50 protein-coding genes and 1 pseudogene (2 of these 51 only partly in view) are annotated in these 56,064 nt (G+C 69.0%); 26 read left to right on the forward strand and 25 right to left on the reverse strand.

The annotated features are described in order from the left end of the window. From DFP85_RS02530 to DFP85_RS02545, 4 genes are all read right to left on the reverse strand, one after another. Positions 1-177, reverse strand: the 5' portion of a protein-coding gene (locus tag DFP85_RS02530; RefSeq protein WP_133634638.1) for a sodium-dependent transporter. The gene continues 1,269 nt to the left of window position 1, outside the view; 177 of the gene's 1,446 nt are visible here — the first part of the coding sequence; its start codon is at positions 175-177; the stop codon falls past the left edge of the window. Between the two features lie 129 nt (positions 178-306). Next, complete coding sequence (locus DFP85_RS02535) at positions 307-624, reverse strand: hypothetical protein (protein ID WP_133634640.1); 318 nt, start codon at positions 622-624, stop codon at positions 307-309. 130 nt (positions 625-754) lie between these two features. Then, positions 755-2,581 carry a translational GTPase TypA gene (gene typA / locus DFP85_RS02540; RefSeq protein ID WP_133634642.1) on the reverse strand — a complete coding sequence of 609 codons (1,827 nt, stop codon included), beginning with the start codon at positions 2,579-2,581 and terminating at the stop codon, positions 755-757. 140 nt (positions 2,582-2,721) lie between these two features. After that, entirely contained in the window at positions 2,722-3,261 is a 540-nt protein-coding gene (locus tag DFP85_RS02545) for a glycosyltransferase (protein WP_166644576.1), read from the reverse strand. Between the two features lie 563 nt (positions 3,262-3,824). On the opposite strand from DFP85_RS02545, the gene glnA reads away from it, so the two are divergent. From glnA to DFP85_RS02600, 11 genes are all read left to right on the forward strand, one after another. Further along, positions 3,825-5,231, forward strand: a complete 1,407-nt coding sequence (gene glnA, locus DFP85_RS02550) for a glutamate--ammonia ligase (RefSeq protein WP_133634646.1) — start codon at positions 3,825-3,827, stop codon at positions 5,229-5,231. A gap of 180 nt (positions 5,232-5,411) precedes the next feature. After that, positions 5,412-6,008 (forward strand): DUF4124 domain-containing protein, encoded by a 597-nt coding sequence (locus DFP85_RS02555; protein WP_133634648.1) that lies wholly within the window; start codon positions 5,412-5,414, stop codon positions 6,006-6,008. Between the two features lie 454 nt (positions 6,009-6,462). Further along, on the forward strand, positions 6,463-7,509 hold the full coding sequence (gene glnL, locus DFP85_RS02560) for a nitrogen regulation protein NR(II) (RefSeq protein ID WP_133634650.1): 1,047 nt from the start codon (positions 6,463-6,465) through the stop codon (positions 7,507-7,509). Further along, on the forward strand, positions 7,502-8,914 hold the full coding sequence (gene glnG / locus DFP85_RS02565) for a nitrogen regulation protein NR(I) (protein ID WP_133634652.1): 1,413 nt from the start codon (positions 7,502-7,504) through the stop codon (positions 8,912-8,914). Before glnL ends, glnG begins: the two co-directional genes overlap by 8 nt. 213 nt (positions 8,915-9,127) lie before the next feature. Next, a complete protein-coding gene (locus tag DFP85_RS02570; protein ID WP_133634654.1) occupies positions 9,128-10,081 on the forward strand; it encodes a hydroxymethylglutaryl-CoA lyase in 954 nt (317 codons plus the stop codon). A gap of 2 nt (positions 10,082-10,083) precedes the next feature. Continuing rightward, on the forward strand, positions 10,084-11,289 hold the full coding sequence (locus tag DFP85_RS02575; protein ID WP_133634656.1) for a CaiB/BaiF CoA transferase family protein: 1,206 nt from the start codon (positions 10,084-10,086) through the stop codon (positions 11,287-11,289). Positions 11,290-11,389: 100 nt separating this feature from the next. Beyond that, positions 11,390-12,385: a Bug family tripartite tricarboxylate transporter substrate binding protein gene (locus DFP85_RS02580; protein WP_133634657.1), complete on the forward strand. Its 996-nt coding sequence runs from the start codon at positions 11,390-11,392 to the stop codon at positions 12,383-12,385. After that, positions 12,382-12,858 (forward strand): tripartite tricarboxylate transporter TctB family protein, encoded by a 477-nt coding sequence (locus tag DFP85_RS02585; RefSeq protein ID WP_133634659.1) that lies wholly within the window; start codon positions 12,382-12,384, stop codon positions 12,856-12,858. Before DFP85_RS02580 ends, DFP85_RS02585 begins: the two co-directional genes overlap by 4 nt. A 9-nt stretch (positions 12,859-12,867) precedes the next feature. After that, on the forward strand, positions 12,868-14,364 hold the full coding sequence (locus DFP85_RS02590; protein WP_133634661.1) for a tripartite tricarboxylate transporter permease: 1,497 nt from the start codon (positions 12,868-12,870) through the stop codon (positions 14,362-14,364). Between the two features lie 64 nt (positions 14,365-14,428). Beyond that, the gene (locus DFP85_RS02595) at positions 14,429-15,778 is read left to right on the forward strand and encodes a deoxyguanosinetriphosphate triphosphohydrolase (protein ID WP_133634663.1); all 1,350 of its coding nucleotides are present in this window, start codon (positions 14,429-14,431) and stop codon (positions 15,776-15,778) included. Between the two features lie 2 nt (positions 15,779-15,780). Beyond that, on the forward strand, positions 15,781-16,554 hold the full coding sequence (locus DFP85_RS02600) for a ribonuclease T2 family protein (protein WP_133634665.1): 774 nt from the start codon (positions 15,781-15,783) through the stop codon (positions 16,552-16,554). On the opposite strand, the gene DFP85_RS02605 is transcribed toward DFP85_RS02600, so the two are convergent. Continuing rightward, the gene (locus DFP85_RS02605) at positions 16,555-17,466 is read right to left on the reverse strand and encodes a nuclease-related domain-containing protein (protein WP_133634668.1); all 912 of its coding nucleotides are present in this window, start codon (positions 17,464-17,466) and stop codon (positions 16,555-16,557) included. 93 nt (positions 17,467-17,559) lie between these two features. Between DFP85_RS02605 and DFP85_RS02610 the strand changes: the two are divergent. Continuing rightward, a pseudogene (locus tag DFP85_RS02610) lies at positions 17,560-18,420 on the forward strand (NAD-dependent protein deacetylase); the annotation flags it as partial. A gap of 21 nt (positions 18,421-18,441) precedes the next feature. Here the strand turns inward: DFP85_RS02610 and DFP85_RS02615 are convergent. Together DFP85_RS02615 and DFP85_RS02620 are read right to left on the reverse strand one after the other, a co-directional pair. After that, positions 18,442-18,816, reverse strand: a complete 375-nt coding sequence (locus DFP85_RS02615) for a translation initiation factor Sui1 (protein ID WP_133634771.1) — start codon at positions 18,814-18,816, stop codon at positions 18,442-18,444. A gap of 112 nt (positions 18,817-18,928) precedes the next feature. Continuing rightward, positions 18,929-19,612, reverse strand: a complete 684-nt coding sequence (locus tag DFP85_RS02620; RefSeq protein WP_133634669.1) for an HAD family hydrolase — start codon at positions 19,610-19,612, stop codon at positions 18,929-18,931. A 236-nt stretch (positions 19,613-19,848) separates the two neighbouring features. Here DFP85_RS02620 and DFP85_RS02625 point away from each other — a divergent pair, with 236 nt between their 5' ends. Continuing rightward, a complete protein-coding gene (locus DFP85_RS02625; protein ID WP_133634671.1) occupies positions 19,849-20,232 on the forward strand; it encodes a DUF6394 family protein in 384 nt (127 codons plus the stop codon). A 62-nt stretch (positions 20,233-20,294) separates the two neighbouring features. Then, on the forward strand, positions 20,295-22,046 hold the full coding sequence (locus tag DFP85_RS02630) for a potassium channel family protein (RefSeq protein ID WP_133634673.1): 1,752 nt from the start codon (positions 20,295-20,297) through the stop codon (positions 22,044-22,046). Between the two features lie 66 nt (positions 22,047-22,112). Here DFP85_RS02630 and DFP85_RS02635 read toward each other — a convergent pair whose 3' ends face one another. Beyond that, the gene (locus tag DFP85_RS02635; protein ID WP_166644577.1) at positions 22,113-23,150 is read right to left on the reverse strand and encodes a sodium:calcium antiporter; all 1,038 of its coding nucleotides are present in this window, start codon (positions 23,148-23,150) and stop codon (positions 22,113-22,115) included. Positions 23,151-23,568: 418 nt separating this feature from the next. Between DFP85_RS02635 and DFP85_RS02640 the strand changes: the two genes are divergently transcribed. Beyond that, the gene (locus tag DFP85_RS02640) at positions 23,569-23,901 is read left to right on the forward strand and encodes a hypothetical protein (protein ID WP_424955073.1); all 333 of its coding nucleotides are present in this window, start codon (positions 23,569-23,571) and stop codon (positions 23,899-23,901) included. Between the two features lie 223 nt (positions 23,902-24,124). Continuing rightward, the gene (locus DFP85_RS02645) at positions 24,125-24,412 is read left to right on the forward strand and encodes a DUF4235 domain-containing protein (RefSeq protein ID WP_133634677.1); all 288 of its coding nucleotides are present in this window, start codon (positions 24,125-24,127) and stop codon (positions 24,410-24,412) included. Positions 24,413-24,430: 18 nt separating this feature from the next. Here DFP85_RS02645 and DFP85_RS02650 read toward each other — a convergent pair whose 3' ends face one another. The 3 genes from DFP85_RS02650 to DFP85_RS02660 form a co-directional block, all read right to left on the reverse strand. Next, positions 24,431-24,994: a COG4315 family predicted lipoprotein gene (locus DFP85_RS02650; protein ID WP_166644578.1), complete on the reverse strand. Its 564-nt coding sequence runs from the start codon at positions 24,992-24,994 to the stop codon at positions 24,431-24,433. A gap of 92 nt (positions 24,995-25,086) precedes the next feature. Continuing rightward, entirely contained in the window at positions 25,087-26,103 is a 1,017-nt protein-coding gene (locus DFP85_RS02655) for an asparaginase domain-containing protein (protein WP_133634682.1), read from the reverse strand. Positions 26,104-26,198: 95 nt separating this feature from the next. Then, positions 26,199-27,671, reverse strand: coding sequence for an alanine/glycine:cation symporter family protein (locus tag DFP85_RS02660; RefSeq protein ID WP_133634684.1), 1,473 nt, complete (start codon positions 27,669-27,671; stop codon positions 26,199-26,201). Positions 27,672-27,844: 173 nt separating this feature from the next. On the opposite strand from DFP85_RS02660, the gene DFP85_RS02665 reads away from it, so the two are divergent. Together DFP85_RS02665 and DFP85_RS02670 are read left to right on the forward strand one after the other, a co-directional pair. Continuing rightward, a complete protein-coding gene (locus tag DFP85_RS02665) occupies positions 27,845-28,657 on the forward strand; it encodes a helix-turn-helix transcriptional regulator (protein WP_133634686.1) in 813 nt (270 codons plus the stop codon). Between the two features lie 109 nt (positions 28,658-28,766). Next, positions 28,767-29,369, forward strand: a complete 603-nt coding sequence (locus tag DFP85_RS02670; RefSeq protein ID WP_243737183.1) for a histidine phosphatase family protein — start codon at positions 28,767-28,769, stop codon at positions 29,367-29,369. 65 nt (positions 29,370-29,434) lie between these two features. Here DFP85_RS02670 and fba read toward each other — a convergent pair whose 3' ends face one another. The 5 genes from fba to DFP85_RS02695 all read right to left on the reverse strand — a co-directional run bounded on the left by fba (position 29,435) and on the right by DFP85_RS02695 (position 34,006). Continuing rightward, positions 29,435-30,499, reverse strand: coding sequence for a class II fructose-bisphosphate aldolase (gene fba / locus DFP85_RS02675; protein WP_133634688.1), 1,065 nt, complete (start codon positions 30,497-30,499; stop codon positions 29,435-29,437). 85 nt (positions 30,500-30,584) lie between these two features. Beyond that, positions 30,585-31,751, reverse strand: a complete 1,167-nt coding sequence (locus DFP85_RS02680) for a phosphoglycerate kinase (protein WP_133634690.1) — start codon at positions 31,749-31,751, stop codon at positions 30,585-30,587. 38 nt (positions 31,752-31,789) lie between these two features. Further along, positions 31,790-32,854, reverse strand: coding sequence for a type I glyceraldehyde-3-phosphate dehydrogenase (locus DFP85_RS02685; RefSeq protein ID WP_133634692.1), 1,065 nt, complete (start codon positions 32,852-32,854; stop codon positions 31,790-31,792). A gap of 74 nt (positions 32,855-32,928) precedes the next feature. Next, the gene (locus DFP85_RS02690; protein ID WP_133634694.1) at positions 32,929-33,639 is read right to left on the reverse strand and encodes an LrgB family protein; all 711 of its coding nucleotides are present in this window, start codon (positions 33,637-33,639) and stop codon (positions 32,929-32,931) included. Beyond that, a complete protein-coding gene (locus DFP85_RS02695; RefSeq protein ID WP_133634696.1) occupies positions 33,632-34,006 on the reverse strand; it encodes a CidA/LrgA family protein in 375 nt (124 codons plus the stop codon). Before DFP85_RS02695 ends, DFP85_RS02690 begins: the two co-directional genes overlap by 8 nt. Before the next feature lie 278 nt (positions 34,007-34,284). Between DFP85_RS02695 and DFP85_RS02700 the strand changes: the two genes are divergently transcribed. Beyond that, on the forward strand, positions 34,285-35,337 hold the full coding sequence (locus tag DFP85_RS02700) for a class I fructose-bisphosphate aldolase (protein WP_133634704.1): 1,053 nt from the start codon (positions 34,285-34,287) through the stop codon (positions 35,335-35,337). 81 nt (positions 35,338-35,418) lie between these two features. Here DFP85_RS02700 and tkt read toward each other — a convergent pair whose 3' ends face one another. Beyond that, entirely contained in the window at positions 35,419-37,425 is a 2,007-nt protein-coding gene (tkt, locus tag DFP85_RS02705) for a transketolase (protein WP_133634706.1), read from the reverse strand. A gap of 231 nt (positions 37,426-37,656) precedes the next feature. Here tkt and metK point away from each other — a divergent pair, with 231 nt between their 5' ends. The 3 genes from metK (at position 37,657) to ahcY (ending at position 42,146) form a co-directional block, all read left to right on the forward strand. Further along, positions 37,657-38,877, forward strand: coding sequence for a methionine adenosyltransferase (gene metK, locus DFP85_RS02710; protein WP_133634708.1), 1,221 nt, complete (start codon positions 37,657-37,659; stop codon positions 38,875-38,877). A gap of 93 nt (positions 38,878-38,970) precedes the next feature. Further along, positions 38,971-40,653, forward strand: a complete 1,683-nt coding sequence (gene ligB / locus DFP85_RS02715; RefSeq protein WP_133634710.1) for an NAD-dependent DNA ligase LigB — start codon at positions 38,971-38,973, stop codon at positions 40,651-40,653. A gap of 83 nt (positions 40,654-40,736) precedes the next feature. Continuing rightward, a complete protein-coding gene (gene ahcY / locus DFP85_RS02720; protein WP_133634712.1) occupies positions 40,737-42,146 on the forward strand; it encodes an adenosylhomocysteinase in 1,410 nt (469 codons plus the stop codon). On the opposite strand, the gene DFP85_RS02725 is transcribed toward ahcY, so the two are convergent. Next, positions 42,147-43,085 (reverse strand): AEC family transporter, encoded by a 939-nt coding sequence (locus DFP85_RS02725; protein WP_133634714.1) that lies wholly within the window; start codon positions 43,083-43,085, stop codon positions 42,147-42,149. 140 nt (positions 43,086-43,225) lie between these two features. On the opposite strand from DFP85_RS02725, the gene metF reads away from it, so the two are divergent. After that, positions 43,226-44,074, forward strand: coding sequence for a methylenetetrahydrofolate reductase [NAD(P)H] (gene metF, locus DFP85_RS02730; RefSeq protein WP_133634716.1), 849 nt, complete (start codon positions 43,226-43,228; stop codon positions 44,072-44,074). Between the two features lie 83 nt (positions 44,075-44,157). Here the strand turns inward: metF and DFP85_RS02735 are convergent, their stop codons facing one another. The 5 genes from DFP85_RS02735 to prlC all read right to left on the reverse strand — a co-directional run bounded on the left by DFP85_RS02735 (position 44,158) and on the right by prlC (position 51,792). Beyond that, positions 44,158-46,344 (reverse strand): TRAP transporter permease, encoded by a 2,187-nt coding sequence (locus tag DFP85_RS02735; RefSeq protein WP_133634718.1) that lies wholly within the window; start codon positions 46,342-46,344, stop codon positions 44,158-44,160. 94 nt (positions 46,345-46,438) lie between these two features. Then, the gene (locus DFP85_RS02740) at positions 46,439-47,425 is read right to left on the reverse strand and encodes a TAXI family TRAP transporter solute-binding subunit (RefSeq protein ID WP_133634720.1); all 987 of its coding nucleotides are present in this window, start codon (positions 47,423-47,425) and stop codon (positions 46,439-46,441) included. A 307-nt stretch (positions 47,426-47,732) separates the two neighbouring features. Continuing rightward, a complete protein-coding gene (locus DFP85_RS02745; protein ID WP_133634722.1) occupies positions 47,733-49,445 on the reverse strand; it encodes a Na/Pi cotransporter family protein in 1,713 nt (570 codons plus the stop codon). 5 nt (positions 49,446-49,450) lie between these two features. Beyond that, positions 49,451-49,696 carry a YheV family putative zinc ribbon protein gene (locus tag DFP85_RS02750; RefSeq protein WP_133634724.1) on the reverse strand — a complete coding sequence of 82 codons (246 nt, stop codon included), beginning with the start codon at positions 49,694-49,696 and terminating at the stop codon, positions 49,451-49,453. 47 nt (positions 49,697-49,743) lie between these two features. After that, positions 49,744-51,792, reverse strand: coding sequence for an oligopeptidase A (gene prlC / locus DFP85_RS02755; protein WP_133634726.1), 2,049 nt, complete (start codon positions 51,790-51,792; stop codon positions 49,744-49,746). Positions 51,793-51,899: 107 nt separating this feature from the next. On the opposite strand from prlC, the gene DFP85_RS02760 reads away from it, so the two are divergent. The 3 genes from DFP85_RS02760 to DFP85_RS02770 all read left to right on the forward strand — a co-directional run bounded on the left by DFP85_RS02760 (position 51,900) and on the right by DFP85_RS02770 (position 54,555). Next, positions 51,900-53,240, forward strand: coding sequence for a sodium-dependent transporter (locus tag DFP85_RS02760; protein WP_133634728.1), 1,341 nt, complete (start codon positions 51,900-51,902; stop codon positions 53,238-53,240). 13 nt (positions 53,241-53,253) lie between these two features. Next, complete coding sequence (locus tag DFP85_RS02765) at positions 53,254-53,796, forward strand: gamma carbonic anhydrase family protein (protein WP_133634729.1); 543 nt, start codon at positions 53,254-53,256, stop codon at positions 53,794-53,796. A gap of 87 nt (positions 53,797-53,883) precedes the next feature. Next, the gene (locus DFP85_RS02770) at positions 53,884-54,555 is read left to right on the forward strand and encodes a metal-dependent hydrolase (protein ID WP_133634731.1); all 672 of its coding nucleotides are present in this window, start codon (positions 53,884-53,886) and stop codon (positions 54,553-54,555) included. On the opposite strand, the gene DFP85_RS02775 is transcribed toward DFP85_RS02770, so the two are convergent. Beyond that, positions 54,531-55,913: a sigma-54-dependent transcriptional regulator gene (locus tag DFP85_RS02775; protein WP_133634733.1), complete on the reverse strand. Its 1,383-nt coding sequence runs from the start codon at positions 55,911-55,913 to the stop codon at positions 54,531-54,533. The genes DFP85_RS02770 and DFP85_RS02775 overlap by 25 nt on opposite strands. Beyond that, positions 55,906-56,064, reverse strand: the 3' end of a protein-coding gene (locus DFP85_RS02780) for a sensor histidine kinase (RefSeq protein ID WP_424955074.1). It continues 1,746 nt past the right edge of the window; the window shows 159 of its 1,905 coding nt (coding positions 1,747-1,905); its start codon lies beyond the right edge, outside the window; it ends in the stop codon at positions 55,906-55,908. The genes DFP85_RS02775 and DFP85_RS02780 overlap by 8 nt, the downstream gene beginning before the upstream one ends.

Genomic DNA, 56,064 nt, shown 5'->3' on the forward strand with positions numbered 1-56,064 from the left:
GATCAGGATGGGAATGCCCACCGCGAAGATGGTCAGGGCATAGACCAGGATGAAGGCCCCACCGCCGTTCTCGCCGGTCAGGTAGGGGAAGCGCCAGAGGTTGCCGAGCCCGACGGCCGAGCCGACGGCGGCCAGCAGGAAGGTGCCCTTGTGGGTCCAGACGTTGTGCGTGCTCATGGGGATCCAGGATTGCCTTGGTGGGCCTTGTGGGCCTGTCGCCCCAACTTTGCGGCACAAGGCCCCTTCCTGGCTAGTAGACCTGCGTTTAGGGGCCGTTGGCGACGGGGATGGTATCGGCGCGCGCAATCACTCCCCGTCGTCCTCCGGAGCGCGGGGTTCGGGCTCCAGGGCGCGGCAGGCATCCGGCAGGCGTACCGTGTCGCCGAGAGCGAGCTTGCCGTGGGACTTCATGCGTCGGCCGTTGTCGGCGGCGATCAGCGCCGCCACCTCGCCGATGCTGGTCCCGTCGACCCAGGCCTCCACCTTCACCCTGACGATGACGCCCTCGTAGCGGGCCGAGAGGATGTCGCCGGGCCGCGGCTCGACGAGCTGCTCGGGGTGTCTGGCGAAGTGTTCCAGCACGCTGTCGCGGCCGGGGTCGCCCCACTCCACGTGCTTGTGCATGTCGGGGCTCCTCCTTGGGGGAATCCAGCCTCCAGCATAGCCGCCGGGACCGGGAACGGCAGCACGCCGCGGACCGAAACGACAGAGCCCGCCGGATGGCGGGCTCTGGGAGCGGCATGGCAAGCGGGCCTTACTTCTTGCCGGCGCGCTTGCGCTCGTTCTCGGTCAGGTGCTTCTTGCGCAGGCGGATGTGGTGCGGGGTGATCTCGACCAGCTCGTCGTCATCGAGGAACTCGATGGCCTGCTCGAGGCTGAACTTCACCGGCGGCGTGAGCACGATGTTCTCGTCGTTGCCCGAGGCGCGCATGTTGTCGAGCTTCTTGCCCTTGGTGGGGTTGACCACCATGTCATTGGCCCGGTTGTTGATGCCGATCAGCATGCCCTCGTATACCTCGGTGCCGTGGTCGATGATCAGCTTGCCACGCTCCTGCAGGGCATAGAGGGCATAGGCCAGCGCCTTGCCGGAGACCATGGAGACCAGCACGCCGTTGCGGCGCTCGATGGAGGCATCGGGCTTGAGCGGGCCGTAGTGGTCGAAGCGGCTGGTGAGGATGCCGGTGCCGGAGGTCAGGGTCAGGAACTGGCCACGGAAGCCGATCAGCCCGCGGGCGGGGATCATGAAGTCCAGGCGCACGCGGCCCTTGCCGTCCGGGTTCATGTTGATCAGCTCGCCCTTGCGATAGCCGAGTTCCTCCATGATGGCGCCCTGGTGCTGCTCCTCGCAGTCGATGATCACTTCCTCGTAGGGCTCCTGCTTCTCCCCGTCGATCTCGCGGATGATCACCTCGGGACGCCCCACGGCGAGCTCGAAGCCCTCGCGGCGCATGGTCTCGATCAGCACCGAGAGGTGCAGCTCGCCGCGGCCGGAGACCTTGAACTTCTCCGGGGTCTCGCCCTGCTCGACGCGCAGCGCCACGTTGTGGATCAGCTCCTGCTCGAGCCGGTCCTTGATGTTGCGGCTGGTGACGAACTTGCCGTCCTTGCCGGCGAAGGGCGAGTCGTTGACCTGGAAGCTCATCGAGACGGTGGGCTCGTCCACGGAGAGCGCCGGCAGCGCCTCGACGGCGGCCGGGTCGCACAGGGTGTCGGAGATCGCCAGGTTGTCGATGCCGGTGATGCAGACGATGTCGCCGGCGGTGGCCTCGTCGGTCTGCACGCGCTCCAGGCCCATGTGGGTCATCACCTGGCCGATCTTGCCCTTGCGGGTGTTGCCTTCCTTGGTGATGACGGTGACCTGCTGGTTGGGCTTCACCGAGCCGCGGGTGATGCGGCCCAGGCCGATGACGCCGACATAGCTGTTGTAGTCCAGCGCGGAGATCTGCATCTGGAAGGGGCCATCGAGCTCGACCTTGGGCGGCTCGACGATGTCGACGATGGACTGGAACATGGGGGTCATGTCCTCGGCCAGCTCATCCGGATCCGGCCCGGCGATGCCGTTGAGCGCCGAGCAGTAGATGATCGGGAAGTCGAGCTGGTCGTCGCTGGCGCCGAGGTTGTCGAACAGGTCGAAGATCTGGTCGATGACCCAGTCGGGGCGGGCGCCGGGACGGTCGATCTTGTTGACCACCACGATGGGCTTGAGCCCCTGGTCGAAGGCCTTCTGGGTGACGAAGCGGGTCTGTGGCATGGGGCCGTCGACCGCGTCCACCAGCAGCAGCACGGAGTCGACCATGGACATGACGCGCTCGACCTCGCCGCCGAAGTCGGCGTGTCCCGGCGTGTCGACGATGTTGATGTGGTAGTACTGGCCGTCGGGGGCCTGCCAGCGGATCGCCGTGTTCTTGGCCAGGATGGTGATGCCGCGCTCCTTCTCCTGGTCATTGGAGTCCATGATGCGCTCCTGCCCCTCGGCCTTGCGGTCGAGCGTGCCGGACTGGCTGAGCAGTTTGTCGACCAGGGTGGTCTTGCCGTGGTCGACGTGAGCGATGATGGCGATGTTGCGAAGATTCTCGATCACGACGGGATCCTGCTGACAAAATTGGGGCCGCATTATAGGGGCAGGGCGATGACGGCTACCAGCGTTGTCGCCGGGAATCTTGCGGTGCCACGGGATATCAGTGGCTTGGGGGCGTCGCTAGGCCGGCGCGTCGTCCGGGCTCAGGCCACCACGGCGGTGATCCTGGCCTGGCAGGCACGCAGGCGCTCGATCAGGTCGGGCAGGGCCTCGGCGTCGAGTGCCGGGTCGCAGCCGCCGATGCGCTCGAACCAGGCCCGCGACACGCAGAGGGTGTCCGCGGGCGTGCGGTGGCGCAGGCGTTGCCAGAGTTGCACCAGCCGGCTGGTGCTCGAGGTGGTCAGCACCACGGCATCCCGGCTGTGCTTCTCGATGTCCTCCAGCGCCTTCGCGAGCCAGCCGGCGGGGATGGCGCGACCCCGGGCCGGGAACAGCAGCGCCTGCCCCTGGCAGTGGGCCACGGCCGTGTTGAGGCGATCCCCCAGCGGGGTGCCCTCGGTGGCCACGATGCGCACGTCATGCCCGCTCACCAGGCGCAGCAGACGCGGGTCCTCGGTATCGTCGGCGAGCACCACTTCCAGGTGCAGGTCGCGCCGTTGGCGCAGCGGGCGAAGGGCTGCCAGGCGGCGGGGGAGACCGGCACCCGCGGAGCGGGCATCGAGGAGGATGCTGCAGACGATCATGCTCGTGCCGGCTCCAGTGGTAGGTCGTGCGCGGGTCGGGCTGACATGGCGCCATGTCCGGAACCCGCACCATCGCCGGCCGGCGCCGCCATGCATGTAAGTGAGTGTAGTTTTTGGTTGTGAAGCGTATCAATTAGGCGGCGGACTGATATTTCTGTGCGCGAATCATGACCCTCCGGCCGCCTCGGGGATGAGGTGCGCCATCAGCGGGCAAGGGGCCGGCAAGGCGCTCCAGCATGGTGCGTGAGGGGCTTTTAGTGCACCTATATGGTGCGGCCCAGCTGGCTGGCTTCCCGGTTCCGCGGGCACCATGGGATGACTGGTGCAGGATAGGGTTCGGAAGACGGGCTTGAAAGGCACGTTTAATCAATGGGATATGAGGTGCGTGGAAGAAAGCGGTGCAAGGTTGGCACGCTGCCTGCATTGTTCTGGGTAGTGCCATGTTCGTGCATGGCGGTCGTGGGCAGCGCTGCCGCGGCATGCTACAACACGTGCTGGGATCGCCAGCGCCATTGCATTACCTCAGCCCAACCTTTCGAGCCTAGCTCACAGTGGAGGACATCATGTCTGCCAAGACTCTCGCCCTGATTGAAGAACATGACGTGAAGTGGGTCGATCTGCGCTTCACCGACACCCGCGGCAAGGAGCAGCACGTCACCATCCCGGCCCGTGACGTCGACGAGGAATTTTTCGAGAACGGCCAGATGTTCGACGGTTCCTCCATCTCTGGCTGGAAGGGCATCAACGAGTCGGACATGATCCTGCGACCGGAGGACGGCACCGCCTTCCTCGACCCCTTCACCGAGGACGCCACCCTGGTGCTGCGCTGCGACATCATCGAGCCGGCCACCATGCAGGGCTACGAGCGTGACCCGCGCTCCATCGCCAAGCGCGCCGAGGCCTACCTGCAGTCCTCCGGGCTGGGCGACACCGCCTTCTTCGGCCCGGAGCCCGAGTTCTTCATCTTCGACGAGGTGCACTGGAAGTCCGACATCGAGGGCTCCATGTACAAGATCACCTCCGAGGAGGGCGCCTGGGCGACCGACCGTCCCGTCGAGGGTGGCAACCTGGCCCACCGTCCGCGGGTCAAGGGCGGCTACTTTCCCGTCCCGCCGGTGGACAGCTTCCACGACATCCGTGGCGCCATGTGCAACACCCTGGAGGCCATCGGCCAGTCCGTCGAGGTGCACCACCACGAGGTGGCCAACGCCGGCCAGAACGAGATCGGCGTCAAGTTCAACACCCTCGTGAAGAAGGCCGACGAGGTTCAGGAGATGAAGTACGTGATCCACAACGTGGCTCACGCCTACGGCAAGACGGCCACCTTCATGCCCAAGCCGCTGGTCGGCGACAACGGCAGCGGCATGCACGTCCACCAGTCCTTCTGGAAGGAGGGCGTCAACCAGTTCGCCGGCGACGAGTATGCGGGCCTCTCCGAGATGGCGCTCTACTACATCGGCGGCATCATCAAGCACGCCCGCGCGCTGAACGCCTTCACCAATGCTTCTACCAACTCCTACAAGCGCCTGGTGCCAGGCTTCGAGGCGCCGGTGATGCTGGCCTACAGCGCCCGCAACCGCTCCGCTTCGCTGCGCATCCCCTACACCGCTAGCCCCAAGGGCAAGCGCGTCGAGACCCGCTTCCCGGATCCGACCGCCAACCCCTACCTGGCCTTCGCGGCGATGCTGATGGCCGGCATCGACGGCATCAAGAACAAGATCCACCCCGGCGACCCCATGGACAAGAACCTCTACGACCTGCCGCCGGAAGAGGGCAAGGCCGTGCCGACCGTGGCCCACAGTCTCGACCAGGCCCTGGAGGCGCTGGATGCCGATCGCGCCTTCCTCACCGAGGGCGGGGTGTTCACCGACGAGATGATCGATGCCTACATCGAGCTGCTCAGCGAAGACGTGGAGCGCATCCGCATGACCACGCACCCGATCGAGTTCGACATGTACTACAGCTGCTGATCGCCGGCGGCGGAGCGCCCGGGCCGAGTGGTCCGGCGTGGCTCGCCGCCACCCGCGTTGAGCGAAGAAGGGGTTCCGCCATGGCGGAACCCCTTTCTTTCGTACACTATCCAAGAAAGAGATGATGCAATCTCTCATGGCCGTTGCCGTCGGGCGGCGGCGACGACGTAGGGGGTAGGCATGAACAAGGCATTCGTGATCCTGGCGCTGGGGCTCTCGGTCAGCCTCGCGGCCCAGGCAGAGACCATCTATCGCACCACCGACGCCCAGGGCAATGTGGTGTTCACCGATAATCCGGAGCGCGGCGGCGAGAAGGTCGACCTCAAGCCGCTGACCGTGGTGCCCGGTCGCGACGAGACCCGCGCGGCGGGTGCGCCGGCCGTGGTCGACGGGGGTGGCAGCGGCAGTGGCGGCGGGACAGCCGCCGGGCCGGGGCAGCCCTTCATGCCCTACGACAGCTTTGGCATCCTCTCGCCCCGCCAGGAGGAGACGCTGCCCACCGGGGCCGCCGGCAACGTCCAGGTGACACTGGGCATCCAGCCGGACCTGCGCGAGGACCATCGGGTGCGGCTGCTGGTGGACGGCCAGGTCAGCCAGACGGCCATGCACACCGATACCTTCATGCTCAACGGCCTGAACCGCGGCGAGCACGTGCTGCAGGCCGAACTGCTGGATGCCAGCGGTGCGGTGCGCCACCGCACCTCGCCGGTGACCCTCTACGTGCAGCGGGCCAGCGTCAACCTGCCCCAGAACCCCAACAATCCGGCCAACAATTAGCTTCCCCATCGCCGGCCACATCGGCCGCTGTGTCCGGACGGCACCCACTGGCCCTGTCGCGAGCCCCCGCCCCGCGACGAGGGTCGCCTCGATGCCTTCGAACATGCCGACCGGGTGAGCGAGGGCAGCGCCTTCGATCACCTGGAGGGATTGCGCGACGACGATAGCTCACGCCACCCCGATGACCCACGGGAGTGGCCGGCGACCCCGCCCCATCGCCATCCGCTACCCGTCTTCCCGCCTCCGGTGGGGCGCTGACCCTCCTGCTCGACGTGCTCCTGCGGCACGGCAATGGGCGCTCGGCGCTTCCCTGCACTAAAGTGGTGCACAATGACGGTGCGCCCCTGCCCTGATACGGCGCCATGCCGTGCCCCATGGGGTGGCGCGCTTCTTGCAGTACTTCCGGAAAGTGTCTCCCGAGGGAGGCCACCCTTGGACCGGTCAGGATTTCTCCATGTACCAACGCTTGATGGAACACCTCACCACGGCGGTGCTGCTGCTCGATGGCGAGCTGCGGCTGCGCTGGATGAATCCCGCCGCCGAGGCGCTGCTGGCGATCAGCCTGAGTCGCCTCAAGGGGTTGCCCCTGTCCTCCCTGGTGGACGGCGGTGAGGAGATCGGCGAGCTGCTGGCCAAGGCCCGTGACGAGTTCCACCCCTTCACCCAGCGCGAGGCGCGCCTGACCCTGGTCACCGGCGAGGTGCTGACCGTCGACTACACCGTCTCGCCGCTCTCCGCCGACGAGCTGCTGCTGGAAGTGGAGCCCCGCGACCGGCTGCTGCGCATCTCCCGGGAGGAGGCGCTGCAGACCCGTCAGGAGACCATCAAGGTCCTCGCCCGGGGGCTGGCCCACGAGGTCAAGAACCCGCTGGGCGGCATCCGCGGCGCGGCCCAGCTGCTGGAGCGCGACCTCGACGACCCCGGGCTGAAGGAGTTCACCCGGATCATCATCGAGGAGGTCGACCGGCTGCGCGACCTGGTCGACTCCATGCTGGGACCCAACCGGATGATTCGCCACGAGCCCCTCAATATCCACAAGGTGCTGGAGCGGGTCCGCTCGCTGCTGATCGTCGAGCAGCCAGGGGTGTGGATCGAGCGCGACTACGATCCCAGCCTGCCGGACCTCTCCGGCGACGAGTCCCAGCTGATCCAGGCCGTGCTCAACGTGGCGCGCAATGCGATGGAGGCGATGACCGAGGCCGGTGTCGCCTCGCCGCGGCTTACCCTGCGCACCCGTGCCCGCCGCCAGTTCACCCTGGGCGCCGAGCGCCACCGGCTGGTCTGCGAGGTGGCGATCATCGACAACGGCCCGGGCATTCCCGAGTCGCTGCGCGAGACCCTCTTCTATCCCATGGTCTCCGGCCGCGCCGAGGGCAGCGGCCTGGGGCTCTCCATCGCCCAGTCGATCCTGCACCAGCACCAGGGGCTGATCGAGTGCGACTCCGAGCCCGGCCATACCCAATTCCGACTGCTGATTCCGCTGGAGAAGCACCATGACTGATGTCGCACGCGTGGTGGTCGTCGATGACGATCGCGCCATTCGCTGGGTGCTGGAGCGTGCCCTGGCCCAGCCCGACCTCGAGGTCGAGACCCTCGACCGGGCCGACCGTGCCCTGGAGCGACTGCTCGAGGCACCGCCGGACGTGCTGGTCACCGATATCCGCATGCCGGGTATCGACGGCCTGGATCTGATGGCCAAGGTGCGCGAGGTCCATCCGGAGCTGCCGGTGATCGTGATGACGGCCCATTCCGACCTCGACAGCGCCGTGGCCTCCTATCAGGGCGGCGCCTTCGAGTACCTGCCCAAGCCCTTCGACGTCGACGAGGCCCTGGCCCTGGTGCGCCGCGCCGTGGCCCACGCCCGCGAGCGCAAGCGGCCGGTCAGCGTGCCCGAGGGGCTGGATGCCGAGATCATCGGCGAGGCCCCGGCCATGCAGGAGGTGTTCCGCGCCATCGGCCGGCTGTCGCACTCGCACATCACGGTGCTGATCAACGGCGAGTCGGGGACCGGCAAGGAGCGGGTGGCGCGGGCGCTGCACCAGCACAGCCCGCGGGCCGGCAAACCTTTCATCGCCCTGAACATGGCGGCGATCCCCAAGGACCTGATCGAGTCGGAGCTGTTCGGCCACGAGAAGGGCGCCTTTACCGGCGCCACCGCCCAGCGCCAGGGGCGCTTCGAGCAGGCCGACGGCGGCACCCTCTTCCTCGACGAGATCGGCGACATGCCCGCCGAGACCCAGACCCGCCTGCTGCGGGTGCTGGCCGACGGCGAGTTCTACCGCGTGGGGGGCCACACTTCGGTGAAGGTGGACGTGCGGATCATCGCCGCCACCCACCAGAACCTGGAGACCCTGGTGGAGGACGGTCGCTTCCGCGAGGACCTCTTTCACCGCCTCAACGTGATCCGCGTGCACTTGCCCCGGCTGTCCGAGCGTCGCGAGGACATCCCGCGGCTGGCGCGCCACTTCCTGGCCGAGGCGGCCAAGGAGCTCGCCACCGACGTCAAGGTGCTGACCCCCGAGGCCGAGGCGCATATCACCCGCCTGCCCTGGCCGGGCAACGTCCGCCAGCTGGAGAACACCTGTCGCTGGCTGACGGTGATGGCCTCCGGCCGCGAGGTGCTCGTCGAGGACCTGCCGCAGGAGCTGCGCGAGCCCGGGGCCACCCAGGGCAATGCCGGCGACTGGCGCACCGCCTTCCGCGACTGGGCCGACCGGGCCCTGGCCGCCGGCCACACCCACCTGCTGGAGGAGGCCGTGCCGGACTTCGAACGCATCCTGATCGAGACGGCGCTCAAGCACACCGGGGGGCGCAAGGGCGAGGCCGCCGAACTGCTGGGCTGGGGTCGTAATACCTTGACGAGAAAGCTGAAGACGCTGCTGCCGGCGCTGGCCGACGGGGAGTAGGATTTTTGCCAAGCCGCCAAGCCGCCAAGCCGCCAAGCCGCCAAGCCGCCAAGCCGCCAAGCCGCCAAGCCGCCGCATCACGTGAAGAAATAGCGGCTTGCTGGCGGCGGGTGAGCGAGCCGTGCCTGCCTAGGACGAAAGGCGAATTGTTGGGCGTGACGGCGCTGCCGTAGCGTCGATGCATAAGCAACCCATCATTCAGCAGGACGCCCCATGCTCGCCGCGCCAGATGCCCTTCCGAGCCATGTCCAGGTCACCGAGGTGGGCCCGCGCGACGGCCTGCAGAACGAGCCCCTCCTGCTCCCCACCGCGGACAAGGCGGGGCTGGTCAGGGCACTGGCGGCGGCGGGCGTCACGCAGTTCGAGCTGACCTCCTTCGTCAGCCCGCGGGCCGTGCCGGCGCTGGCCGACGCCGCCGAGCTGGTGTCGGCCGTGCGCGGCATCCCGGATCTGCACCTCTCCGCCCTGGTCCCCAACCTGCGGGGCGCCGAGCGCGCCATGGAGGCAGGGGTCGACTCGGTCGTGCTGTTCGTCTCGGCCTCCGCGACCCACAACGCCAAGAACGTCAACTGCCGCATCGAGGACTCCCTGGCGGCCTTCGAGCAGGTCGCCCGCCGCCTCGAGGGCAGCGGCATCGAGGTCCGCGGCGCCATCGCCACCGCCTTCGGCTGTCCCTTCGAGGGGGAGGTCGACGTCCGCGCGGTGGGGCGTATCGCCCGCCACTTCGCCGACCTTGGCGCGACCCGGCTGTCGCTGGGCGATACCACCGGCATGGCCACCCCGCCGCTGGTCACCGACCGGGTCCGTCACCTGCACGAGGTCGTCCCCTCGCTGGCGCCGACCCTGCACTTCCACAATACCCGCGGCATCGGCCTGGCCAACGTCATGCAGGGGCTCTGGCTGGGCGTCGACCGCTACGAGAGTTCCATTGGCGGGCTCGGCGGCTGTCCCTTCGCCCCGGGGGCGTCGGGCAACATCGCCAGCGAGGACCTGGTCTACCTGCTCGACGAGATGGGTATCGAGACCGGCATCGACCTCGAGGGCCTGATCGAGGCCAGCCGGCTGGCCACCCGCCTGATGGGGCGGCCGCTCCCCGCCCAGGTCTCCAGGGCCGGGCCGCGCCTGGCCCTGGGTGACTGCTCCGCCGTTCCCACCGCAAGAGGCTGAGGATGTCCGACCACCCATCTCCCGCCGCCGGGTCCCTCGCGGGGATTCGTGTCATCGACCTGACCCGGGTGATCTCCGGCCCCTTCTGCACCCAGATCCTGGGCGACCATGGGGCCGAGGTGATCAAGCTGGAATCCCCGGGACGCGGCGACGTCGTGCGCGGCCAGGGCAACATGGTCAACGGCTTCAGCTGGTACTTCGCCCAGTTCAACCGTAACAAGCGCTCCATGACGCTGGACCTGCGCCAGGAGGCGGGCAGGGCGGTGCTCCGCCGGTTGCTCGAGGAGGCCGATGTGCTGGTGGAGAACTTCCGGCCCGGCGTGCTGGCCAAGATGGGCCTCGATGACGAGACCCTTCGGGCACACTACCCGCGGCTGGTGGTCGGGCGCATCAACGGCTTCGGCTCCACCGGCCCCTATCGCGACCGCCCGGCCTATGACTTCATCGCCCAGGCCATGAGCGGTTTCATGGGCGTCAATGGCCCGGGCGACGGCGAGCCCATGCGGGCGGCCCCGCCGATCAGCGACATGGTGGCCAGCCAGAACCTGGCCTTCGGCATCTGTGCCGCCCTGGTCCGCCGGGAGCGCAGCGGTCAGGGGGATATCGTCGAGACCGCCCTGACCAATGGCCTGATCGGCATGATGGGGTACCTGGCCGCGGAGTACTTCGCCACCGACCGGGTGCCCGCGCGCACCGGCAATGACCACCCGATGCTCTATCCCTACGGTCTCTTCCGGGCCAGCGATGGCGAGGTGGCCATAGCCCCCAGCAACGACGCCATGGTGGAGCGCCTGCTCAGGGCCCTGGAGATGCTGCACCTGCTGGACGACGAGCGCTTTGCCGACAATGCCCGGCGCATGGCCAACCGGGAGGCGCTGCGCGAGTGCCTGACGGCGGTGACCGAGACGCGCAGCGTCGACGCCTGGATCGACCATCTCAACCGGGCCGGCGTGCCCTGCGGACGCGTCCACGACCTGCGCGAGACCTTTGCGGACCCCCAGGTCCAGGCACAGCAGATGCGGATCGAGCTCGACCAGGGCGAGCTCGGGCGGATTCCCGTGACCGGCTTCCCGGTGAAGATGCAGGAGGCCCCGGCGGCGGTGCACCATCCCGTGCCGCGTCTCGGCGAGCACACCCGCGAGGTCCTGGTGGAGCTCGGCCTCGATGATGGCGAGTTGAAGGCCCTGGAGGCGCAGGGCGTGATTTGAACCTACCCTGCAGAGGGTCCCGGGCCCGGTGGGGCGCGTGGCCATGACAACCGTCGCGATAGAAGACAGTCGCTATAACAACAACAGGAGGATCAACCAGATGCCAACCAAGAAGCACGCCACCCGGAGACTTGCCGCCTCTGCCCTGCTCGGCCTCGGCCTGGTTGCCGGTATGCCGGCCCATGCCCTGCCCATCAGCGAGTGCATCGCCCCGGCGGATCCCGGCGGAGGCTGGGACTTCACCTGCCGCTCGGTAGGCAAGCTGCTGCTCGACCTCGAGCTGACGGACGGGCCGGTGCAGGTCACCAACATGCCGGGCGGGGTGGGCGCCGTGGCCTTCGCCAACGTCGAGAGTAACCGTGCCGATGACAGCGACCTGATCGTCGCCACCAGCACCGTGGGGGTCACCCAGATCGCCCAGGGCAAGTATCCCGGCGGCGCCGACACCATGCGCTGGCTGGCCATGCTCGGCACCGACGTGGGCGTCATCCTGGTCGACGACGAGAGTGAGTACCAGAGCCTCGAGCAACTGCTCGAGACCATGGTCGAGGATCCGGGGGCCCTGGCTGTCGCGGGCTCCAGCGGGGCCGGCGGCTGGGACCACATCCGGGCGCTGATGCTGGCCAAGGCCGCCGGCATGCCGGATGACCAGATCGGCAGCCTGCGCTGGGTGCAGTTCGATGGGGGCGGCCCCGCCGTGACCCAGATGATGGGCGGCCATGTGGATGTGGTCTCCACCGACCTGGGGGAGATCGCCGGCTTCATCGAGTCGGGCGACGTGCGCGTGCTGGGGGTGCTCTCCGAGGAGCCGCTGCCCGAGCCCTTCGCCGAGCTTCCCACCGCCGCCTCCCAGGGCTATGACGTGGCCGGTTACAACTGGCGAGGCTTCTATACCGGCGGCGAGGTCTCCGACGCGGACTACGCCGCCCTGGTGGAGGACCTCCAGGCGCTCTACGACAGCGACGAGTGGAAGGAGGTCGCCCAGCAGAACGGCCTGGTCCCCCTGTGGCGCGGCGGTGACGAGTTCGATGCCTTCGTCCGCGACTCCATCGACGAGGTGGAGGCCATTTCCCGGGAGATCGGGGTCATCCAGTGAGTGATCCCCTGCAGGAGGACGCCGGGCGAGTGCCCGGCGTCATCGGCGACCGCATCGCCGGGGCCCTGTTGCTGGTGCTGGCGGTGGGGGGCTGGTGGCTCTCCCACGACCTGGAGTCGGGCTTCATGCAGCCCATCGGGCCGGGCGAATACCCGCGCCTGATCAGCCTGCCCCTGGCGGGGCTGTCGCTGCTGCTGATCCTGCGTCCCGGCGTCAACCAGCGCTGGCCGGGTCGCGCCGCCCTGCTGCGCCAAGGGCTGACCCTGCTGGTGCTGGCGAGCTTTGCCGGCCTGGTCAAGCCGCTCGGCTTCCTGCCGGCCTCCCTGGTGGCGGTGGTGCTGCTGGTTCGCCTGTTCGGGGTGGCCTGGAAGGCCGCCCTGGTCAGCGGCGCCGTGCTCGCCCTGGCCCTCTACGCGCTCTTCGAATTCGCCCTCGGTATTCCGCTTCCCGACATGCCGGGCCTGGACTGGTAACGCCGCGACATGGATATCCTCGCCTTCCTCGCCCAGGGCTTTGCCGTGGCCCTGGAGCCCCAGAACCTCTTCCTCGCCTTCATCGGCTGTGTCATCGGCACCCTGATCGGCGCGCTGCCCGGCCTGGGGCCGGTCAACGGCGTGGCGCTGATGATCCCGCTCTCCTTCAACTTCGGCCTGCCGGCCACGGGGGCGCTGATCCTGCTGGTCAGCGTCTACTACGGCTGCATGTATGGCGGACGCATCAGTTCCATCGTGCTCAATATCCCCGGCGACGAGCCGGCCATGATGACCACTCTGGACGGCTATCCCATGGCACTGCAGGGGCGGGGCGGCGAGGCGCTGGGACTCTCCGCGGTGGCCTCCTTCGTCGGCGCCGCGGTGGCCACCCTGGGGCTGGCGCTGTTCGCCCCCCTGCTGGTCCAGTTTGCCATCCGCTTCGGCCCGGCGGAGTACTTCGCGCTGTTCGTGCTGGCCTTCGCCACCATCGGCGGGGTCACCGGCGGCAGCCTGGTCAAGAGCTTCATCGCGGCCTTCCTGGGGCTGCTGCTGGGCAGCGTCGGCATCGATGCGGTGAGCGGGGTGCCGCGCTATACCTTCGGGCTCTACGAGCTCTACGACGGCATCGACTTCATCGTGGCCCTGGTGGGGCTGTTCGCCATCTCGGAGTGCCTGATCTACCTGGAGGACATTCGCGGCACCAGCCGCCCGACCCTGAAGCTTGGCTCGGCGATGCCCGGCGTGCGCTCCGCCGGCCACTGCGCGCCGACCATCGCCCGCGGCTCGCTGATCGGCTTCGTGGCCGGGGTGCTGCCCGGGGCGGGTGCGGCGCTGGGCAGCTTCCTCGCCTACATGCTCGAGAAGCGCTGGGTCGGGCGTGGCGGTCGCTTCGGCGAGGGGGATCCGCGCGGCGTGGCGGCGCCCGAGGCGGGCAACAACGCCGCCGCCGGCGGGGCGCTGATTCCCATGCTGTCGCTGGGCATCCCCGGCAGCGGCACCACGGCGATCCTGCTGGCGCTGCTGCTGTCGATGAACATCACCCCGGGGCCGCTGCTCTTCGAACAGCAGCCGGAGATGGTGTGGGGGCTGGTGGCGGCGCTGGTGATCGGCAACTTCGTGCTGCTGGTGCTCAACGTGCCGCTGGTGAGCCTGTTTGCCAGGGTGCTGCTGGCGCCGGGCTGGTTCCTGATGCCGATGGTGGTGATGGTGGCCTTCGTCGGCGTCTACTCGCTCAACAACAGCGCCTTCGACCTCTACATGATGCTGGGCTTCGGGGTGCTGGGCTATGCGCTGCGCAAGCTGGAGATCCCCACGGTGCCGGTGGTGCTGGGCCTGCTGCTGGGCGGACAGATGGAGTTCAACCTGCGCCGCGCCATGGCGATCTCGGGCGGGGAGTGGAGCATCCTGTGGAGCAGCGGCATCTCGGTGGGCATCTACCTCTTCGCCGTCACCCTGATCGTCGCCGGCCTGGTCTACTCCTGGCTGGTCAGGGGGCGCCTCGCCTAGGCCGTCCGGGCTGGGCGACGGCGTCCGGGGCTGCCAGAATGGGCCATCCAAGGAGAGAACGCCCATGACGCAGATGAGCTGGGAGCGGCTGCTCGACCCGGGGCGCCTGCACGACCGGCGCGGCGAGCGCCCCGGCGGGGGCCGCGACGAGATCGGCCGCAGCCCCTTCCACAAGGATCACGACCGCATCGTCTTCGCCGGTTCCTTCCGGCGACTGGGGCGCAAGACCCAGGTCCACCCGCTGACCGACAACGACCATATCCACACCCGCCTGACCCACTCCCTGGAGGTGGGCTGCGTGGGACGCTCGCTGGGCATGATCGTCGGCGAGCGGCTCAGCGGCCGCCTGCCCGACTGGATCACCCCGGCGGACCTGGGGGTGATCGTCCAGGCCGCCTGCCTGGGCCACGACATCGGCAACCCGCCCTTCGGCCATGCCGGCGAGTACGCCATCCGCGACTGGTTCGCCCGGGCCGCGGCCGATGGCAGCGGCCTGCTGGAGGGGCTCTCGGCCCCCGAGCGCCAGGACCTGCTCACCTACGAGGGCAATGCCCAGGGCTTTCGCATCGTCACCCAGGTGGAGTACAACCAGTTCCGCGGCGGCATGCGCCTGACCACGGCGACGCTCGGCACCCTGCTCAAGTACCCCTGGACCGTGGAGCACGGCGGGGCGGCCGGCAAGTTCGGCTGCTACCAGAGCGAGCGCGAGCTGCTGGCCGAGGTGGCCGAGCGGCTGGGCCTGCTGCCCCGCGGCGAGGGGCGCTGGTGCCGCCACCCGCTGGCCTGGCTGGTGGAGGCCGCCGACGACATCTGCTACGCGCTGCTTGACCTGGAGGATGGCCTGGAGATGGGCATCCTGCGCTACGAGGAGGTGGCCGGGATCCTGATCCAGATCGCCGGCGGCGAGCCGACCGACTATGCCGCCATGCAGCGCCACGGAGTCTCCCAGAGGCGGCGCATCGCCGCGCTGCGCGGGGCGGCCATGGAGCGGGCGGTGAACGACGTGGGGGCGGTGTTCGTGCAGCACGAGGCCGAGCTGCTGGGCGGGCGCCTCAAGGATGACCTGCTGGAACTCTGCCATCCGGACCTGGGCTGGGGCGTGAAGGCGGCCAAGCAGCTGGCTCGGGAGCGGATCTTCCAGAACGAGCGCAAGGCCAAGCTGGAGATCGGGGCCTATACCACTCTCGGCATCTTGCTCGAGGCCTTTATCGGGGCGGCCCACGAGTTGCACCACCATGGGCGCTCCACCTTCAAGCACCAGCGCGTGCTGGCGCTGATCGGCGAGAACACGCCGCGCCCCTCCTGGAGCCTCTACGACAGCTACCGGCGGATGCTCGACTTCATCGGCGGCATGACCGACCACTATGCCGTTGACCTCGCCCAGGAGATGGGCGGCCGGCTGCGGGGGGATTGAGCATGCGCGCCTGGTGCCGGCCGCTGCTGGGCCTGGCGGCGGCCCTGCTGGCCAGCCTCGCGCTGGCACAGGAACCCCTCGAGGGGCTGCCGGGCGAGGGCTTCGACCACTACACCCTGGCGCTGACCTGGCACCCCGGCTTCTGCGCGAGCCGCTCGCGCCCGCCCCGGGAGTGCCGTGAGCCGGACCTGCGCGAGGGGGCCGAGCGGGGCTTCGTGCTGCATGGCCTCTGGCCCTCGCTGCCCGAGCGCTTCGCCGCGCGTGGCGTCGACCGGCGCCGCTGGTGGCGCGAGGGCTGTTTCCTCGAGACGCCGCGGCCCGACGGCAGCTTCTGCCGCGCCCATCCGCCCCTCGACCTGCCGGCGGCGCTGGGGGAGGCGCTGGACGCCGCCATGCCGGGGCGTGCCAGCTGCCTGGACCGCTACCAGTATGCCAAGCACGCCGCCTGCCTGGCGCTGCCCGAGGCGGGGTACTTCTCTGCCTCGGTGGCACTGCTGGAGAGGGTCAACGCCAGTGCCTTCGCGGCCTTCGTGACCCTCAACCAGGGCGGCGAGGTGGGGCGCAATGCGCTGATCAATGCCTTCGAGGCGGCCTTCGGCGAGGACACGGGGCGTGCACTGCGCCTGGAGTGCCGCGGGCGCGGCAATCGCCTGCTCACCGAGGTGCGCATTGGCATCGATGCCGCTCGCCTGGCGGCATTCCCGGCGGCCGAGAGCCTGGTGCGCCAGGATCGCGGCCGCTGCGCGACCCGGGTGCGCATCGCCACCTTCGACTGATCAAACCGAGGGGCCCTCCAGGGGCGGCAGCTCCAGCAGGCTGGCACGATGGCGCAGGGCCGTGATCACGGCGTCGTGGGTGGCGTCGTCGACCTCGCCCAGCCGGGTCGCGGTGAGCCGCCGGGCCAGGTCGCCGCCACCCACCACCAGCAGGTCGTCCGGCGCCTGGCTGGCGTCGATCTCCCAGCCGGGCAGGGCCAGCACGCCCTTGACCGGCACCGGGCCGCCGACCTGGTGCTCGAGCCAGCCGGTCAGCCAGCGCGTGGCCTGGCGGGTCTTGCGCAGCGGCCGTCGCTCGCTCCAGCCCGGGAAGCGCAGGCGGTCCGACTCCACGGCGACCAGGTTGACCTCGCGGCCGCCGGGGGTGATGGCGGGGGTGCGGGCGCGGGTCTCGACCACGAAGATGCCGTGGGGGGTGACCGCCACATGGTCGATGGTATAGCCATCGCCGGGCACGTCGTGGAAGACGTAGTAGGGGTGAACCTCGGGGCGGATCAGCCGCTCGAGCTCCTGGCCCACGGCGAGCTCGCAGGCCAGTCCCAGCTTCAGCCGGCGGATGCGCTGGAAGTCGCGGATCAGCAGGAAGCAGAACACCAGCGCCAGCAGGGTGCAGAGCGCGCCGTAGAGCGCCCACTCGATCCAGTCCTGTTCGCTGGAGAAGAGCATGCGGCCCATGCCGTAGACCAGCGGCGCCAGGGTGACGATGGGGCCCAGGGCGCCGTCGAGGAAGAGCCCGGCGAAGGCGCGGTCGAGGCGGTCGCGCAGGGCCTGGCCCGGCTCGCGCAGCGGGTGGGCGTCGAAGGGCGAGCGTACCCGGGCATCGTGCAGGTTGCGCAGCGCCACCACGATCACCGCGGTGGCCGCCAGCGGGAACAGGAAGATCAGCGGGAGCAGGTATTCCAGCCAGGCCATCGGGATTCCTTGCCCTGAGGGGGAGCGCCCATTCTAGACAACCTCCCCCTCGCGGGGCCATGCTCTTTCGGCGTGGCAGGCGAGGGGCGAGCGATGGGGCATGAGGAGGCAGGCGTGAGACAGGCGACGACAGCGACACCGGCCCATGACCTCGAGGCGCTCGCCGCCTTCGTTGCGCGGTACCCGCGCCTGGCGGTGCTCACCGGCGCCGGCATCAGCACCGCCAGCGGCATCCCCGACTATCGCGACGACCGCGGCGACTGGAAGCGCCCGCCGCCGATGCAGCACCAGGTGTTCATGGCCAGCCATGCGGCGCGCCAGCGCTACTGGGCACGGGCCCTGGTGGGTTTTCGTGCCCTGCAGGAGGCCAGGCCCAATGCAGCCCACGAGGCCCTGGCGCGCCTCGAGGCGTTGGGCCACGTGAACGGCGTGATCACCCAGAACGTCGATGGCCTGCACCAGCGGGCCGGCTCGCGGCGGGTGATCGACCTGCACGGCCGCGCCGACATGGTGCGCTGCATGGGCTGCGGTGCCCGGCGCATGCGCCATGACCTGCATGCCGAACTGGCCGCCCGCAACCCCCGCTGGCTGGAGGCCGGGGCCCGGGCGGCTCCGGACGGCGACGCCGACCTGGAGGCCGACTTCTCGGGGTTCCGGGTGCCCGGGTGCACGCGCTGCGGCGACGGTATCTACAAGCCCGACGTGGTGTTCTTCGGCGACAGCGTGCCGCGCGCCACCGTGGAGGCCGCCTTCGCCCTGCAGGCCCAGAGCGATGCGCTGCTGGTGGTGGGCTCCTCGCTGATGGTCTTCTCGGGCTTCCGCTTCGCCCGGGCGGCGGCCCGGGAGGGCCAGCCCATCGCCTGTCTCAATCTCGGCCGTACCCGGGCCGATGACCTCTATGCGCTCAAGGTCCAGGCCCCGGCCGAGACCCTGGGCGCCCTGTGCGGGATGCTGGAAGGGGGGCACCCCGGGGCCTCAGCCGCCGGCCAGCCTGACCCGGTAGCCGCGCTTCTCGAGCTCGCCCTTGAGCAGCTCGCGGTGGTCGCCCTGGATCTCGACGACGCCCTCCTTGACCGCCCCGCCGGTGCCGCAGCGCTTCTTGAGCGCCTTGGCCAGGGCCTTGAGCTCGGCCTCGGGCAGCGGGATACCCTCGAGGGTGGTCACGCCCTTGCCCTTGCGGCCGCTGGTCTCGCGGCGGATGCGCACGATGCCGTCCAGTTCGGCCAGGCGGGCCTTTTCGGCCTGCTCGGCACACGCGCACTCGGCCAGGGGCCGGCGGCACTCCGGGCAGGTATCGCCATGTTCGGTGGAGTAGACCAGCCCGCCGAGCTGGTCCTTCAGGGTTGCCATGTGGAGCTCCTCGCGTTCGAGAGTGTCCGGGCGATGATAGCCCCGCCGTCGGGTGGCTGCATCCGTGGAAGAACCTGTCCACAGGCGGTCTGTCGGGAAGGGGGTGTGGATATCAGGCGTGGGCGGCCAGGGCACGCCCAGTCTCCAGGTGGCCGATCACCGTGGGCAGCTGGAACATGTTGCTGATCATGATGGCGCCGGCCGGCGTCTCCTCGACGTCGGGAAAGCGGTTGAGGTGGATCACCGTCATGCCGGCCGCCAGGGCGCCCCTGACGCCCACCAGGGCATCGTCGATGACCACGCACTCCTCGGGCGCGAAGCCCATCAGGCTGGCGGCATGGCGGAACAGGCAGGGGTCGGGCTTCCAGCAGTTGGCCGTGTAGGCGCTGAACAGGCGATTGCCGAACACCTCGGCGAGCCCGGTGGCCGCAAGCGAGGTGCGGATCTTGTTCTCCGGGCCGTTGGAGACGACCCCCATGGGATGGCCGGCGAGGGCGGCCAGGGCCTCGGTGGCGCCCGCGATCGCGATCAGTTCGCTGGCCAGGCGCCGGTTGAGGTTGGCGCGCATGCGGCTCTCGAGGGTGTCGAGCCGCGCCGGGTCCACACTGCCGTGGCGGCGCTCCAGTTCGGCGACGATGTGGCGAAAACGGGCCCCGCGGAACTCTCCCATGTAGTCGCTGGCCTGGAAGGGCAGGCCAGCGTCGGTCAGGCAGGACGACATCTCGTCGGCGAGCAGCGGCTCGCTGTCGACCAGGGTGCCGTCACAATCGAAGAGCAGGCAGAGGGGGCGTGCCATCACCGGGCCTCACGATGAATCAGAACGTTATAAGCTCATTGTTACAGATGTCGGGTCTTCCTGCCCAATATTAAAGCCCAGTTTCCCTATTTTGTGAACAGTGTTCTTGAATGTCGGGACGCTGCTGGCGTCACCGCTCCATGCCAGCGTGGCGGTGATCGGCGCTCCCTGGCAGCATTCGCGGCCACCGGGGCTCATGCCTATACTGACGGCGCGTCCCGGCCAGGAGCAGGCCCATGAATCTCGAACGCGTCGTATTCGGTTTTTTCATCATTCTCACTCTGAGCCTGAATGCCGCGTTCGTTCTGGGTAGTATCGAGACGGCCGCCCATCACAATGTGTGGATTCTCACCTTGACCATCATCGTCAACCTGGTCGCCATCGGCCTCAAGCTGGGGGATCGCTCCCAGACCGGGGCATTGCTGTTGGCATCCGGACTGGTGGCCGGCTTCCTGCTGATCACCGCGCGCGTCGTCTGGATCGTCGCGGAGCCCGGTGGCGGAGACGCAACGGCACCTGACGACATGGCCGATATCGTCTCGATCGCCACAGGCGCGCTGGTCGCGAACATCGTTGCGACGGTGATCCTGGTCGGCGATACGCTGCTTGCCCGGCGCTAGCAGGGTGTGCGGGTCGGTTCAGTCGCAGCCGGGGTCCGGCACAGGCACAGGGGGATGAACGCGTGACGCCGACCTCCGATCTCGACCGCGTGGCAATGATCGTCCTGCGCTATATGCGTCGGCCGCTGTTCGCTCTGCTGTTCGTCTATTCGGTGGGCATCATCGGCATGGCCTTGATGCCGGGCCAGGTCGTCGATGGTGAGGCGACCCGCATGAACCTCTTCCATGCCTTCTATTTCTTCACCTATACGGCGACCACCACCGGCTTCGGTGAATTGCCGAACGGCTTCAGCGAGGAGCAGCGACTGTGGACGATCCTCTGCCTCTATACCGGCGTCATTGCGTGGTTCTATGCGATCGGCTCCCTGATCCATCTGGTCCAGAATCCCTACTTCATCCAGGCCATGGATGGCTTTCGTTTCGCCCGCAAGGTCGAACGCAACGCGGAGCCCTTCGTCATTCTCTGTGGCTTCGGTGATGCCGGCAGCCTGCTCGCCCGGGGCCTGAGTGACCACCGCATGCGGGCGGTGATCCTCGATGCCGACCCGGAACGCATCAAGGCGCTGGGGGTGCGTGACTACACGGTGCCGATGCCGGGACTTCACGCCGATGCCAGCGCGCCGAAACACCTGTTGGCCGCGGGGGTAGAGCACCCTGCTTGCCAGGCGCTGGTGGCGCTGACCAACAATAACGACGTCAACCTCAAGATCGCGGTGATGGCACGGCACCTCAACCCGGGGCTTCGGGTCGTCTGTCGTTCGACCTCTGCCCGCCATGAGGCCAATCTGCGGGCGCTGGACAATGTCACGGTCGTCGACCCGTTCGAGATCTTCGCCCAGCTCCTCTACTGGGCGATAGCACGCCCCGAACTGCACAATCTCAATGCCTGGTTCGTGGGCGCACGGGGCGTCGCACTCGGGGCCCCCTTGAAGGCCCCGCGGGGCAACTGGATTCTGTGCGGATACGGACGAATGGGGTACTGGGTTCATCGCTATCTCGGCGCCCATGGCGTCGGCTTGCGTATCATCGATCCCGACGTGGACGCCCAGGGGGACGGAGAGGATACGGTTCTGGTCCGGGCGCACGCCGATCATGCGGCCCTGGTGACCGCGGGGATTGACGATGCGGCCGGGATCGTCGTCGCGACGGATTGCGATGCCGACAATCTCAGTACGCTGTTGTCCGTGACGGAGCTCAATCCGGCGGTGTTTCGCATCGTCCGCCAGAACAGCCATGAGAACCAGGTCGCGTTCGATGCCGCGCGGGCTGACCTGGTCCTGCAGCCCAGCCTGACCACGGCGCGTCGTATCCTGAAGCTGCTGATCTCGCCCCTGGTCCAGGAGCTGATCGACTGGCTCGCGGAGCGCGAGCCGTCCCGGACGGAAGCCGTGGTGGCCCGTCTGCAGGCGACCGTGGGCGCGGAACCTCCCCACCTGTGGTCGGTGAGGCTGATTCCGGGGGAGGCCCCGGCCGTGACCCGATATCTCGACAGCGACGGCATGATTACGCTTGGTGCGCTGTGCCGCGATGCCCGCGCCTTCCCTGATGCGCTGCCGTGCGAAGCGCTCGCCGTTCGCCGGGAAGGCCGGTCGATCATGTTGCCAGACAGGGATTTTCCGCTCGAGGGCGGCGACGAGCTGCTGTTCTGCGGTGTGCACTGGGTGAAGCCGATACTGCAAGCGACACTCCATAATCCCTACACGCTTCGCTATGTCGTCACCGGGGTCGATGCGCCGCGCGGTTACCTGTTCGCATGGCTCGACGCGAGGTCACAGCGTCGTCGCAGCGATCACAGGCTGGCCGGTCGGCGGTGACGTTCCCGGTCACGAGGGTGCGTTGCGGCGGCCATGGTCGTCAGAATCTGCTGTCGGGGCTCGACGTCAAGGGGCCAGCAACAGGGTGAGCGCTCCTGCGAGGTAGCAGGCGATGATGCCGACGCTCTCGAAGCCGATACGTGCCGGCCCCTGCCGTTCGCGATGGATCATCCCGACCAACAGGATGCCGGTCATCAGCATGGATAGCGCGACCCACAGTGCGACCGTGTCGGGAATGGCGTGGTAGACCGAACCGCCCCGGTAGGCGATGTCCGAGGCTGCGACGAACAGGGTGTCGAAGGCGTTGCCGCCGATGATGCCCGCCACGGCCAGGGTCAGGGCGCCCCGCCGCACCGCCGCCACCGAGGTGACCAGCTCCGGCAGCGAGGTCACCACCGCCGTCATCAGCGCCCCCACCACCGACTGGCCCAGGCCGGTCTGGTCGGCGATCACCGCGGCACTTCGCTCCAGCAGCCAGCCGCTGATGCCGAGCATCGCCGCCAGGGCCGCGAAGGAGAGCCACAGCCGTGTCGCCGAGCGCCTCATGGCCTGCTCGTCGGGCACGTCGGGCTCGGTCTCGCGGGTCTGGGCGGGGCGCCACATGGGGTTGTCGCGGCTGCGGTCCACCAGGCGCAGGCCGAACAGGTAACCGATCAGCAGCAGCGGGGTGATGGGGTGTACCTGCCACAGGGTCCATTCGGGGGCGAAGCGCCCGACCAGTACCAGCGACAGCAGGCACAGCAGCAGGCCTGCCTGCATCAGGTTGCCGAGCGAGGCGGCGGCGTGTTCCAGGTTGGCGCGCCGGTGGGTGATGTCGGCGATGGTAAGGAACAGCGTCTGCACGGCGATGCCGCCCAGGGCGTTGCTCATCGCCAGGGTCGGGCGGTCGGCCAGTGCCGCCGAGACCGACACCACCATGCCCGAGAGGGAAGTGGCCATGCCCAGCAGCACCGCGCCGGCGATGGCCTCGCCGAGGCCGGTGCGATCCGCCAGGTCGTCGACGATCCCGGTCAGCCGGGTCCCCACGACACCGATCACCAGGGCGCAGCCGCCGAACAGCGCGAAGGCCATGCCGAGGGAGAGGTCGTCCAGCATCGGGATCATGGGGTTCGCCTCCCGGTCCTGGCGGTCGTGTCCCTTGCCGTCGGGCGTGGCGAGAGCAGCGCGCTGTCCATGAGGGCTCCTTGCGGCGGGGTGGTCGAGAGGAGCGTAGCGCGTTATGCCCCTCCCGGGCAGGGGACGAGCGCCTTCCGGTGGGTGTGCGGCCGGGGACCATGTGCCAGATCTCGCCACCGATAGGCCCTGGAGGGGCCGCATGCGCTGGCATGAGGGTCTGTGTTAAGTATCTGAAATTAAAAAATTATATTTCATTGCCCGGCATCCTGGCCCGACGGGTGCACTCTTCTGGGTGAGTGACGGCCGGCATGAACCGCTTGCACCACAGGGGCGTCACCGGCCGGGACGCAAAGCCAAGCGGCTTTCCTATCTCGCCAGTCCACGATGCGATGGAGGTGTGAACATGATGTCCAGGGAATCTCTCAAGAAGCTCGGCATCCTCGGTGTGTCCTTCGGCCTGATCGCCAGCCCGCTGGCCTTCGGCGCCGGTGACGAGGAGTACGAGCCCACCACCACCACGGAGCAGGAAGAGTCCAGCGGTTCCGGTGAAGCCATGGGTTCCTCCGGTGACAATGCCGGCACGAGCGGCACCAGCACCGAGTACGAGAACGAGGAGCAGGAGAAGCCGGAGTGGGAAACCTCTGGCTCCGATGACGGCGCCGGCCAGGAGTACGAGGAGGAAGAGGAAGAGTGGGATGAGCCTGAGGAAGGTGAAGACGACGAGGCGTCCACCTGGTAAGGCTCATTGCGAGCCACCCCGGGTGGCTCGCGCAATTTCGTGATGGCAGTCTTCAGAGCGAAGAGGCGTTGCCGCCCCGTTGACCGGGGCGGTTTTTTTCGTGCGGCTCCGCCGAGCGGGGGAAGTCTTCCGGCGCGGGGTCGGCTAGCATGAAGCGAGGGCCGCAGGAGGCGGCCGACGCCGCCTCCTGCGGCAGGACCATGTCTCGGCAAGCGAGGTAACGATGAAGCAGGATACCCTCTGGTCCCTGGTCGGCTCCGCCGCGGCGGTGGCCGCCGGCGTGATGGCCCGCAGGGCCGCCGACAAGGCCTATCGGCACGAGGTCGGCGACGCCCCTCCGGCGAATCCCGACGAGCCGGAGGTGGGCTGGCGCCAGGCCCTGCTATGGGGGGCAGCCACCGGTGTGCTGGTCGGGGTCGTCCGGGTGGTGGGCCGCCGCGCCGGCCGCGAGGCCCTGCACCGGGCCCGTCCCGGCCATGGCCGGCGGGCGCTGCGTCGGTTCGGGCGATAGCGCCGCCCCCCGGGCGGGCTAGGGCGATGCCTCGGCGCGCTCCCCCGCCTCGATGCGCGCTCCGTCGGGCGACAGCAGGTACCAGGCGGCGCCCAGGTGGATGACATCCTGGCCGAGGGCATCGCCGGCAGCCTTGTCGCCGGAGAAGTAGTAGAGCGGCCAGCCGTCATAGGTCACCTGGCGGCTGCCATCCTCGCGCTCGATGGTACCCAGCAGGTCGGCATCCAGGTGTTCGCCGGCCTGGGGCTCTTCCTGGGTGGCGTAGGGCGGCCAGGCGATGGCACAGGTCTGGTCGCAGGTGCTGTTGTCGGCCCCTGGCTGATCGTTGGCGAACAGATAGAGGCTCATGCCGTCGGCATCGGTCAGGTAGCGCCCGTAGGGGGACTGCTCGCGGGTCTCCACCCGTGCCTGGTCGGCGGGGTCGGGGGCGCTCTGCAGGTCGGGGTCGGCTTCACTGGCACGTTGTCCTTCCACCGAGGCGGCGTCGTTGCCGTTGGCGCCGTCCTCCGCCAGGCTCGACTGGCTGCCAAGCAGCAGGAGGAGCAAGGTGGCGATCCCGAGCAGTTGCCAAGCAGGTTTCATGTCGTCTCTCTCCATGGTGACGCTTCGCCTTCACTCTAGGTAGGCCCGGCGAGGGGCTGCAAGTGGTGAACTCCCGGGGGCAATCGGTCAGGTCACTGCGCAGCCATCTCCCCGCGCAGCGGGGTGGCCAGGGCCGACCGCAGCTCCTCGCCCTGCAGGCCATCGGCGATCAGCACCTGAAGCTTGGTCAGCGCTGCCTCCGGGGTCAGGTCCTGGCCGGCGATCACGCCCGCGACATGCAGCGCCGCGCCGGTGGCATAGGTGCCCTGCACCACTCGGCCCTGCAGGCACTGGCTGACATTGAGTATCGCGATGCCTGACTGGGCGGCCCGCGTCAGCCGGTCGATCAGCGCGCCCCCCAGGCCTGGGGGGTTGCCCACGCCATAGGTCAGCAGCACCAGCCCCTTGAGCGCCGGCTCTGCCAGCATTGCATCCAGCAGCGATTTCGACAGCCCAGGGTGCACGGGCAGCATGGCTACCGCGCCCGAGGCGAAGTGACGCTGCGTGAAGTCCGGGGTGCCGGGCGGCAGGGCCCGATGGGGATGCAGGCTCAGGTGGATGCCGGCCTCGCCAAGCCACGGAGCATCCGGGGAGTCGAAGGCATCGAACCCCTGGCTGCGTACCTTGCGCGCCCGGTTGCCGCGTAACAGCCGGTCGTGGAAGACAATGCTGACTTCCCGGGGGACGGCGGGGTCGGCTGCCACCAGTAGGGCGGTGGTGAGGTTGTTGACGGCATCGCTGCGCGGTTCGCCGAGCGGAATCTGTGCGCCGGTGAGCACCACGGGCTTGTCGAGGGGGCCGAGCATGAATGACAGCGCCGAGGCGGTGTAGGCCAGGGTGTCGGTGCCGTGCAGCACGATGAAGGCGTCGTATTCGTGCCAATGCTCGGCCAGCGCCGCGACGATGCGGTTCCAGTCGGCCGGGGCGATATCGGCGCTGTCGATCAGCGGCGCCAGTTCGATGAGTCGGTAGGCGGGCAGGGCATCCGGGGCCTGGCCATTCAGGTGCCTGGCCAGGCGCCCGGAAAAGCCGGCCGCCGGCACATAGCCTCGGGGGGAGGGCTGCATGCCGATGGTGCCGCCGGTGTGCATTATCAGCAGGCGGGGCATGGTGGGGGTCCTGGCTGGAAGGAAGAGGACAGGCCCCTCCCGCTCGGGCGGGGCCGTGGGCTTGCCTTGGGTGTCGGGCAAGCGGGTGAGGCGGGTCACTGCCGGGCGCGGGCCGGTGCGTTGCCGAGGACGTCATGCATGCGCTCGAGGTCTTCCGGCTCGATCTCCCAGGCCTTGGGATCCAGGTCCATGTCGGGGTGCTGGGTGGCATCGAAGATCGGCTGCTTGATGCCGTCGCGGATCTGGCCGTCGAAGTCCCTGAGGATGCGCAGGCCCGGCTTGAACAGCATGATCAGGGCGATCAGGTTGGCCACCGCCAGCAGGCCCATGGTCACGTCGGCAAAGCCGAACACGGTGCCCAGATCGGTGGTCGCGCCCCAGCATACCAGCAGCACGATGGCGACGCGGAAGGCGTTGAACAGGGTATGGTTGTCTCGGCTGAAGAAGTTGAGGCTGTTTTCGCCCAGGTAGTAGTTGTAGAGGATGGTGCTGAAGGCGAACAGCAGCAGTGCCAGGCTGACGAAGGTGCGTCCCCATTCTCCGACGTGATCGGCCATCGACGCCTGCGTCAGGGCAATGCCTGCGACCTCATTGGTCGAGGCCGGATCGTAGACGCCGCTGAGCAGAATCATGAAGGCCGTAGCCGAGCAGATGATCACGGTGTCGATGAATACCGAGAAGGCCTGCACGATGCCCTGGTTGGCGGGGTGCGGCACATAGGCCACCGCCGCCACGTTCGGGGCGCTGCCAAGCCCTGCCTCGTTGGAGAACAGGCCGCGCTTCACGCCCATCATGATCGCTGCTCCAATGCCGCCGCCGATGGCCGGTTCCAGGCCGAAGGCGCTCTTCACGATCAGCGTGATCACCGCAGGAAGCTCGCTGATATTCATGATCAGAACGAGCAGCGCGATCAGGATATAGCCACCGGCCATGAAGGGGACCAGCACTTCGGAAATGCGTGCGATGCGCTTGATGCCACCGAAGATGATCAGCCCTACCAGCATGGCCAGGGCGAGGCCGCTGTAGAGCACCGGCACGCCGAAGGCGTCGCCGAAGGAGGTCGCTACCGCATAGGACTGCAGGGCGGTGAACCCGAAGCCGAAGGTGACCAGCAGCAGAATCGAGTAGAGCCCCGCCAGCCAGGACCAGCGGCTACCCAGCCCTTTGCGGATATAGTAGGCAGGTCCACCGCGGTAGGTGCCGTCCGCTTCGGCCTCCTTGTAGGTCTGTGCCAGGGTGCACTCGAGGAAGCTGGTCGCCATGCCCATCAGGCCGACCATCCACATCCAGAACACCGCCCCTGGGCCGCCGAGGGTGATGGCTACGGCCACGCCGGCGATGTTGCCACCCCCGACGCGCCCGGCCACCGAGAGCACCAGTGCCTGGAAGGAGCTGAGGTGGCCGTGCTTGTCGCGCCTGAAGGCCTGGCTGGCGCCGAGGATCTGGAACATGCGGCCGAAGTAGCGGAACTGAACGAAGCGAGAGGCCACCGTGAAGCCGACGCCGACCGCGATCAGCAGCACGAGCAGGACCTTGCCCCACAGCAGGTCGTTAAGGAAATTCAACATGAATTGTCTCCGCTCTTGTGTTGTTGGGATTGCGCTTGCGAGTCGTGTGTCCGATTTAATCACCTTGCGAGCGGGATGGAATTTGACGCCCTGTTGCAGCCTGGCGCACCATTCTTCGCACAAGGTGCATCAGACTGCACCAGTCTTCGGGTGTCATGGGCGGGGACATCGATATGCATCACGACTTCGCGGCCAATCTGCGGCTGCTGTGCAGCTATTACCGCTCCATCGCCGAGGTTTGTCGCCGACTAGACATAAACCGGGCCCAGTTCAATCGTTACCTGAGCGGTCGTTACAAGCCTGCCGACAGCACCATGCGTCGCATCTGCGACTTCTTCGGAGTCGAGGTCCACGAGATCCTCTTGCCCCACGATGACTTTCAGCCATTGGTCCGGCTGCGTCCCGAGACGCTGGGTGGCCCCTCGCGGCAAGCGTCCTCTCCGGGAATTCCCGCCACGCTTCTCGAGAATGGGCGGCTGGGCATGTCACGCTATCTTGGCTGCTATCATGAGTATTACCTGTCAATGTCCCAGCCCGGACGCGTGCTGTGTACCCTGGTCTGCCTCGAGCGGCGCGGCGACGCCGTGCTTTACCAGCGCACCGAGCGCATGCCGTCCCTGGCCGGTGGACGCTCCTGCCACAATCGTTACCGTGGAGTGGCTTTGTTGCTGACCGATCGCCTTTTTCTCGTCGATCATGAGTCGCTAAACGGCCACGAGATCACCCAGACCATCCTGTTTCCCAGCTTCAAGAGTCATGTGTCCCGGCTCACCGGCCTCAAGTTAGGCGTGGCCGACAGCAGCGAGCGGATGCCCTGCTGCGTGCGGGTGGTCTACGCTCGGCTGAGCGACACGGTCAGCCCTCGTCGCGCCTTGGCTGGCTGCGGTGTGTATGCCCCGGATGATCCCGCCCTCGATCCCGACATCGTCGCGGCGATCCGCAACGAGGTCGGTCGCGACGAATGGCACTTCCGGGCGCGTTACTAGGCCAGTGCCTGTCCGGCCGGTTGGCCAGACCGCTCTGGCCGGGTGATGTAGGCTAGGCTGAACGCACGAGGGGGCCTGTCCCCTGTGCTCAGCTTGCGAGGTCAACGAGATGCGACGCCTTCCGATGCCATCGCGGCAGGCCTTGCTGGTGCTGGCCCTTCTGTTGCCAGCCATCATGGGCCTGGCTTCTCCCCGTCAGGCCGACGCTCAGGCACGGCAGGACGAGGCGGCGGCCTGGGCCGCGCTGGCCGGCGGCGGGCATGTGGCGCTGATGCGCCATGCCCTGGCCCCCGGCATCGGCGACCCGGCGGGTTTCGTGCTCGACGACTGCACCACCCAGCGCAACCTTTCCGCAGAAGGACGTGAGCAGGCGAGCCGGATCGGCGAGCGGTTTCGCGAGAAGGGTATCGAGGTGGCGGCGGTGCGCTCCAGCCGCTGGTGTCGTTGCCTGGAGACCGCCGAGCTGCTGGGGCTCGGCGAGGTCATTCCCACCCCGGCGCTGGACTCCTTCTTCCGCGACCGTGGCGAGGCCGACGATCGCACCCGCGCCGCACGCGCCATGATTCGCGACTGGGATGGCGAGGGCACGCTGGTGCTGGTCACCCACCAGGTCAACATCACTGCCCTGGTGGGCGGTGGCGTCGGATCCGGCGAGATCGTCGTGGCCAGGCCGAGTGGCGAGGGCCTGGACGTGGTCGGCCGCCTCCGCTGAGGTTGGCATGCGCCGGAAACGACAGGGGCGGCCCGCGGCCGCCCCTGTGGATCAACGCGCCTTGATCACTTCACCCTGGGGGCGAGCTCGCCGCGCTCGTAGCGCAGGAACATCTCCTCGAGGTTGATCGGCGTGATCTTGCTCGCGTTGCCGGCGGTGCCGAAGGCCTCGTAACGCGCCTTGCAGATCGCCTTCATGGCGGCCGTGGAGGCCTTGAGGAACTTGCGCGGGTCGAACTCGGCGGGGTTCTCGGCCAGGAAGCGGCGCACCGCCCCGGTGGAGGCCAGGCGCAGGTCGGTGTCGACGTTGACCTTGCGCACGCCGTGCTTGATGCCCTCGACGATCTCTTCGACCGGCACGCCATAGGTCTCGGGGATGGCGCCACCGAACTCGTTGATCACCGCCAGCCACTCCTGGGGCACCGAGGAGGAGCCGTGCATCACCAGGTGGGTCTCTGGGATACGGGCGTGGATCTCCTTGATGCGCTGGATGGAGAGGGTATCGCCGGTGGGCGGCTTGGTGAACTTGTAGGCGCCGTGGCTGGTGCCGATGGCGATGGCCAGGGCATCCACGCCGGTGGCCTTGACGAAGTCGGCGGCCTCTTCCGGGTCGGTGAGCAGCTGGTCGTGGTCCAGCTTGCCCTCGGCGCCGATGCCGTCCTCCTCGCCGGCCATGCCGGTCTCCAGGCTGCCCAGGCAGCCCAGCTCGCCCTCCACCGAGACGCCGCAGGCATGGGCCATCTCCACGGTGCGGCGGGTGACGTCGACATTGTAGTCGTAGTCCATCGGCGTCTTGCCGTCCTCGCCCAGGGAGCCGTCCATCATCACCGAGGAGAAGCCGAGCTGGATGGAGCGCTGGCAGACGGCGGGGCTGGTGCCGTGGTCCTGGTGCATGACCACCGGGATGTGCGGGAACTCCTCGACGGCGGCCAGGATGAGGTGGCGCAGGAAGGGGGCGCCGGCATACTTGCGGGCACCGGCGGAGGCCTGGACGATCACCGGGGAGTCGGTCTCGTCGGCGGCCTCCATGATGGCGCGCATCTGCTCGAGGTTGTTGACGTTGAAGGCCGGCACGCCGTAGCCATGCTCGGCGGCGTGGTCCAGCAGCTGGCGCATGGTGATCAGAGCCATGGGTTCACCTGTTCTGTATGAGGAAGTCATGACGGCGTGGCCGCGGTGGCCACGCCGGATAGTGGCGTTCGAGGGTGCGGGTGCCTCAGCGGGCGGCGGCGTCTTCCAGGGCCTTCACCGCCGGCAGGGTCTTGCCTTCCACGTACTCGAGGAAGGCGCCGCCACCGGTGGAGATGTAGGAGACGCGGTCCTCGATGGCGTACTTGTCGATGGCCGCCAGGGTGTCGCCGCCGCCGGCGATGGAGAAGCCGTTGCTCTCGGCGATGGCCAGCGACAGCGCCTCGGTGCCCTTGCCGAACTGGTCGATCTCGAACACGCCCACCGGGCCATTCCACAGGATGGTGCCGGCATCCTTGAGCAGGCCGCCCAGGCGGCCGGCGGTCTCCGGGCCGATGTCGAGGATCATCTCGTCGTCGGTCACCTGGTCGACCGGCTTGACCACGGCCTCGGCCGACTCGGAGAACTCGGTGGCCACCACCACGTCGGTGGGCAGCGGGATCTCGACCCGCTCCATCAGCGCCCGGGCCTGGCCGATCAGCTCGGCCTCGTGCAGTGACTTGCCCACGTTGTAGCCGGCCGCGGCGATGAAGGTGTTGGCGATGCCGCCGCCGACGATCAGCTGGTCGCACTTCTCGGAGAGGGCGTTGAGCACCTCGAGCTTGGTGGAGACCTTGGAGCCGCCGACCACCGCGACCATGGGGCGCGCCGGAGTGGCAAGCGCCTTTTCCAGGGCGTCGAGCTCGGCCGCCAGCAGCGGGCCGGCGCAGGCGGTGGGGGCGAAGCGCGCTACGCCATGGGTGGAGGCCTGGGCGCGGTGGGCGGTGCCGAAGGCGTCCATCACGAAGACGTCGCAGAGCGCGGCATACTGCCGGGCGAGCGCCTCGTCGTCCTTCTTCTCGCCCGGGTTGAAGCGCACGTTCTCCAGCAGCACCACCTCGCCGTCGGCGACCTCGACCGCGCCGCCCAGGTAGTCCTTAACCAGGCGCACCGGGCGACCCAGCAGCTCGCCCAGGTGCTCGGCCACCGGCGCCAGCGAGAACTCCTCGGCCGGCTCGCCCTCGGTGGGGCGGCCCAGGTGGCTCATCAGCATCACCCGGGCGCCGCCGTCCAGGGCGGCCTGGATGGTCGGCAGGCTGGCCCGCAGGCGGGCGTCGCTGGTCACCTTGCCGTGCTTGACGGGCACGTTCAGGTCCTCGCGGATCAGCAGCCGCTGGCCGTTGAGGTCGAGGTCGGTCATCTTGCGCACGTTCATGGAAGCAGGTTCCTCGTCTGGGGAAAGCCGAAGGGAGATCATCTGTCAGGAGTGCCGGGCGGTGCCGGGGGCAGGGCGGCCAGGCGCCGGGCGACATCGAGCATGCGGTTGGCGAAGCCCCACTCGTTGTCGAACCAGCACAGCAGCTTGACCAGGCGGCCACCGGCCACCCGGGTCTGGGTGGCGTCCACGATACCGGAGCGCGGATCGTGGTTGAAGTCGACCGAGGCCACCGGCTCCTCGGTGTAGCCGAGCCGTCCGGCGAGGCGGCCACGGCTCGCCTCGGCCAGCAGGGCGTTGACCGCCTCGGCCGTGGTGTCGCGGCGCACGCAGATCGACAGGTCCATGGTCGAGACATTGATGGTCGGCACCCGCACGTGCAGGCACTCGAAGCGACCGGCCAGGTGGGGCATCAGGCGATTGATGCCGCGGGCCAGCCCGGTGTCCACCGGCACGATGGAGTGCATCGCCGAGCGGGTCAGGCGCAGGTCGGTCTGGTGGTAGGCGTCGATCACCGGCTGGTCGTTCATCGCCGAGTGGATGGTGGTGGTCACGCCGTGCTCGATCTGAAGCGCCTCGTCGAGCACGGTGAGCACCGGCACCAGGCAGTTGGTGGTGCAGGAGGCCGCGGAGACGATGCGGTGGTGCGCGGCCAGGGTATGGTCGTTGATGCCGCTGACGATGGTGGCATCGACGTCGCTCTCCGCGGGCTGGGAGAACAGCAGCCGCCCGGCGCCGGAGGCGAGGTGGCGCTCGGCGGTGGCCCGGTCGCGAAAGCTGCCGGAACACTCCAGCACCAGGTCGATGCCGAGCTCGCGCCAGGGCAGCTTCGCCGGATCGGGCTCGCAGAGCACCCGGATGGCCCGGCCGTTCACCACCAGGCGCTCGCCCTTCACTTCCACGCTGCCCGGGAAGCGGCCATGGGTGGTGTCGTAGCGGGTCAGGTAGGCGATGGTGGCGAGATCCGAGAGCTCGTTGATCGCCACGATCTCCAGGCGCGGCTCGTCGTGCGAGGCGTGGCGCGACGCCTCTGCCTCGACGAGGGCGCGCAGCACGCACTGGCCGATGCGACCGTAACCATTGATGGCGATGCGAAGGGCCATGGGGGTGACAGGGACTCCGGGACCGGGAAACACGAAGCGGCGATTCTAGCGCATCTGCGCCCCGATCGTCTGCTCTAGGGGCCCACCAGTCGCCAGGCGAGCGGCAGCAGCAGGGCGCTGACGATGCCGCACAGGCTCATGCCCAGCGAGGCGAAGGCGCCGGCGACGGGGCCGATCTCGAAGGCGCGCACCGTGCCCAGGGCGTGGCCATTGAGGCCCAGGGCGAAGCCGATGATGCGCTCGTCGCGGATCCCCAGCAGGCGCGCGCCCAGGCCGACGGCGCCGATGGCCACCACCCCGGTGATCAGCAGGCCCCCCATCATCAGCGAGACCGAGCCGCCGAGCTGTTCGGTGATGCCGATGGCGATGGGGGCCGTGACCGACTTGGGCGCCAGGGAGGCGAGCGTCTCGGGTGGGGCGCCGAACAGCCAGGCGATGCCCACCGCATAGGCGGCGGCGAGCAGCGCCGCCAGCGGCAGGCAGGCCAGCAGCGGCCGCCACAGCAGGCGGATCTGCGGCATCTGCTGGTGCAGCGGCAACCCCAGGGCCACCGTGGCCGGGCCCAGCAGCAGCATCAGCCAGGCCGCCCCCCGGCGATAGTCCGCGTAGTCGATGGAGAGCAGGGCCAGCACGCCGGCCAGCAGCAGCGAGGCGACCAGGATCGGCGGGCACCAGGCGGGGGCGCCGAGGGCCCTGAGCAGCCGAATGCCGGCGACATTGGCGGCCAGCGTCAGGGCGATGGCCAGGATCGGGGTGGCCAGCAGGTGGTCGAGCAGCTCAGCCATGGCCAGTGTCCCTGGCGTCGTCGTCTCTCTCCCCCATCAGCCGGCGCATCAGCCACAGGGTGGTGAACACGCTTAGCAGGGTGCCACCGACCAGCGCCGCGAGGATCGCCGTCCACTGGCCGGCGAGCTCGTCGACGAGGAAGAAGACGCCCACCACCCCCGGCATGATCAGCATCGCCAGCACGGCGATCAGCGGCTGGGCCGCGGCGGCGATGTCGTCGAAGCCGCCGCCGTGGAGCAGCAGCCAGGCCGTCAGCAGCAGCATGCCGACCACGCCGGCGGAGACCGGCAGCCCGGTGAGCGTCACCAGGACCTCGCCGAGCAGCAGGAAGCCCAGCAGCCAGAGAAAGCCGCGTAATACCGGCATGGGATGTCCTTACGTGAAGAGCGTTCGTGAGCAGGGGCCGGCGCATCCGAGCCCCTTGGAAAGCGTCGAAGTGCTCCTATTGTGCAGATTACCGGGGCGATGTCAGCTCGAGTGGCGTCCCCCGCCCATCGGCTCGAGGTCAAGGCGGCCTGAGCGGGCGCTGACCCGGGAGCGCCTGCCGGACGCGGGCGCTGCCGTTGCATGCGCGGCCTCCTCTCGGTACGGTTTTCCCCTACGCTGGGAAGAGCGTATTCACCGGTACCAAGGAGAGGAACGACATGAACGATATCACCAAGCTGCTCGGCAGCGAGGCCGACACCCTGCTGGGACACGTCTGCCGCGGCGTGCCCGCCGAGACGATCCACCCGCCCGGCCCGGACTTCGTCGACCGGGTGATGGCCCAGAGCGACCGTCGCCCCAACGTGCTGCGCAACATGCAGGCGCTGTTCGACCACGGCCGCCTGGCCGGCACCGGCTATCTCAGCATCCTGCCGGTGGACCAGGGCATCGAGCACTCGGCGGGGGCCTCCTTCGCGCCGAACCCGCGCTACTTCGACCCGGCCAACATCGTCGAGCTGGCCATCGAGGGCGGCTGCAACGCCGTGGCCTCGACCCTCGGCGGCCTGGCCAGCGTGGCGCGCCGCTATGCCCACCGGATCCCGATGATCCTCAAGCTCAACCACAACGAGACGCTGAGCTACCCGGCGATCTACGACCAGACGCTGTTCGCCCAGGTCGAGCAGGCCTTCGAGATGGGCTGCGTGGCCGTGGGGGCGACCATCTACTTCGGCTCCCACGAGAGCCGTCGCCAGATCATGGAGATCAGCGAGGCCTTCGAGCGCGCCCATGAACTGGGCATGGTCACGGTGCTCTGGGCCTACCTGCGCAACCCGGACTTCAAGACGGATGGCACCAACTACCATGTGGCCGCCGACCTGACCGGCCAGGCCAACCACCTGGCGGCCACCCTCAAGGCCGATATCGTCAAGCAGAAGCTGCCCGAGACCAACGGCGGCTATCGTGACATCGGCTTCGGCCATACCCATGCCAAGGTCTACGACGAGCTGACCTCGGATAACCCCATCGACCTGGCGCGCTACCAGGTGGCCAACTGCTACCTGGGGCGTGCCGGGCTGATCAACTCCGGCGGTGGCTCCAAGGGCGCCTCCGACCTCGCCGAGGCGGTGCGCACCGCGGTGATCAACAAGCGTGCCGGTGGCATGGGGCTGATCTCCGGGCGCAAGGCCTTCCAGAAGCCCACGGCCGAGGGCATCGAACTGCTCAACGCCATCCAGGACGTCTACCTGTCCCCCGAGGTGACCCTCGCCTGAGGCGATCATGTCCACCAACGCAAGCGGGCCCGGCATCTGCCGGGCCCGCTTGCGTTCGGAACGCGGAGACGCCTGACGGGCTCAGCCCAGCAGGGCCGACGCCTCGGCGACCACGTGCTCCACGGTGAAACCGAAGTGCTTGAACAGGTCACCGGCCGGGGCGGACTCGCCGAAGGTGGTCATGCCGACGATGGCCCCGTTCAGGCCCACGTACTTGTACCAGAAGTCGCGATGGCCGGCCTCGACGGCCAGGCGTGCGGTGACGGCGGCGGGCAGCACCCGCTCGCGGTACTCGGCGTCCTGGCGGTCGAAGGTGTCGGTGGAGGGCATGGAGACCACGCGCACGGCGCGCCCCTGCTCCTCGAGCCTGGCGGCGGCGTCCATGGCCAGGCCGACCTCGGAGCCGGTGGCGATCAGGATAAGGTCAGGCGTTACCGCCTCGTCCTTGAGGACGCTTTCCTTCAATACGTATCCGCCGCGCTGGATATCGGCCAGCTGCTGCTTGCTGCGTGCCTGGTGGGGCAGTTCCTGGCGAGAGAAGACCAGGGCCGTGGGGCCGGAGCGGCGCTTGATGGCGGCATTCCAGGCCGCGGCGGTCTCCACCGTGTCGCAGGGGCGCCAGGTGGCCAGGTTGGGGGTGGAGCGCAGGGTGGTCAGCTGCTCGATCGGCTGGTGGGTCGGGCCGTCCTCGCCCAGGCCGATGGAGTCATGGGTGAACACATGGATGACCTGCGTGCCCATCAGCGCCGCCATGCGCACGGCATTGCGCATGTATTCCGAGAAGATCAGGAAGGTGGCGCCGTAGGGCACGAAGCCGCCGTGCAGGGCGATGCCGTTCATCATGGCGGCCATGCCGAACTCGCGCACGCCGTAGTGCAGGTAGTTGCCGCCGGGCGCGTCGGGGCTGATCGCCTGGGCACCCTTCCAGAAGGTGAGGTTGGAGGGGGCCAGGTCGGCGCTGCCGCCGAGCAGCTCCGGCAGCTGGGGGCCGAGCTCGTCGAGGCAGGCGAGCGACGCCTTGCGGCTGGCGACGCTGTCGCCCCTGGCCTGGGCCTCCTCGACCATCGCCTCGCTGGTCAGCGCCATCGGCAGCTCGCCCTTGAGGCGGCGCTGGAGCTCCCTGGCCTCCTCGGGGAAGGCCTCGGCATAGCGCGCGAGGCGCTCCTGCCAGGCGTCCTGGCGGGCCTGGCCGGCCTCGGTGGCATCCCAGCCGCGGTAGATCTCCTCGGGCACATGGAAGGGCGCGTGGGGCCAGTCGAGCTGCTTGCGGGCGGCGGCCACTTCCTCGTCGCCGAGCGCGGCGCCGTGGCACTCTTCCTTGCCCTGCTTGTTGGGCGCCCCGAAGCCGATGATGGTCTTGCAGATGATCAGGCTGGGCCTGTCGTCGTGGCTCTTGGCCAGCTCGATGGCGGCCTTGATCTCCTCGGGCTTGTGGCCGTCGACATTGGGCACCACGTGCCAGCCATAGGCCTCGAAGCGCTTGGCGGTGTCGTCGGTGAACCAGCCCTCGACCTCGCCGTCGATGGAGATGCCGTTGTCGTCATAGAATGTGATCAGCTTGCCGAGCTGCTGGGTGCCCGCCAGCGAGGCGACCTCGTGGGAGATGCCCTCCATCAGGCAGCCGTCGCCGACGAAGCACCAGGTGTGGTGGTCGACGACGGTGTGGCCGGGGCGGTTGAACTGGGCCGCCAGGGTGCGCTCGGCCAGCGCCATGCCCACCGCGTTGGCCAGCCCCTGGCCCAGCGGGCCGGTGGTGGTCTCGACGCCCGGCGCATAGCCGTATTCCGGGTGGCCGGCGGTCTTGGCGTGCAGCTGGCGGAAGTTCTGCAGCTCCTCGAGGCCGAGCTCGTAGCCGGTCAGGTGCAGCAGGGAGTAGAGCAGCATGGAGCCGTGGCCGTTGGAGAGCACGAAGCGGTCGCGGTCGGGCCAGTGGGGGTCGGCCGGATTGTGGACGAGATAGTCGTTCCACAGCACCTCGGCGATGTCGGCCATGCCCATGGGCGCGCCGGGGTGGCCGGAGTTGGCCTTCTGGACGGCATCCATGGAGAGGGCACGTATGGCATTGGCCAGTTCGAAACGGGACGGCATGGGAAGCTCCTCGCCTGCGGCAGAATGGAGGCCACGACACGGTCGGGCCAGGGGGAGTGGCCGGACGTGGCTTCTGGCTGGGTGACGCCGCGGGACGGGGCGGCGCGGTCGAATTCGGGCGCTCATTGTCGCCGACTTGCCGCCCTGACTCAAATCGCGGATGCCCGGGAGAGCCGCAGCGTGTAGACTTCGCGACTGCCTATTGCCGATACCAAGAGGGCCGAGGACGCCATGAGCGAATACTCCCTGTTCACCTCCGAGTCCGTGTCCGAAGGGCATCCGGACAAGATCGCCGACCAGATCTCCGATGCGGTGCTCGACGCCATCATCGCCCGCGACAAGAACGCCAGGGTGGCCTGCGAGACTCTGGTCAAGACCGGCGTGGCCATCGTCGCCGGCGAGATCACCACCTCGGCCTGGGTTGACCTCGAGGCGCTGGTGCGCGAGGTGATCACCGGCATCGGCTACACCTCCTCTGACGTCGGCTTCGACGGCGAGACCTGTGGCGTGCTCAACCTGATCGGCAAGCAGAGCGTGGACATCGCCCAGGGGGTCGACCGCAACACGCCCGAGGACCAGGGCGCCGGCGACCAGGGCCTGATGTTCGGCTACGCCACCAACGAGACCGACTCCTACATGCCGGCGCCGATCCACTACGCGCACCGGCTGGTGGAGCGTCAGGCCGAGCTGCGCAAGCACGGGCTGCTGCCCTGGCTGCGCCCGGACGCCAAGAGCCAGCTGACCTTCCGCTACGACGAGCTGGGCAAGCCCTGCGCCGTGGATGCCGTGGTGCTCTCCACCCAGCACGACCCGGAGATCGACCAGGAGGAGCTGCGCAAGATGGTGCGCCGCGAGATCATCGAGCAGGTGATCCCCGCCGAGTGGCTGACCGCGACCACCAAGTACCATATCAACCCCACCGGCAAGTTCGTGATCGGCGGCCCGGTGGGCGACTGCGGCCTGACCGGGCGCAAGATCATCGTCGATACCTATGGCGGCACCGCCCGCCATGGCGGCGGCGCCTTCTCCGGCAAGGACCCCTCCAAGGTCGACCGAAGCGCCGCCTATGCCGGCCGCTACGTCGCCAAGAACCTGGTCGCCGCGGGGCTCGCCGACAAGTGCGAGATCCAGGTCTCCTACGCCATCGGCGTGGCCGAGCCCACCTCGGTCGCGGTCAACACCTTCGGTACCGGCCGGGTGGACGACGCACGGATCATCGAGCTGGTACGCGAGCACTTCGACCTGCGGCCCAACGCCATCACCCGCATGCTCGACCTGCTGCATCCCATGTACCAGCTGACCGCGGCCTATGGCCACTTCGGTCGCGAGCCCTTCGAGACCAGCTACGCCTGGACCGACACCCAGGGTCAGGAGCATATCGAGACCTTCACGGCCTTCCCCTGGGAGAAGACCGACCGCGCCCACGCCCTGCGCCAGGCCGCCGGGCTGTAGGAGATCGCCTACAGGCGATGACGGGCCCCGCTGGCAGCGCCAGGCGGGGCCCGTTGCTATGGTCAGGGCAGACCTTTCGAGGGAGCTGCCCTGATGTCCCGCTCACTCGCCGGCTGGCTGCTGGCCCTCTCCATCGCGCTCCTCCCGACCCCGGCCATGGCCTGTCCCGACTGGAGCAACGAGCGCGCTGAGCGCGAGCTCACCGCCCTGGCCGAGCGGCTGGCCGGGTGGGATGACGCCTACTACCGCCGCGGCGCGTCACCGGTCTCCGATGGCGTCTATGACCAGGCCCGGGCCCGGCTCGCGGCCTGGCAGCGCTGCTTCCCCGGGGTGGACGCGGGTGGCGCGCACGACGACGCGCGTCCGGCCGGCCCGGTGCCCCATCCCGTGGTCCAGACCGGGCTCGCCAAGCTCGAGGGCGAAGCCGCGGTGCGCCGCTGGCTGGCGCGCCGCGACGATGTCTGGGTGCAGCCCAAGGTGGATGGCGTGGCGGTGACCCTGGCCTACGAGCGGGGGCGCCTGGTGCGGGCGGTGAGCCGCGGGGACGGGCGCCATGGCCAGGACTGGACGGCGGCGGCACGCCGCATCCCGGCGATCCCCGTGCGGTTGCCGGAGGCGATCGATGCGACCCTGCAGGGCGAGCTCCACCTGCGCCTGGTGGACCATGTCCAGGCCAAGGAGGGAACCGTCGGTGCACGTAGCGAGGTGATCGGGCTGCTGGCCCGCGATGCGCTGGCGACCGAGGCGGCGCGGCGCGTCGGCCTCTTCATCTGGGACTGGCCGGATGGCCCGGCGGCGATGGAGGAGCGGCTCGAGGCGCTCGAGCGCCTGGGCTTCGATGAGGCCGCCGCCCTGACACGGCCGGTGGCGACCCTGGCCGAGGTGGCTCGCTGGCGAGAGCGCTGGTACCGCGGCCCGCTGCCCTTCGCCACCGACGGGGTGGTGTTGCGACAGGGTAATCGCCCGCCCGGCACGGCGTGGCGGGCCGAGCCACCGGGCTGGGCCGCGGCCTGGAAGCACCCGCCCCGTGAGGCGCTCGCCGAGGTGCGCGGCGTCGAGTTTCGCATCGGCCGTACCGGGCGCATCACCCCGCTGCTGCACCTGCATCCCGTCGCGCTGGAGGGCCGGACGATCCGCCGGGTCGGCCTGGGCTCGCTTGAGCGCTGGCGGGCGCTCGATATCCGCCCCGGCGACCAGGTGGTGATCGCCCTGGCCGGCCTGACGATCCCCCGGCTGGAGCGCGTGGCCTGGCGAGCCGTCGAGCGTCCGGACATTGCCCCACCCGCGGCGGCGGACTACCACGAGCTGAGCTGCCTCCGGCCGCGGTCTGGCTGCCGGGCGCAGTTCCTCGAGCGCCTGGCCTGGCTGGGTGGGCCGCAGGGGCTCGACCTGCCCGGCGTGGGGCCGGGTACCTGGCAGGCCCTGGTCGAGGCGGGGCTGGTCAAGGGGCTGCTGGACTGGCTGTCGCTGGACGAGCGGGCGTTGCGCCGCGCCCGCGGCATCGGCGAGGTTCGCGCCGGCGCTCTGATGGCCACCTTCGAGGCGGCGCGGGCCTCGGCGTTTGCCCGTTGGCTGCAGGCGCTGGGGGCGCCGCCCGGCGTCGAGGCCGCCCTGCCGGCGGACTGGGCGACCCTGAGCGGCCATGGTCGTCGCGACTGGAGGACGTTGCCCGGGGTGGGCGCCGGTCGCGCCACGACGCTGGTCGACTTCTTCGCCCATCCCGAGGTGCGGGCCCTGGCGCGGCGGCTGGGCGAGGCCGACATCGACGGCTTCTAGGCGTGCGCCTGCGTTGGTTGTCCGGGGTTGGGCTCACTGCCTATAGTGGGGTCACGCGTTTCGTCCCGAAGAGGTGTCGCTCGATGAACCACCCCGCCGTTTCCGCCCCCGTGGCCACCGACTGCAAGGTCGCCGATCTCTCCCTCGCCGACTGGGGACGTCGCGAGATCCGCATCGCCGAGACCGAGATGCCGGCGCTGATGACGATCCGCGACAAGTACCGCGGCGAGCAGCCCCTGGCCGGCGCGCGTATCGCCGGCTGCATCCACATGACCATCCAGACCGCGGTGCTGATCGAGACCCTGGTGGACCTGGGGGCCACGGTGCGCTGGTCGTCCTGCAACATCTTCTCCACCCAGGACCACGCCGCGGCCGCCATCGCCGCCGCCGGCATCCCGGTGTTCGCCTGGAAGGGCGAGAGCGAGGAGGAGTTCTGGTGGTGCATCGAGCAGACCGTGGAGGGCCCCGATGGCTGGACCCCCAACCTGGTGCTGGATGATGGCGGCGACCTGACGGCGCTGCTCCACGAGAAGCGCCCCGAGCTGCTGGATGCCATCCACGGCATCAGTGAAGAGACCACCACCGGGGTGCATCGCCTGCAGGAGATGCTGCGCGACGGCCAGCTGAAGGTGCCGGCGATCAACGTCAACGATGCCGTCACCAAGTCGAAGAACGACAACAAGTATGGCTGCCGTCACTCGCTCAACGACGCCATCAAGCGCGCCACCGACCACCTGCTGGCCGGCAAGCAGGCGCTGGTGGTGGGGTACGGCGACGTGGGCAAGGGCTCGGCCGCCTCGCTGCGCCAGGAGGGCATGATCGTGCGCATCGTGGAGATCGACCCGATCTGCGCCATGCAGGCCTGCATGGACGGTTATGAGGTGGTCTCGCCCTACCGGGAGGGCATCAACCGCGGCCTGGAGAGCATCGATCGCGACCTGCTCTCGCGAGTCGACCTGGTGGTGACCGCCACCGGTAATATCCATGCCTGCGACGCCGCCATGCTCCAGGCGCTCAAGCCCGGCGCGGTGGTCTGCAACATCGGCCACTTCGACAGCGAGATCGATACCGCCTACATGCGTCGCCACTGGCACTGGGAGGAGGTGAAGCCCCAGGTGCACCAGATCTACCGTGACAGCAAGCCGGGGAAGTTCGATCCCGACAGCCGCGACTACCTGATCCTGCTCTCCGAGGGCCGCCTGGTGAACCTGGGCAACGCCACCGGCCACCCCTCCCGGGTGATGGATGGCTCCTTCGCCAACCAGGTGCTGGCGCAGATCCACCTCTTCGATGGCCGCTTCGCCGAGCTGCCCGAGGGCGATCGGCGGGATGCCCTCGGCGTGACGGTGCTGCCGCGCCACCTCGACGAGGAGGTGGCACGCTACATGGTGCAGGGCTTCGGCGGGGTGGTCACCCGCATGACCGAGGAGCAGGCCGACTACACCGGCGTCGCCGTCGACGGCCCCTACAAGCCGGACGCCTATCGCTACTGATCACGAGAGCCCGGTGAGCCGCATCATCAGCATCAGATAGAGCGGGATCAGCAGCGGCGCGGCGAGGGTGGTGATCAGCACCGCCAGGGCGCCTTTCTCCGGGGCGATGCCGAGCTCCATGGCCACCACCACCACGTTGGCGGCCATGGGCACCACGCCGATCAGCAGCAGCGCCAGGGCCAGTTCCCCCGACAGCGGGAAGAGGGCCTGCAGGCCCAGCACCGCGGCCAGCGACAGCAGCGGCCAGAGGCCATAGCGGATCGCCACGCAGGCGCCGATGAAGCGCAGGTCGAACTCCCGCACGCTGACCCGTCCCAGGGTCATGCCGATGATCATCATGCCGAGCAGGGTGTAGGTCGCCGGGAAGGTGGCCAGCCCCTGCATCACCGCGTCCGGCACCCCGAGCTCCAGGCCGCTCACCAGCAGGGCGGCGAGGAAGGCGTAGATCAGCGGCAGCCGGACGATCTTGGCCAGGCTCTGGCGCACCGAGAACTGCCCCCGGGCGCTCAAGTAGAAGCCCACCGTGAACTCGTAGAGGGTCACCCCCAGCACGCAGAAGAGGTAGAGCGTCACTCCCTGTGGCGGCAGCAGCACCAGGGCCACCGGCAGGCCGAAGTAGCCGGTGTTGCCGGTGCCGGAGGAGAAGGCCAGCAGGGCGCTCTCCTGGGGGGCGAAGCCGCGCCTCGCCAGTTGATGGACGACCACGGCGACCAGGCTGGCCAGCGCGAACAGCGCCGCGGTGAGCAGCAGGTAGCCGGGCGTGGGCCCGCCCTGGACCAGGCCGCGGAAGAAGGTCAGCGGGGCGACGAGGTAGATCAGCAGGGTGGCGACGGGGCGCGGGTCCACCGCCAGCCGGCGGGCGGCCAGCCAGCCCAGGCCGATATAGGCGAGCAGGGTCCAGAGCGGGCCCATCAGGGTGCCGGGGTCGATCGTGGTCATGTCCTTCCCTGGGTCATGGCGGCCCTGGGACCGCCTCTGCATGAACAGGATTGATGCAGCCTCGCGTATCTTTCATTGGTCGGCAGCCAGGCCAGCCGTCAGAATAGCCGCAATATGCATCATTTTCATGAGGTAAGCCGATGAGCATGCAGGAACACCCGCTGGGGATCAGCTTCGAGTTCTTCCCGCCCAGCACCGACGCCGGGCGGGAGAAGCTGGTCGGCGTCCGCGACGCCCTGGCCAGCCGCGCGCCGCGCTTCTTCTCGGTCACCTACGGTGCCGGCGGCTCCACCCAGGACCGCACCCTGAACACCGTGCGGATGGTGCGCGAGTCGGGCTTCACCACCGCGCCGCACCTCTCCTGCATCGGCAGCGACAAGGGCGCGCTGCGCGAGCTGCTCGCGCGCTACCGGGAGGAGGGCATCGACAGCCTGGTGGCCCTGCGCGGCGACATGCCCTCCGGCATGGGCGGGGGCGGCATCGGCCAGCTGCGCTACGCCAACGAGCTGGTCGAGTTCATCCGCGAGGAGACCGGCGACCACTTCGAGATCGCCGTGGCCGCCTACCCGGAGTCCCATCCCCAGGCGGCGAACCTCGAACAGGACCTGGCCAACTTCGCCCGCAAGATGAAGGCCGGCGCCGACATCGCCATCACCCAGTACTTCTTCAGCGCCGAGTCCTACTTCCACTTCGTCGATCGCGCGCGTGCCCTGGGCGTCGAGGCCCCGATCGTGCCCGGCATCATGCCCATCACCAACTACACCAAGCTGGCGCGCTTCTCGGACGCCTGCGGCGCCGAGATCCCGCGCTGGATCCGCAAGCAGCTCGAGAGCTATGGCGATGACAGCGAGGCCATCGGCGCCTTCGGCGAGGAGGTGGTGTCGCGGCTCTGCCAGCGGCTGCTCGACGGCGGGGCCCCGGGCCTTCACTTCTATACACTCAACCAGGCGACCCCCTGCCTGCGCATCCTCGACAACATCACCGGCTGAGCGCAGCCCGGCTGACCCTGCCACGGCGCAACGCAACGGGCCCCGCCATTGGCGGGGCCCGTTGCGTTTCAGGGGGCTCATGGTCAGCCGGCGGCGACGGCCTTGCCCCCGCCGCCGTGGCGGCCGCGCTGCATCAGGAACATCAGCGCGCCGATGGCAAGGCCCGCGATGTCGGAATAGATGCCGCCGTAGATCATGCACAGCGCGCCGAGCAGCATCACCAGGCGCTGCCAGGCCTTGACCGGCCCGAAGAACCAGGCCTGGACGGTGGCCGCCAGCAGCACGATGCCCAGGGTGGCGGTCACGCCCACGCGCAGGATCTGCAGCGCGCTGCCCTCCATCAGCATCGCCGGGCTGTAGAAGAACATGAAGGGCACGATGAAGGCCGCCAGGCCGATCTTGAACGAGGCCACCGAGGTGCCCATGGCGTTGTCGCCCGAGATGCCCGCCGCCGCATAGGAGGCCAGCGCCACCGGCGGGGTGATGGCCGAGACCACCGCGAAGTAGAACACGAAGAAGTGCGCCACCAGCGGCTGGATGCCGATGTTGATCAGGCCCGGCGCGACCACCGAGGCGGCCACCGCGTAGGCGGCGGTCGTCGGCATGCCCATGCCCAGCAGGATCGAGATGCACATGGCGAAGAACAGCGCCAGCAGCTGGCTGACGCCGGCCAGGCCGAGCAGCAGCGAGGAGAAGCGTGCGCCGACCCCGGTCAACGAGATCACGCCGACGATCAGGCCGGCGCAGGCGCACACGGCGATGATCTGGATGGCCATGGTGCCGGCCAGCTGCAGGGCCCTGAGGATGGCGGGTATTCCCATCTTGTGAGGCGAGAACCAGCTCACCACGGCGGCCGAGGCGGTGGCCAGGGTGCCGGCGCGGATCACCGAGTAGCCCATGAACAGCGCGGCGATGAGGATGATGATCGGCGCGAAGAGGTAGACCTGCTTGATCAGCTTGGAGAACAGCGGGATCTCGTCCTTGCGCATGCCGCGCATGCCCTTGCGGGCCGCCTCGAAGTCCACCATGAAGTAGATCGAGGCGAAGTAGAGGATGGCGGGGATCAGCGCCGCCACGGCGATCTCGGTGTAGGGGATGCCGGTGATCTCGGCCATGATGAAGGCCCCCGCGCCCATGATCGGCGGCATGATCTGCCCGCCGGTGGAGGCGGCGGCCTCGATGGCCCCGGCGCTGCGCCCCGGGTAGCCCACCTTCATCATCAGCGGGATGGTCAGCGAGCCGGTGGAGACCACGTTGCCGGCGCTGGTGCCATTGATCATGCCCATCAGGCCCGACGCGAAGATCGACACCTTGGCGGGGCCGCCACGGGCGCGCCCGGCCGCGGCGAAGGCGAAGTTGACGAAGTAGTCGCCCACCTTCGAGGCCTGCAGGAAGGCGGCGAAGATGATGAACAGGATGATGTAGGTCGAGGAGACGGCGGTGGTCGGCCCGAGGATGCCGGCGTCGGTGTAGACCTGGCTGAAGAAGCGGCCCACCGAGAGCCCGGGATAGCCGAGGAAGCCCGGCAGGTAGGGGCCGGCGAAGACGTAGACCAGGAAGATGGCGGAGATCACCACCAGGGCCAGGCCGGCGACGCGGCGCGTCAGCTCGAGGATCAGCAGCGAACCGGCGATGGCCGCGTAGGAGATGCCCATGGGCGCGAAGGAGGTGCCGGTGGAGGCGCGCAGCGGGCTGTTGAACATCACCAGCAGGTAGCCGGCCACGGCCAGGGCGCAGACCATCAGCACCAGGTCGGCCGGCGAGAGGCGGTCGCGGAACTGGCGATAGCTCCAGGAGAGCAGGATGCCGGCCGCGGTGGCCAGTATCAGCGGATAGCCGAAGTGCCAGGCCTCGATCTCCGGGGCGATGCGCATGGCGCCGCCGCTCATCTCCTGGTAGATCATCACCACTCGCACCAGGGCGTAGAGGGCGGGCACGAGCATGGCGTAGCTCACCCAGGCGAGCCAGGTGGCAGAGCGGTGCTCGTCCTCGTCGGCGAAGCGGGTGCCGGCATAGAGGCCGTAGCCGAGAACCAGGGCGCCGGCGATGTGCACGATGCGAAACGACCAGGTCTCCAGCGGATAGACGTTCAGGGAGATCAGGTGGAAGCCGGAGTAGGCGATGGCCAGGGCGCCGAAGAGCAGCCACTGCCAGCCGGTATAGAGCCGCCGGTTGGACTCCACGGCGGCCTCGTCGACGCCCTCGGCGTTGACGGACTCGACGACGTCGTCGCTTGACGCGTCGTCACGGGATTCTGGGGTATGGGACATGGGGACACCCTTGGGGGGATGGCGGAGGAGCACGGGAACTGCCCCGCACCGCCTTGGCGTGGCGCGGTACGGGGCGGTCGGTCAGATCAACGGCTTACAGCTTCAGGTCTTCCGGGATCTCGTAGCCGTTCTCCTCGTACCAGCGCACGGCACCCGGGTGGAAGGGCAGTACCTTGTTGTACTTGATGTTCTCCGGGATGCTGGTCGCGGCGCTGCGGTGGACGTCGCGCATGCGGTCGTTGTTCTCCAGGCTCAGCTTGGTGACCTCGTAGACGAAGTCCTCCGGCAGGTCACAGCCGGCGATGGTGAAGTTCCACATGGAGACGGCGCGGGCATCCTCCTCGAGGGTCTCGTAGGTGCTGGCCGGGATCTGGAACTCGGAGACCGGGAAGTTCTCGAGTACCGTCTGCTGTTCCTCCTCGGTGAACTCGATGATGTTCACGTCGGTCTGCACCTCGAGCTGGCTGACGGCGGGAATCGGGATGCCGGCGGCGAAGGCGATGACGTCGATCAGGCCGTCCTGCAGCTGGCCGCCGAGGTCGGACCAGCCACCGTTGCGGCGGTCGAACTCCACGCCCAGGGTCTCGAGCATGGCCGGGAAGTAGGTGTCGGAGGTGGAGGCCGCCGGGCCGAAGCCGATGCGGGCACCCTCCGGGATATCGGCGATCGACTCGATGCCGCTGTCCTCCAGCGCGGTGATCGAGAAGGGCGTCTCGTACATCGGGAAGAGGGCGCAGACGTTGTCCATGGGCACGCCCGGGGCGAGCGGGCTCTCGCCGGCCAGGGCCTCGGCGGCCGGACCCATGGTGGTCAGGCCCAGGGCAACGTCGCCACCATGGACCAGCGCCATGTTCTGGGTCGGGCCGCCGGTGACCTCGCCGCCGCCCGAGATGCCCAGCTCGTCGGCGATCAGGTTCGCCCAGCCGGAGCCGTAGACGAAGTAGGTGCCGCCCTGGCTGGCGGTGCCCACGGTGAAGCTCTCGGGCCAGTCGCTGCGGTCCGACTGGGCCGAGGCCGAGGCGGCGACCAGCAGGGAGCCGGCCAGGGTGCCGGCGAGGATCCGTGAGGTTGCGTTGCGCATGGCGTGTCTCCTGTGTGCGGTTGTGCTCTTGTCATCTGCCCGGGCCGTCTTGCCCGGGGCTGCATGCCGTTTCCCAGTATGGTCACCGGTGGCGGGACCTGCCGTGAGCCAGGCCGGGGTGGCATCAACGCCCATATCAGGGCAATCGGCATGCCTGGATATTGGAATCACTGATAGATCAGTGTGTTATGAGTGAGTCGTTCGACCTTTGTCGAAGCGGCGCTGGCGGGGTGGGGCCGGGATTCCGCACGGCACGGAGGGAGCGGTGTGCGGATTTCCACACAGCTATGGGGCCTGGTCGCCTCGTTCAGGCGTCGTCGGGCGAGGTCAGGGCCGCCGTCAGCCGGCTGGCCTGGTGGAGGTCGTTCATCAGCGAGGAGGCGAGCCAGGGATCCAGGCGGTGCTGTCGCAACCGTTCGGCCAGCTCGTGCTGCCAGTGGCGACGGACCTCCTCCAGGGGCGCCTCGATGTCGCGGGCACCGGGGTCGTTGGCCAGGCGATTCAGTCCCTCGGCGAGGGCCATGCGCAGGTCGTCGTGGGCCTCGCGCAGGGGGCTCGCCGGTGCGGCATGGCGCAGCAGGCTGCGCTGCAGCACCTCGCCGAAGCGGACGGCCTCGACCAGGCGCAGGGTGCGGGCATAGAGGGCCTCCAGGCGGGCCTCCTGAGCCTCGGTGAGGGGCGTGTCGATGCGCGAGTAGAAGTCGAGGATCTCCGCCATCAGCGGCTTGATCTGCTCGTGGTAGCGCACGTTCACCAGCGGCCACTCCTCGGGGACGATGGGCGCCGCGATCACGGCCCGGTCGGGCGGGTGGCCGATCGCCTCGGCGCTGGGCACCAGGATGGCCGAAGCGAGCAGGTGGTAGGTGCGCCGGTCGAGTCGCCGGCACTCCTGCTCGATGGCTGCCAGGGCCGTGTCGGCATGTTGCAGGGCGTTGGTCTCCAGGTAGCGCGCCTGGGCCGGGGGGAGCCTTGCCGGCTCGGGGAGGAGCCGCTCCAGGCCGCCGGCCAGCCGCGGGATCCAGGGCAGCATCAGCAGGATCCCCAGGCCGTTGAAGAGGGTATGGAAGAGCGCCAGCTTGAGCGGCCAGGCGCTGGCCGCCAGGCCCATCAGCGCGGCGAGCCGGTCCACCAGCCCCGCCAGCGGCAGCAGCAGGACCAGGGCCACGGCCGCCGTGACCAGGTTGAAGATCACGTGGGCCCCGGCCAACCGTCGACCGGCTGTGCTGGCGCCGAAGGCCCCGATCACCGCGGTCACGGTGGTGCCGACGTTGGCGCCGATGGCGATGGCCAGGGCCGGCAGGTAGGGCAGCTGGCCGGAGGCCAGCGCGGTGAGGGTGATCAGCAGGGTGGCGTGGCTGGACTGCATGACCACGGTGGCCATGACGCCGAAGAGCACCAGCAGCGGCCAGTGCCAGAGATGCTCGCCGGCCAGGCCATCCAGGGAGAGACCATCCTGCCAGGTCTCGAAGCCCAGCTTCATGAAGTCGATGCCCAGCAGCAGCAGGCCCACGCCGAGCAGCAGGCCGGCGATGCCGGCGCGACTGCCCTGCAGCAGCCGCGAGCCCAGCAGCCCCAGGGCCAGCAGCGGCATCGCATATTGGGCGAGGTCGGCCTTGAGGCCGAAGCCGGCGATCAGCCAGGCGCCGGTGGTGGTGCCGAGATTGGCGCCGAAGAGCAGGGCGATGGCGGCGGGCAGGGCCACCAGGCCGGCGCCGACGAAGGACATGGCCAGCAGGGTCACCAGCGAGCTGGACTGGACCAGCGCGGTCGCCAGGGCGCCCACGGCGATGGCCCGCGAGGTGCGGCGGGTGGCGGCATGCAACCAGCGGTCCAGGGTGCCGCCGGAGAGGCGCTTGATGGCCTCTTCCAGGTGGGTCATGCCCCACAGGAAGAGGCCCAGGCCGGCGGCCAGGGTGGCCAGGTCGAGTCGCGCCACCAGCAGCGCCGCCGCGGCCGCGAGCCCGAGCAACTCGAGCAGACGGCGCTGCGGCAGCAGGACGGTGGCCGCTCCCTGGCCCATGGGCGTCAGTGCCCTTTCGGGTCGAGGATCTTCACGGTCTGCAGGTCGCTGCGCGCCTGCTCCTCGCGCTCGCGATTGACCCGGGTCTCGAGCTCCGGCAGGGCCTCGTCCTCGATGGGCAGCTGCTCGAAGAAGTCACAGCTGACGCAGTCGCGATAGCGGATGCCGTTCTGCTCCCAGCTGCGGATGCGGTCCATCTCGGCGCAGCGCGGGCAGATGGCCCCGGCGATAAAGCGTTTGGTTACGGTCATGTCATCTCCACGATGGGCCGCCGGGTCGTCCCGGCGGCAAATCCTTCTCAGGCGGCACGGATGCCGCTGTGGCGCAGCAGGGGCTCGACGCTGGGCTCGCGGCCGCGGAAGGCGCGGAACAGCTCGGCGGCATCGCGTGAGCCGCCGCGTTCGAGGATCTCGGTACGGAAGCGCCGACCGGTCTCGGGGTCGAAGATACCGGCTTCCTCGAAGGCGCTCCAGGCGTCCGCGGAGAGCACCTCGGCCCACTTGTAGCTGTAGTAGCCCGCCGCATAGCCCCCGGCGAAGATGTGGCCGAAGCCGTTCTGGAAACGGTTGAAGTCGGCCCGCGGGACCACGGCGACGGCGTCGCGCACCGCGTCGAGCAGCGCCTGGATGTCGGCGGCGCTCGGCGCCGCGAGCTCGCGGTGCAGGCGGAAGTCGAACAGCGAGAACTCCAGCTGGCGCACCATGCCCATGGCGGACTGGAAGTTCTTGGCCGACAGCAGCCGCTCGAAGAGCGCCTCGGGCAGCGGCTCGCCGGTCTCCACGTGGCCGGCGATCAGGTCGAGCCCCTCGCGCTCCCAGCAGAAGTTCTCCATGAACTGGCTGGGCAGCTCCACCGCGTCCCAGGCCACGCCGTTGATCCCCGAGATGTCGGCGACGGTCTGGCGGGTCAGCATGTGGTGCAGGCCGTGGCCGAACTCGTGGAAGAGGGTGGTGACCTCGTCGTGGGTCAGCAGCGCCGGGGCGTCTCCCACCGGGCGGGTGAAGTTGCAGGTCAGGTAGGCCACCGGCAGCTGCACCGCGTCGCCCTCGAGGCGGCGGACCCGGCACTCGTCCATCCAGGCGCCGCCGCGCTTGCCCTCGCGGGCATAGAGGTCGAGATAGAAGCCGGCGATGGGGGCGCCGTGCTCGAGAATGCGGAAGTAGCGCACGTCGGGATGGTAGCGCGGGGCCGTCTCGTCCTCGGCGAAGGTGACGCCGTAGAGGCGCTCGACCACCCGGAAGAGGCCGTCGACCACCTGCGGGGCGGGGAAGTAGGGGCGCAGCTGCTCATCGGAGATGGCGTAGCGCGCCTCGCGCAGCTTCTCGCTGGCGAAGCCCACGTCCCAGGGCGCCAGGGCCTCCATGCCCAGCTCGTCGCGGGCATAGGACGCGAGCTCGGCGTACTCCTCGCGGGCCTGGGGGACGGCGCGCGCGGCGAGGTCCTCGAGGAAGGTCACCACCTGATCGGGTGACTCGGCCATCTTGGTGGAGAGGGAGTAGTCGGCGTAGTCGCTGAAGCCCAGCAGCTCGGCCAGCTCGTGGCGCAGCGCGAGGATCTCCTCCATCACCGGGGCGTTGTCGTACTCGCCGGCGTTGGGGCCCTGGTCGGAGGCGCGGGTGACGAAGGCGGTGTAGACCTCGCGACGCAGCTCGCGGTCCTCGGCGTAGGTCATCACCGGGAAGAAGCTGGGGAAGTCCAGGGTGATGCGGTAGCCGGCCAGCCCCTTGGCCTCGGCATTGGCTCGCAGGCTGGCCAGGGCGCTCTCGGGCAGGCCGGCGAGGCGGGCCTCGTCGGCGAGGTCGAGGTGCCAGGCCTGGGTGGCGTCCAGCAGCTGGTTGGAGAAGGTGTTGGAGAGCTCGGAGAGCCGCGACTTGATCTCGCCGTAGCGCCGCTTCTTCTCGGCGGGCAGGTCCACGCCGGCCAGGCGGAAGTCGCGCAGCGCGTTCTCCACGGTGCGCCGCTGGCCCTCGTCGAGGGTCTCCCAGGCGGGGCCGTCACGCAGCGCCTGCCAGGCCCGGAAGAGCCCCTCGTGCTGGCCGATCCAGGTACTGTAGTCGGAGAGCTTGCCCAGGCAGGCCTGGTAGGCCTCGCGCAGCTCGGGGTTGTTCATGGTGCCGTTGAGGTGCGAGACAGGCGACCAGGCCCGCGCCAGGCGGTCGTTGAGCGCCTCCAGCGGGGCGGCCAGGCTCTCCCAGCTCGGGGCGGCCGTGTCGGCGCGCGCCACGAGTTCCTCGATGGCCGTGCGGTTTTCCGCCAGCAGCTCCTCGATGGCCGGCACCACGTGCTCGGGCCGGATGGCATCGAAGGGGGGCAGTTCGTGGGGTTCGAGCAGCGGATTGCGGGACATGCACACCTCGGGTCGGGAGTGGGGGAGGACGGCTCTTAGATGCGGGCGGCCGCGGCGGGTTTCAATGTGCTAGGCTTGCGCCCTTTTCAGGCTCGCGGAGTGGACCCATGAACGAGACGCTGGAGCGCTGGAGCACCCGGCGTGCCTTCATCCTGGCAGTGACCGGGGCGGCGGTGGGGCTGGGCAACATCTGGCGCTTCCCCTACATCACCGGGGAGAACGGCGGCGCCGCCTTCCTGCTGCTCTACGTGGCCTTCGTGCTGCTGCTGGGGCTGCCGGTGATGATGGCCGAGATCCTGATCGGCCGCGCCGGGCGCCGCAGCCCCATGCAGTCGCTGGGCCACCTGGCCGGCCAGGCCGGGGCGAGTCGCCACTGGCGCTGGCTGGGCCTGTTCGGCGCCTTCACGGTGTTCTGCATCCTCTCCTTCTACTCGGTGGTCTCGGGATGGTCCATCGAATTCCTGGTCGCCGCGGTCAACGGCGACTTCGTGGGGCGCAGCGCGGCGGAGATCGGCGCCGGCTTCGACGCCTTCCTCGCCGATCCCGGGCGCATGACCTTCAACCATACCCTCTTCCTGGTGATGACCATGCTGGTGGTCGCCGCCGGGGTGGCCAAGGGGCTGGAGAAGCTCAACAACCTGCTGATGCCGCTGCTCTACCTGCTGCTGCTGGTGCTGGCGGGCTACGCGGCCACCACCGAGGGCTTCGGTCCGGCACTGGCCTGGCTGTTCCTGCCCGACCTCTCGGCGGTGACGCCCATGGTGATGCTGCAGGCCATGGGCCATGCCTTCTTCACCCTGGCGGTGGGCGCCTGTGCGCTGATGGCCTATGGCGCCTACATGCCCGACCACCAGAGCCTGCCTAGGGCCGCCGCCTCGGTGGCAGTGCTCGACGTGACGGTGGCCCTGCTGGCCGGCATCGCGATCTTCTCGGTGGTGTTTGCCCAGGGCATGGATCCCGGCGAGGGCCCGGGGCTGATGTTCGTCACCCTGCCGGTGGCCTTCGCCGAGCTGCCCGGGGGGCCGCTGTGGCTCTCGCTGTTCTTCCTGTTGCTGCTGCTGGCCACCTGGACCTCCTCGATCAACCTGGCCGAGCCCATGGTCGCCACCCTGCAGGGCTGGGGCCTCGGGCGGGGGCCGGCGGCGGCCGTGGTGGGCCTGGCGGTCTGGGGGCTGGGGATGCTCTCGGTGCTCTCCTTCTCGAGCCTGGCCGAGACCCGGGTGCTGTTCGGCATGAACCCCTTCGAGCTGGTCAGCACCATTCCCCCGGAGATCTTCCTGCCGCTGGGCGGGCTCTTGATCGCCATCTTCGCCGCCTGGGTGATGCCCGAGGAGACCACCCTGCGGGCGCTGGATGCCGGCCCCAACGGCTTTCGTGCCTGGCGGGCCCTGGTACGCTGGGTGTCGATCCCGCTGACGCTGGTAGTATTGTTGGCCGGACTGATCTGAGACGAGGTGAGCAATGAGCGAGGCAACGAGCCTGCGGCCCTGGAAGGGACGGACGCCGCAGCTGGGCGCGCGGGTCTATATCGACCCGGCCTGCATGGTGCTGGGTGACGTGGTGCTGGGCGACGACTGCTCGGTGTGGCCCATGGCGGTGATCCGCGGCGACATGCACCGCATCCGCATCGGCGCGCGCACCAGCGTGCAGGACGGCAGCGTGCTGCACATCACCCATGCCAGCGACTTCAACCCCGAGGGCTTCCCGCTGACCATCGGCGAGGAGGTGACCATCGGCCACAAGGCGATCCTCCACGGGTGCACCCTTGGCAACCGCATCCTGGTGGGCATGGGGGCCATCGTCATGGATGGTGCGGTGGTCGAGGACGAGGTGATCATCGCCGCCGGTGCCGTGGTGACGCCGGGCAAGCGCCTGGAGAGCGGCCACGTCTACGCCGGCAACCCGGCCAAGGCGCTGCGCCCGCTCAAGGAGACCGAGCGGGCCTTCTTCCCCTATACCGCCGGCAACTACGTCAGGCTGAAGGACGAGTACCTGGCCGGCTGAGCCTGTTGCCAATTGGCAACTGATTGTTTTTTCTGGCCATGCTGCGCATAATCTGGGTTTTCATCCAGTATTTTCGAGTCTCTGCACATGGCCGATTTTCGCACCCACCTCGGCGTCGCCGTGGCCGGTGGCTCGCTGCTAGGTCTGGGCGCCTGGCAGGCCACCCCGCTGTCCGCCACCGACGCCGCTTCCCTGGCCATCCTGACCGCTTTCGGCGGGATCCTGCCGGATGTCGATGCCGACAACTCCCATGCGATCCGCCTGATCTTCACCCTGCTTGCCGTGCTGTCGGTGGTGGTGGGCGCCCTGCTGCTGCAGGGGTGGCTCGGCCCGGGCAGGCTCATCGTCGCCTGTGGCGGCCTCTATGTCGGCGTGCGCTATGTGCTGAGTGGCGTGTTCCGGCGCTTCTCGGTGCATCGGGGTATCTGGCATTCGCTGCTGGCATCGCTGCTGTGCGGGCTGGCGACCACGGTGGCCAGCTACCAGTGGCTCCTGCAGGAGGCCTGGATGGCCTGGGCCCAGGGGCTGGCGCTGGTGCTGGGGACGCTGATCCACCTGCTGCTCGATGAGCTCTACAGCGTCGACCTGGAGGGTACGCGCATCAAGCGCTCCTTCGGTACGGCGCTCAAGCTGTTCGACTATCGCCAGCCGGGCAACTCCCTGGTGATGCTGATGGCGACGGCCAGCCTGGCCCCCTGGCTGCCCCCCTGGGGGGCGCTGCGCGAGTTGCTCCGTCAGGGCGCCTCGCTCTGGCGGTAGTCCTCGGCCTTGAGGCCGTACTTCCTGAGCTTGTCGTAGAGGGTCTTGCGCGGCAGGCCGAGCTGCTCGCAGGCCTCGGAGACGCGGCCGCGGTGGCGGGCCAGGGCCTGGTCGATCAGGCTCTTCTCGAACAGTTCCACCTGCTGGGGCAGGGCCAGGTCGCCGCTGTCGCTGCCCACCCCCTCGAGCAGGGCATCCAGGCGATAGTCGCAGGTGGCGCCGAGCAGCACATAGCGCTCGGCCAGGTTGCGCAACTCGCGCACGTTGCCTGGCCAGTCGTGGGCGAGCAGCGCCGAGATGCCGGCGGCATCCAGTGGCGGCGCCTCCAGGCCGCTGCGGTTGGCGGCGACCACGGCGAAGTGCTGGAACAGCAGCGGGATGTCCTCGCGCCGCTCGCGCAGCGGGGGAATCGGCAGGGTGACCACCTCGAGCCGGTAGTAGAGGTCCTCGCGGAAGCGTCCCGCCTCGGCCGCGGCCTTGAGGTCGACCTTGGTGGCGGCGATCACGCGCAGGTCCAGGGGGACCGGCACGTTGGCCCCGAGGCGCTCGATGGAGCGCTCCTGCAGCACCCGCAGCAGCTTGACCTGCAGCGACAGCGGCATCGACTCGATCTCGTCGAGGAACACCGTGCCGCCCTGGGCATGCTCGAACTTGCCGATGCGCCGCTCCACGGCCCCGGTGAAGGCCCCCTTCTCGTGGCCGAACAGCTCCGACTCGATGATGCTCTCGGGGACGGCGCCGCAGTTGATGGCCACGAAGGGGTGGCCGCCGCGGCGGCTGCGCTCGTGGATCGCTCGTGCCACCAGGTCCTTGCCGGCCCCGGTCTCGCCGAACAGCAGCACGTCGGTCTCCACCTGGCTGATGCGCTGGACCATGGAGGCGAGGCGCTGGATGGCCGGGGTGCGCCCCACCAGGCGCGGGCCCGGCGCCGACTGCTGGGCCTCGAGCTCGGCCTTGAGCGCGCGGTTCTCGAGGCTCAGGCGACGCTTGTCGATGCCGCGACGGACCATCTCCACCAGGCGCTCGCCGGCGAAGGGCTTCTCCAGGAAGTCCCAGGCGCCCTCGCGCATCGCCTCCACGGCGGTGGAGATGTCGCCATGGCCGGTGATCAGGATCACCGGCAGGTCGGGGTCGCGGCCGCGCACCTCGCGCAGCAGGGCCATGCCGTCCATGCCGGGCATGCGGATGTCGCTGACGATCACCCCGGGGAAGTCCGGCGTCAGGGCCGCCAGGGCGGCCTCGGCGCTCTCGAAGGCCTGGGGCTCGTACCCCGCCAGTTCCAGGGTCTGGCCGGCGGTGATGCGCAGGTGCGCCTCGTCGTCGATGATCATCACCGGAAGGGTCGCCGGCTCATGCATGGATGTCGTGCTCCTCGGGCCTGGTGTCGCCGGTCGCCTCGGGACCGGGGTCGCGGGGCAGGGTAATGGTGAAGCGGGCGCCGCCGCCAGGGGGGTTGTCCGCGGTCAGCCGGCCGCCCAGGTCGTCGATGATGCGCGCCGAGATCGACAG

Source organism: Halomonas ventosae, assembly GCF_004363555.1.
Lineage (GTDB): Bacteria > Pseudomonadota > Gammaproteobacteria > Pseudomonadales > Halomonadaceae > Halomonas > Halomonas ventosae.

What these genes read in the sequence shown, in the direction of transcription:
- DFP85_RS02690 (WP_133634694.1), bottom strand. Translation starts at nt 33,639, where the DNA reads ATGGCTGAGCTGCTCGACCACCTGCTGGCCACCCCGATCCTGGCCATC.
- DFP85_RS02750 (WP_133634724.1), bottom strand. Translation starts at nt 49,696, where the DNA reads ATGACCGTAACCAAACGCTTTATCGCCGGGGCCATCTGCCCGCGCTGC.
- DFP85_RS02650 (WP_166644578.1), bottom strand. Translation starts at nt 24,994, where the DNA reads ATGAAACCTGCTTGGCAACTGCTCGGGATCGCCACCTTGCTCCTCCTG.
- DFP85_RS02605 (WP_133634668.1), bottom strand. Translation starts at nt 17,466, where the DNA reads ATGGCCTGGCTGGAATACCTGCTCCCGCTGATCTTCCTGTTCCCGCTG.
- DFP85_RS02580 (WP_133634657.1), top strand. Translation starts at nt 11,390, where the DNA reads ATGCCAACCAAGAAGCACGCCACCCGGAGACTTGCCGCCTCTGCCCTG.
- DFP85_RS02725 (WP_133634714.1), bottom strand. Translation starts at nt 43,085, where the DNA reads ATGACCACGATCGACCCCGGCACCCTGATGGGCCCGCTCTGGACCCTG.
- DFP85_RS02595 (WP_133634663.1), top strand. Translation starts at nt 14,429, where the DNA reads ATGACGCAGATGAGCTGGGAGCGGCTGCTCGACCCGGGGCGCCTGCAC.
- DFP85_RS02600 (WP_133634665.1), top strand. Translation starts at nt 15,781, where the DNA reads ATGCGCGCCTGGTGCCGGCCGCTGCTGGGCCTGGCGGCGGCCCTGCTG.
- DFP85_RS02620 (WP_133634669.1), bottom strand. Translation starts at nt 19,612, where the DNA reads ATGGCACGCCCCCTCTGCCTGCTCTTCGATTGTGACGGCACCCTGGTC.
- glnL (WP_133634650.1), top strand. Translation starts at nt 6,463, where the DNA reads ATGTACCAACGCTTGATGGAACACCTCACCACGGCGGTGCTGCTGCTC.
- DFP85_RS02645 (WP_133634677.1), top strand. Translation starts at nt 24,125, where the DNA reads ATGAAGCAGGATACCCTCTGGTCCCTGGTCGGCTCCGCCGCGGCGGTG.
- DFP85_RS02680 (WP_133634690.1), bottom strand. Translation starts at nt 31,751, where the DNA reads ATGAACGTGCGCAAGATGACCGACCTCGACCTCAACGGCCAGCGGCTG.
- DFP85_RS02765 (WP_133634729.1), top strand. Translation starts at nt 53,254, where the DNA reads ATGAGCGAGGCAACGAGCCTGCGGCCCTGGAAGGGACGGACGCCGCAG.
- DFP85_RS02665 (WP_133634686.1), top strand. Translation starts at nt 27,845, where the DNA reads ATGCATCACGACTTCGCGGCCAATCTGCGGCTGCTGTGCAGCTATTAC.
- DFP85_RS02535 (WP_133634640.1), bottom strand. Translation starts at nt 624, where the DNA reads ATGCACAAGCACGTGGAGTGGGGCGACCCCGGCCGCGACAGCGTGCTG.
- DFP85_RS02700 (WP_133634704.1), top strand. Translation starts at nt 34,285, where the DNA reads ATGAACGATATCACCAAGCTGCTCGGCAGCGAGGCCGACACCCTGCTG.
- DFP85_RS02760 (WP_133634728.1), top strand. Translation starts at nt 51,900, where the DNA reads ATGAACGAGACGCTGGAGCGCTGGAGCACCCGGCGTGCCTTCATCCTG.
- metK (WP_133634708.1), top strand. Translation starts at nt 37,657, where the DNA reads ATGAGCGAATACTCCCTGTTCACCTCCGAGTCCGTGTCCGAAGGGCAT.
- DFP85_RS02635 (WP_166644577.1), bottom strand. Translation starts at nt 23,150, where the DNA reads ATGATCCCGATGCTGGACGACCTCTCCCTCGGCATGGCCTTCGCGCTG.
- DFP85_RS02735 (WP_133634718.1), bottom strand. Translation starts at nt 46,344, where the DNA reads ATGTCCCATACCCCAGAATCCCGTGACGACGCGTCAAGCGACGACGTC.
- DFP85_RS02625 (WP_133634671.1), top strand. Translation starts at nt 19,849, where the DNA reads ATGAATCTCGAACGCGTCGTATTCGGTTTTTTCATCATTCTCACTCTG.
- DFP85_RS02685 (WP_133634692.1), bottom strand. Translation starts at nt 32,854, where the DNA reads ATGGCCCTTCGCATCGCCATCAATGGTTACGGTCGCATCGGCCAGTGC.
- tkt (WP_133634706.1), bottom strand. Translation starts at nt 37,425, where the DNA reads ATGCCGTCCCGTTTCGAACTGGCCAATGCCATACGTGCCCTCTCCATG.
- DFP85_RS02555 (WP_133634648.1), top strand. Translation starts at nt 5,412, where the DNA reads ATGAACAAGGCATTCGTGATCCTGGCGCTGGGGCTCTCGGTCAGCCTC.
- DFP85_RS02740 (WP_133634720.1), bottom strand. Translation starts at nt 47,425, where the DNA reads ATGCGCAACGCAACCTCACGGATCCTCGCCGGCACCCTGGCCGGCTCC.
- metF (WP_133634716.1), top strand. Translation starts at nt 43,226, where the DNA reads ATGAGCATGCAGGAACACCCGCTGGGGATCAGCTTCGAGTTCTTCCCG.
- DFP85_RS02670 (WP_243737183.1), top strand. Translation starts at nt 28,767, where the DNA reads ATGCGACGCCTTCCGATGCCATCGCGGCAGGCCTTGCTGGTGCTGGCC.
- DFP85_RS02655 (WP_133634682.1), bottom strand. Translation starts at nt 26,103, where the DNA reads ATGCCCCGCCTGCTGATAATGCACACCGGCGGCACCATCGGCATGCAG.
- ahcY (WP_133634712.1), top strand. Translation starts at nt 40,737, where the DNA reads ATGAACCACCCCGCCGTTTCCGCCCCCGTGGCCACCGACTGCAAGGTC.
- DFP85_RS02640 (WP_424955073.1), top strand. Translation starts at nt 23,569, where the DNA reads ATGTCCAGGGAATCTCTCAAGAAGCTCGGCATCCTCGGTGTGTCCTTC.
- DFP85_RS02545 (WP_166644576.1), bottom strand. Translation starts at nt 3,261, where the DNA reads ATGATCGTCTGCAGCATCCTCCTCGATGCCCGCTCCGCGGGTGCCGGT.
- DFP85_RS02775 (WP_133634733.1), bottom strand. Translation starts at nt 55,913, where the DNA reads ATGCATGAGCCGGCGACCCTTCCGGTGATGATCATCGACGACGAGGCG.
- glnG (WP_133634652.1), top strand. Translation starts at nt 7,502, where the DNA reads ATGACTGATGTCGCACGCGTGGTGGTCGTCGATGACGATCGCGCCATT.
- DFP85_RS02590 (WP_133634661.1), top strand. Translation starts at nt 12,868, where the DNA reads ATGGATATCCTCGCCTTCCTCGCCCAGGGCTTTGCCGTGGCCCTGGAG.
- DFP85_RS02660 (WP_133634684.1), bottom strand. Translation starts at nt 27,671, where the DNA reads ATGTTGAATTTCCTTAACGACCTGCTGTGGGGCAAGGTCCTGCTCGTG.
- ligB (WP_133634710.1), top strand. Translation starts at nt 38,971, where the DNA reads ATGTCCCGCTCACTCGCCGGCTGGCTGCTGGCCCTCTCCATCGCGCTC.
- DFP85_RS02575 (WP_133634656.1), top strand. Translation starts at nt 10,084, where the DNA reads ATGTCCGACCACCCATCTCCCGCCGCCGGGTCCCTCGCGGGGATTCGT.
- DFP85_RS02770 (WP_133634731.1), top strand. Translation starts at nt 53,884, where the DNA reads ATGGCCGATTTTCGCACCCACCTCGGCGTCGCCGTGGCCGGTGGCTCG.
- fba (WP_133634688.1), bottom strand. Translation starts at nt 30,499, where the DNA reads ATGGCTCTGATCACCATGCGCCAGCTGCTGGACCACGCCGCCGAGCAT.
- DFP85_RS02695 (WP_133634696.1), bottom strand. Translation starts at nt 34,006, where the DNA reads ATGCCGGTATTACGCGGCTTTCTCTGGCTGCTGGGCTTCCTGCTGCTC.
- DFP85_RS02570 (WP_133634654.1), top strand. Translation starts at nt 9,128, where the DNA reads ATGCTCGCCGCGCCAGATGCCCTTCCGAGCCATGTCCAGGTCACCGAG.
- glnA (WP_133634646.1), top strand. Translation starts at nt 3,825, where the DNA reads ATGTCTGCCAAGACTCTCGCCCTGATTGAAGAACATGACGTGAAGTGG.
- DFP85_RS02615 (WP_133634771.1), bottom strand. Translation starts at nt 18,816, where the DNA reads ATGGCAACCCTGAAGGACCAGCTCGGCGGGCTGGTCTACTCCACCGAA.
- prlC (WP_133634726.1), bottom strand. Translation starts at nt 51,792, where the DNA reads ATGTCCCGCAATCCGCTGCTCGAACCCCACGAACTGCCCCCCTTCGAT.
- DFP85_RS02745 (WP_133634722.1), bottom strand. Translation starts at nt 49,445, where the DNA reads ATGGGCCAGGGAGCGGCCACCGTCCTGCTGCCGCAGCGCCGTCTGCTC.